Origin of the sequence: Candidatus Methylomicrobium oryzae (assembly GCF_016745425.1) — a bacterium.
GTDB classification, from domain to species: domain Bacteria; phylum Pseudomonadota; class Gammaproteobacteria; order Methylococcales; family Methylomonadaceae; genus Methylomicrobium; species Methylomicrobium oryzae.
Map to the genome: position 1 here is coordinate 230,685 of NZ_JAERVK010000005.1, position 52,398 is coordinate 283,082.

Genomic DNA, 52,398 nt, shown 5'->3' on the forward strand with positions numbered 1-52,398 from the left:
GTTAATCCGGGCATGACGGCTTTTCCCGGGAGGGATGACACCTCGGTGTTTCGTCTGCTGGAACACGGCGAACGCGTTCGCGCCCATTCGGCGGCGTTTTCGTTACGAGCCGGCGGCACGACGCCGATGACGGAAGCCGCCTGGTTTGCCGCCGCGGCGTTGCTCCGTTGCCGGGAACCGCGCAAGGTGTTGCTGGTGATGACCGACGGTCAGCCCAACGACATCCTGAGCACGCTGGAGATCTTGCAGCGGTGCCGTCATAGCGGGATTGAGACCGTGGGTGTGGGCTTGGGCATCGATGTCGGTCATCTGTTTCCGGTGGCGATCACGATTAACGAACTGAGGGAACTCAGAACGCAATTGTTCGCGCTGTCGAAAGTGGTGCTGTTAGCAGCGGCCTAAATACCAAACAGTTATCCGTAGCCCAATCCCTGAGCAGATGCAAAGGGATTGTGGCTATGGGTAGCCGATTGGCCAGTGCCTTTTTCCCATGCTCTTGCACAGAATGAGAGCATCGGAAAACCATCAACTTCATGCATTCATTTACGAATGCTGAATCCGGCGTTGGCCGGCGTGCCGTCTACAGGCGGCGCATAGTCTCATCTATGCGGGTCGGGTGCGTTAAGCCCGATGTTCAAGCGCATTTTGCAACCACAAGCTGTATTCCACTCAACCCCGCTTCGGGCGATCATCGCCCTCGGGGCGACGGTTCATTCGAAGACAGGTGTTTAACAAGCAAACAGGAGACCTTCAATGAACTTTATCTTTGGCATCATCATCGTGGCAATGTTCATAATCGCGCTGCGGGTGATCTGGGCCACGGCCTTTCAGCTACTCGTGATCGTTAAAAACGGTTTATCCGCCCTCCGGCGCCACACGGCGCAATGGTCGGCCCGAAAGGCCGTGCCGGTCATCATGCCTCGCATCAGCCAAGCGGTCGATTGGGAGACGATGTCGGAAACGGTGCGCCGGGAAATACAACGGCGCAACAGCAGCTCGGGCAATGAACTGGATCGGTTGGAGCTGCAATATCAAGCCAAACAGAAAACCATCAAGTTGTATGAGGCGGAAATTGAAATCGCCAAGCTGGAGCGGGAATTACACAAGATCAAACCGGTGGACGTGAGTCCCGAACCGGAAGCCAAAAAACGCCGCAAGGCTAAAACCCAGCCGGCTCAAGCGGCCACCGATGCCCCTTCATCCAAAACCGCCCAGCAGGTTTTTCAACTCCGGGAAGCATTGAAGGGTGGCGGAACGACGCCACCTAATAATCAGCCCGCCCGCCATTGAATACCTGCAAGGGTGCGCCGGTTCGCGTGTTAGCCGCGCGAACCGGGCTATCGAGGGTAGGGGAGTCAGCGCTAAAGACCCAACTGCCTTCCGGCAACAGCGATAACAGGTCGTTCTGTGTCTCGCGCCTGAGTTGCCGGATTCGACATAAAAAGGGCCAGGCTTGCTCCGGGTTGTCAATTCGGCTCAACACTTCGGCTTCTACCGCATCGAGTTTTTTGAAAATGTGCTCGCACTGTTGAACGGTTTTGAGTCGCTCATCGACCGGAATTGCCATCGGTTTAGGCGGCTGATGTCGAGTCTCCGTCCGGTTCGGACTGAGGAAATCAAAAATGCGCAAAATCGGCTCAAACATGGCTTATTTCCCGTTAATTCGTGAAAGATAGCTACCATAATCCGTTTTTTATGCAAAATCAAGCGGGCTGGGCAGGCTGTTTTTGGTCTTGTCCGCTTCAATTATCCGGCTGGAACAGCCATCCATGACGGATGGGTTTCCTGCCACATTCTGTTGGAGATCCCTCATGTCTCAATCCCGTATTCCTATCAGCCAAGCAATGGCTGATGACACGATAACCTGGTATCTCAATGATTACCGCTGCCCGGATTGCCTGCTCGATTGTCAGGATGAATGGGCCTGCGCTTGTCATGATCGCTGCCCGGTTTGTCACAAAGAAATCGTCCCGCTGCATAGCGAAGACATAGCACTTTAACCTGGCGGGAACCTTCCTTCTATGGGAGGAGGTTTACCGTCGATCATCGTGGAGAATAGCCATGACGCAACACTTTGTCGTCTCATATGAAATCGATTATGTCCACCGTGTCTCGGTGGGTATTGAAGCGGAGAGTCCCGAAGCGGCCCAACAGATCGCCGAGCAGGCGTTCAATGAGGCCACGATCTGGGATGATACCGCGGCGATGCCGTTATTGGCCGACGATTACCAGGAGTCGGGTGATGAGAGGTTGGTTTGGGAATGCGTGGCCGTCGAACGATGGCCGTCTCCCGACACCTCGGTACAACAACTGAAAAAGGATCAAGCGGCGATGCAGGTCTGTCGAGGACTGGTCGAAGCCTATCAACAGGGCGAAGCCAACGGCGGCAGCATCAACTGGGAAGATTTGGATCAGTGGGTGCCTTTGGCAATGAAAGCCTTGGGTAAGAGCGCGTTGCAAACCTGAGTCTTGCAGGCGATTGCTGGTTAAAACAGCGTTAATCATCACAACTCGAGTTAGCCCCGTCATTTGACGCGGGGTTCATTTTATCAACCCAGTCGGGAATGTCTCATTCCCGGCCGGGGATTCATGACGTTTCCGTTTTTTATTTGAGGACAGTCATCATGAATCCAGAAATCTTTGAACATCGTTTCGGCAATGGCCATTGCGTTCGCTACCGCCGTTTGCCATCCGGCACCTGTTATCATGCCGAGACACCGGTACCGGTCATCGAGCTGTTGGAACAACTGCGGCAAAGCCGGCGCAAGATCAGGCTTTTTTACGGCGATCCGGCAACCGGTCAGTCCTGGCACGAGGAACACGACGTCATCGGTTGCATAGGCCGGTCGACGGGTTCCATCAAAGTCCCGTTACTGATCGAGCCCGGCGAAATCGGCGGCCCGGCATTGCTGGATCATTGCATCATCCGCATCGATACCCCGCGCAAGGTGCTGTATCAGCATGCGGCGTTTCGGGTGGGCGAAGTTACCCTGGTTAAGGGCGCTCTGCAACGCTTGCCCTGGGAAGTATGGATCGACGATGTCGTGCATGCGCGGTTTCAGTCTAAAGCCGAAGCTCAACAGTATAGGGATTTCATACAAGGACATCGGTTTGCACGGCGTTAGCGCCGGCAAACCGGCATGACACTGGGTTTACTGAGTTTATTCATCCAGTCCTTGCGGGATATGCCATCCCGCCGGGATGGGTGATCAAGTATCCTGCAAAAACTGCTGGCTAACGCCGGAGTTTACCGTTTGAGTAATTGGCGCATATCTCATAAAGGGCGTGCACCGCCTGCCTATCACGGCCGAAAGTACAGTTGGACTCGCACCTGTGCTCGTAATAGCGCCCCGTAGATTGCTGGCCGACAGGATGGGTCGCCAGCCAGACGGGCGTCGCAGCCCCCTGGTCCGGCGTTTCGTGACCGCCGAACCCCAGATTATGGCTTAAAGTCGAATGGACGTCGCCGGGATGACAGGCATTGACGCTGATGCGGTAAGGCTCGAGCGTTTCAGCAAAGGCAACGCTTAGCATGCGGTCGGCCTGTTTGGACTGACGGTAGGCGTTGTCGTTATCGTAGCGTCGGCGGACAAATTCCAAATCGTTTAAATCCAGGCCGCCGGCCCAATAGCTGGCGACATTGACGACACGTGCGGGTGCAGATGCTTTTAAAATGGTCGTGAATGCATCGATTAACCAAAAATAACCCAGCACATTGGTGGCAAACTGCATTTCGATGCCCTCGGGCGTCTCTTGACGGGTGTGCGGCGTGCAAGCCGCATTGTTGATCAACACATGCAGTGGCCCTGTCCAGCGCGCCACCAGTCCACGGATGTCATCCTGCCTGCTCAAGTCGGCAATCTCATAACGCACCCTGGAATTTCCGGTCGACTCGACGATCTCCTTGATTGCGTGTTTGGCTTTATCTTGATTGCGGCATACCAGCACCACCTCGGAATCCGGGGTTGCAGCCAGTTGCCGGGCAATGGCTTTACCAATCGCGCCGGTCGCGCCGGTGACCAGAAAGACCTTGGCATCGGTATTTCGGTTGTTTGAAGAAGGTGAGGGGAAAGCCATCATTTCAAAACCTCAGTGCATTTATTTGGAATTTACCATGTTACTTTTGAAACAAGATACCGAAATGCCGGAACGGCAATGCGGAAAAATGCAGATGCCATCTATTGACCTTTAGGCGTTTATACTCGGAACTGATTGTCAGTCATCTCTCTATGATAAATTTCATAAGGCTCATTGGCGATAAAATTTTGATCACCTATCTTTCGCGCAGGTTCGGCTATGTCTCTTACGTTTTACTACTTCCATGATCCCATGTGCAGTTGGTGTTGGGCCTTCAGGCCGCGCTGGCAAGACATCGTGGCAGGTCTTCCAGATCATGTGCGCAGCCAGCGCGTTCTGGGAGGTCTTGCACCGGACACGGATCAAACGATGCCAACGGACATGCAGGCCAAGCTGAGGCGTATTTGGCAAAAAATCCAACAAACGGTTCCCGGGACGCCGTTCAATTTTGAATTTTGGGAGAAATGTGTGCCTCGGCGGTCAACTTATGCGGCCTGCCGTGCCGTCATCGCCGCCAGGCGGCAACATCCCGACTATGAAGAAAAGATGATTCTAGCGATCCAGCAGGCCTACTATTTGGAGGCCAGAAATCCTGCCGACAGCCATACGCTGATTGAACTGGCCAATGAAATCGGTTTGGATGGGGCGCTCTTTTCAGCGGATATCGAAAGTTCAGCCGTCCAGGAGGCGCTTTTAAAAGAGATTGACTTTACTCGCAGACTGGAAGTAAAGGGTTTTCCGACACTCTTATTGGAAAAAGAGGGTGTCTTTACCGCCATCCAATATGACTACAATGATGCCAAGACTGTACTTCATCAAATAAGACGCCTATGTTAGTCAATTGGGTGGTGCGCACCTGCGCAAGGCTTTCGGTATCCCATTGTTCGAGCGTGCCCCGATAACCGCACTCTCGTCAACACCGAAGAAGAGCTCAACTCTGTGCAAAATGCGATTAAGCGCCGACAACTATTCTGACAGAGGGGGCTCCGAAGCGCATCGGCGTCGACTACGAAGATCGGACCGTGCGAGGGATCGATTGATTAAAAGGAGATACACATTGTGTATCTACTATGTTAGGATTTATCTCTACAGATAATGAAAGAGGTTGCCATGCCCCCAAAGCACCAAACACCCACGGATACGCAAACCCAGGCAGTCAATTTACGGGTGCGCAGTGACATTCGTTCCTTGATTGACAGAGCCGCCAAGGCCCAGGGTAAGACGCGCTCTGACTTTATGATTGATGCGGCGCGGCGTGCCGCCGAAGAATCCTTGCTCGATCAAACCCTCGTGCGCGTTGATCAAAAAACCTATGACCATTTTCTCGAGGTGCTGGATCAGCCGCCAAGCGGGGAAGGCTTTGAACGCCTGATGTCGGCGGCCAAACCTTGGCAGGAATAAGGCTATCCGCGCCGGTTCCGCTCTCGGCGGAACATCGGCTGGATGACTTTGCCTGCGGAGTCGATAGCCTGGACGACTGGCTTAAGCGGCGCGCTCGTTCTAATCAGGTAAGTAGCGCCTCACGCACCTATGTGGTCGCCGAAGGCACTCAGGTGGTCGGCTATTACTGCCTGGCCTCCGGGGCGTTGGCCTTGAATGATGTGCCGGCTTTAGTCCGTCGCAATATGCCCGATCCCGTGCCGGTCGTCGTACTCGGCCGTCTGGCCATCCATCAAGCCTGGCAAGGTCGAGGCGTGGGCGTCGCACTGTTGCAAGACGCGGTGCTGCGCGCGCTCCACGCGAGTGAAATTCTCGGCATCCGTGGCCTTTTGGTGCACGCCCTCTCCGCTGAAGCCAAGGCTTTTTATGAACATCATGGCTTTGTGGCTTCGCCGACCCAGCCAATGACGTTGATCTTGTCATTGAAGCGAAAAGTCGCGTAATACGACAACAGATGACGCAGGAACACCGCAGGTAGGATTCTCAGACCATGACCTCCTCAATGCGTCTCCATCGGTTGCCCAGGAATTGGCTCCGCTTTTTAGCGATATCGCTGCCATTATCCAGCAATCCCGACAGCAGGTACAAAAGAAAAAGCCTTTGCGAATTGTGCCAGAGGTGCGAACAGGGTGCGCTCTTGCGCATTCAAGTCCAAAAAGCCGTGGTGACGATAGAAAGCGATAGCGCCCTCGTTTTTGGCGTCCACAATGACGGCGTAGGCGGCAATATCCGCGCGGATGGAACGATAAATGGCATTGATGAGCAGGGTGCTTCCCAGCCCTTGCCCCTGAAACTTCATATCGATTGCAAGTCTTCCGATCCTAATCGTCGGTACAGAAGGATAACGGGGGAAGTTCTTTTTGAAACAATCCAGTAATTGCGTGACGGAAATTTGCGCGGCGGACAGCGTATAAAAACCGGCAATTTGATTGGACACATTGCAAACCGCGACATAGCAAGCGGTTATCCGGCGGCGAATATCCTGAGACACCTGCCGTTCAAAAAAATGGTCGAGCGGGGCACTCCCGCATGAAAAACCGGCTCGGTCATGCTGTCCGAGAGGTTCAATCGTAAATGGGGGCTCACTCAAAAGATCCTACCAGTTTCTTATGGGCTTCCATCGCTCGCTCCATTGCCGGTACTAAAGGTGCGGGGTTTATCAGCGCTTCGGCGAAACGGATTTGATTTTCCTGAGATAAATGAATCATTTCGGTTTGTTCAATGGTTCGTATCGCGGCATCGCGGGCTGCCGATACGACAAAATCGGATACTGTCCGCCCCTGAAGTTCAGCGGCTCGCTTTATCAGGGCATGAATATCGGGCGTAATTCGTGCCTCCAGTCGAGCATTTTTGTTTGCAGTATCATTTTTCATAGGAATCACCTCTCATAAGCCTATATTGCGGCAAATTGCCGTACATCGTCTATATTCTTAAAAACGGCCCTTTTGAGAGTTGGCAATGGGCAAAAACGACCCACAAGAGACATTCTGAATCTCGACGGCACTGTGGCAGGTTTCAGAGTTGAGCAGTCGTACAGCGCAGTAGGGGCACATACTGAGAAAGTGGGATTAGCAAGTGCGACATGAAATGTCGTAAGTTCAACGCAGAATTGAATCCTATACAGGATTTCAATGGGAACTTTATGCATGCCGACCGAACTGTGCCCCCTCAGATTCGGATCTCTCTTCGAGTCTGCCGACCTGCGCGAGCGGCTGGTGAGAAGGAATTACACGGCTATCTGACTCGAAAACATCTTCGCGCCGCCCGAGGACTTCATGATAGAGTAGGAATACATCATCATCGTCTTCCCTAAGGCGCAACCTGACCCCATGCTCTTCCTGACCTCGGAAAAAAACCTCAGCTACCGGGATGACCGCAAGTACAAGTCTCTCGGCGAAGACGGAGGCTTACACTTTCTCTGCACGTTCAATGCCGAAGGTCACCATAACTTCGGGGCGTCCGATGCCTGGTGTGATTCGCTGCTTTTCCGGACCGAGGCCATCAATCGCATCGCCATGCGGACAGGTGAACGTTTGGACCTGAGGATACCGCCGCTTGGTGGGCGCCAGGAGTCGAATGAGCGTGGGTGAGGATGCAGTTTTTGACGCACCGCGCGCCCCATGGGCGACCAGCACAACACCCTATTCGCGCTAAAGCCTGAATTCAAATTCACTAACCCGGAGGATCATTATGACCATTAGCCGAGGCGACGTTAGTGCCGTTACCGTCGGTAACCTGCTCGCCGAGAACCTGAGAATTCCTCACTACCAGCGTCCCTACAGCTGGGAGCCGGAGACTGCTCTGCAGCTGCTTGACGATATCCAGGAGGCCGACCGCGAACGGCGCGACGTCCCGTATGTCCTTGGTGCCGTAATTCTGCACAATACGGGCCCGAGCCTAGAGGTGGTCGATGGCCAGCAACGTCTGCTCACGTTACGCATGATTTTGCTTCTTACGGGGACAGCTGGTTGTCCCAAGCATAGTGATCAAGCTGATAACCCGATCAATCGCGTGTGGAACGCTCTTCGTCGCCATGAGGCTTTGAGAAAGGAAAACTGTGAGGGACTGGCGGAGTTCATCCGAAACCAGTGCCAACTGGTCCGCGTCGTGACAGACGACGTTGACGAGGCCTTTCGAGTGTTCGACTCCCAGAACTACCGCGGAAAGCCCTTGGCGCCCCATGATCTTCTCAAGGCTTACCATTTGCGCGAAATGCGCGACGAAACTGTTTCCATGAAAGCTGCGGTCGTTGAAACTTGGGAATCGGTCACTGACGCTGAATTGAATCGACTATTCTCGACTTATCTCTACCGGATTGCGCGCTGGGCTCGCGGAGAGAGCGCCCCGCGATTCACGGTTCACGATATCGGCATGTTCAAGGGGATATCCCCCAAGAGCAGCCGATCACCGTGCGCTCGCTACCATATGGCGGCGCAGGTTGCGATCCCCGTTCTGGACGTGTGGAGAGGGTCCCCTTCGGGACTCGCGGATCGGGAGGCGGGGCGGATCCGCTTCCACCTGGATGCGCCGCTGCTGGCCGGAAAAACTTTCTTTGAAATGGCGGCGTTCATGTTGAAGGAGCTGAGGCTACTGGCCCGGGAGGCGTTCGACGGAGAGCGCGCAGAGTTTGCGCTGTATAACGTCGGCGCAGAAGAGGGCAGTAACGTTTTACATGAGCGCCCGTCCCGGAGCCGGTATCGGTTCGTCTCCGAGCTATATCTGGCCGCACTCCTGTATTACACGAACAAGTTTGGAGACGAGGATCTGCCTGCCGCGCGTGATCGGCTCTTTGCTTGGGCCTATTCAGCGCGGGTGGAGTTACTCCGCGTACAGTTCCGGTCGATCGACAATCGCGCGCGAGGCGATCAGTCGAACGCATCGGCGTTTGCATTGATGCGCACAGCGGAGTCCGGCCGCGTCATTCGCCAACTGTCTACAGCTAGCGGGACTTATAACAGCGACCACGAGAAACAGCTCGTTGCGCTTTTAAAAAAGTTGGAGGCATGATGAAAAGTGATCAACTCGACCCTAAGCTACTAACCATTGGCCAACTGTTCGATGACTCAGGCGGGACCTACATGGTGCCCATCTACCAGCGGAACTATGCGTGGCAAGTCGAGCAGATCGAGCAACTCTTGGATGACATCAAGGACGCGATGCATGATGGGAAAAGTTGCTATTTCCTCGGCAACCTGATGGTCACCGAACTGAAGGAGACGCCCACCTGCTTTGAGGTGATCGACGGCCAGCAACGGCTGACAACCCTTTATCTGCTCCTGACCTTCCTGGAGGGAAACAACGTTTTGAACATCAAACATCAGGAGCGTCTGCGTTACGAGTCTCGCCCCCGCGCAACAGAGGCACTAAGGCGAGTTGCACCTGGATTTTTGCGTCTTTCCGTTTCGTCGGCACACTCATCGACCACCGAAGATGGCGGGATTCATCAGGCTTACAACGTCATCCGGCAATTCATGAATCAGCACTTCAAGAATGCCGAGCTGAGCCAATTTGCGAATTTCCTGCGCGATAAGGTGACTGTCGTTCGAGCATCCCTGCCCCGCAAGACGGATTTCAATCGCTACTTCGAGATAATGAATACCCGCGGCCAGCAGCTTCAACAGGTCGACATCGTCAAGGCACGGCTTATGCAGCACCTTGACCAAGATGCCCAGCGGGCTTGTTTCGCCTGGATCTGGGAAGCTTGCGCTGATATGGATTCCTACGTTCAGATGATGCTGACGCGAGGCGACACGAACCTGCGTCAGAAGATCTTCGGCGACGACTGGTCCTTGCTCACAGTTTCGAGCTTTGATCAACTCGTCACGATCCACGTAGTGGCCGACGACATCACTAATCCCAGCACATCTCTGACGCTCGACGATGCGCTGGCAAAGTACGCTGAGATGCGGACGGCAGTTGTCAGTGAGGAACAGGACAATGTGCGCTTCCGCTCTACCATCGAGTTCCCCTCTTTTCTGCTGCACGTCCTCAAGGTGATGAACGGCAATGAGAACGAGGACGAGGGCCACCTGGATGACAAGAGGCTCGTCAAGTGCTTCGAGCAATTCCTTGAAAACCACGGCGCCGAGAAGTCGCGCCGGGTTCAGGAGTTCGCCCTCAAGTTACTGCGTTGCCGGAATCTCTTTGACAGCTTCATTCTGAAGCGACAGTACACCACCACGAACAGCGACGAAGGCGACTGGTCCCTCCAACGTCTTGTCAAGCGCAGCTCCAAAGATCGGCCGATTCCCGGGTACATCAACACCTTCTCCCGGGGCAGCGACAATGTTGAAGAGGATGGGGACGTCGATCCGGAAACCAACGATCTATTGATACTCCAGTCGATGCTGCGTGTGACCTATACCTCGCCAAGGACAATGCACTGGATCACTAGGCTGCTGAAGCTTCTGGACGAGAGCGAAGGCGCTGAGGTAACGGAATCCGATCTTGCTGACGTATTGCGCAATTATGCCCGCAACAAAGTCAGGGAAGCCTTCCCCTTATACGAACCACCTTGTGGCTTCAGCATTAACCGGATTGTTTTCACCTACCTGGATTACCTGATATGGATGGACCGGAAGAACCCTGAGTTCAGGTTCTCCTTCCGGAACTCGATTGAACATTTTTATCCGCAACATCCCGATGAGCAGCAATCGGGAGCGCAGCTTTCCGAAGAGTGCCTCCATCTACTGGGAAACCTGGCTCTTGTAAGCGTCGGCGTAAACTCGAAGTTCAGCAATAGCCTGCCCAGCGCCAAGGCCTATAACTTCCAGAACACAATAGAGAAACAGAGCCCAAAGCTGCAAGTGATGGCGGAGATCACTCGCAACGGCAAAGCATGGGGCACCAAGGAAGTTCTCGAGCACCACAACGCGATGATCAAACGCCTGCACAGTGATCTCGAGCTGAAATCGCAGGCGAATGCGGGAAGCGAGCTTTGTCACGTAGGCTGAAATGCCAATAATTGGCGCATAGCAGCCCGATTCGGACCAGAATACTAAGGTCGACTTCGGCCGAGAAGCTCTCGGTCAGCGCCTGCGGAACCTGTTAGGAATTTTGTGTAAAACAGCCATTGTGAGTCGTATTGACGAAAGACCGCTTAGGCCGAGGAGCCGGAATTGCCCCTTTGGCTGCTTTAAGAGTGAACCGGCCTCTCGAATGGCAGCTCTATGGCGTGGGTGTCCGGCGGCTCTTGGCCGAACTTGCCCTATTGACTATCACAGAGTAAAACAGCCCCTCCATGTTGCCGATCTAGTTTTTATGTCAACTGAAGGCAATCGGCGTGTTTTTTGTACAGCTTTACAACTTCCATTGCTAGATCGCCGTCATTAATAAGTTGAGCTAATGCGATGGCTGACATGTGCAAAAGATTGTTTGATTGCCTTACAGCAGAGTAGTGAATATTAACTGGATAGCCAGCATTACTTCTGTTGGCCGCATGAATTCCGCCATGAACATAAGAATTGAGCGGTTGCCATGAATAATCTTTAAACTCACTCAAGTGACGATGCACACCGGGCGGCCCTTTTTTTTGAATATCCTCCATCATCTTGGAAACATTGGGTAGTCCGTTTTTTGCTGCTTGCTCACTCTCAGGTGTTAGCGGTGCCACTAGTTTGTCGATTGCAGTTTCAGATGCAGCATAAAGGGCCCAAATTGCTCTAACAAGAGCCTCGTATTGAAGACGTAGCATTCCCATTGCAGAGGTGAGTAAACGAATTCTGGTGAGCTCTCTTAAGGAGATAGCGTGCTCATGAGCAATGTTGCACATTGTAACGACCGCAGAGCTTCGATTATCATCGCCAAATTCGAATTTCTGAAACATTGAAAACAACTCGTCATCGAATTGCTCGGATCTAGCAATGACCTGTTCAAGATCATTCACAGTAATCATCAAAAACTCCCTATAAAATTAAAGCTTGATTGCAGGAATGTTCACTAATTTTAAAAATTATATCCAGCGTTCTAAATGTGATCTTTTAAAGATATGCCCAAATTTACTTGGGCTGCTAGGCAAGTATATGTTGAATCGCTGTCATTGATAATGACAGCGCAGCAGTCCGAAAATGGCCGAACCTGCTCTGTCAGAATCAAAGAACAACAACGGTTTATAGAGACCATCAGTTAGAAGGTGTTAATTTTCAAACGGTTTTCCATAAACAAAAAACCCGTTGGAAAGTCTGCCGTTGAACTGCTCTAAACTTTTATTCGGCTAATAGGGCTTCAATAGTGGCCTTCGCATTACATTGAGCGATGGCTTCGGCGAGCTGCATGTTGTTTAATTGATGCTTGATGGCTGTAACACGATGCCATTCAAATGGTTGGTATTCCTTTTGCGCAAAGGTAGCGATTTGGCATTTCTTAACCGGAGAATTAGCGAAGGGCATTTTTGCGTCGGGACGCAAAGGCTCCATTCCTTCCGAGCTGGGCGCATAGATTAAAAAATCGCCTTTTATTGCCAGGACCGCGCGATATTGATTTGCCGTGGTGAAATACAAATCGCCCACTGCAATCTCGGATTCTTTCAGCCAAAGAGCTTTATTTTTCTTGTTCTTTTTCATGCAGAATTTAAGCTCAAACGGGTTGATGCTTACTGAGTCTCATGGCCCCGGATTTAACACGCTCTTGGCCCTAAAAGTCGCTCATGTACAGATGGGTTTTGGCGAGAAGCCGCCGAATCGTAAAGTGCATTAAATAATTGTACCATGGTAAAGACCAGCGTTTGGGTTAAACGTACGGACGCCCCCGAATCGCTGGGTGGCTCATCAGTTGCGGCATAGAAGAAGCTAACCGATCAACTTACCCTTGTTCCATGGCACATTTTTTACGATTTGTTTTCCTTCAATTTATTTGGCTGCCTAAACCGATTCTTACCCGCAACACGGAGGAGACGAAGAAATTTTGGACATTCAAAATGGTTTGGAGCATTGCAGACCGCTGCATGACGGAGCCCGTCTCGCATAGCCGTCAGTTCTTTAATTTTCCTGTCTAACTCGTCTGCCTTGGCCAAAAGCAACGCTCTATTGATGTCAGGCCCTTCCGGAGTAAACATTTCACCAATCTCATCGAGCGAGAAACCAGCGTGTCGCCCCAAAGTTATTAAAGCCAACCTCTCTATGACGTTGGCGCTGAATAGCCGACGCAAACCCAAGCGACCGGTAGACTGGATCAGTCCTTTTTCTTCATAAAACCGTAACGTTGAAGCGGGTAAGCCAGTTGCCTTTGCGACCTCAGATATATCCATTATTTCACCTGTCGTAATTAATGCTTGACTTCAAGTTGACTTGAACTTTTATCCTAGCCCTGAATACAACTTGGTACAACACTTAAGCATCAAGTTTGTGGTGATTTTTTATTTGAACGATTTAAGGAGTCGATATGGACGCAAGTTTCTGGCATCAAAAATGGGAGCGCGGCGAGATTGCTTTTCATGAACGCGAAGCAAACCCATTTCTGGTAGCCCATTTTAAGAAGTTAAAGCTGGCAAAAGGTTGCCGTGTGTTCCTGCCTTTGTGCGGCAAAACACGCGACATTTCCTGGTTACTTGGCTGCGGTTATCGAGTGGCTGGCGCCGAATTGAGCGAACTCGCCGTTAACGAGTTGTTTAAAGAACTTGGGTTAGAGCCGCAACTCTTTAAAGCTGGGGAGTTGGTCCGCTACAGCGCTAAAGATATCGACATATTCGTGGGCGATATTTTTGATGTGTCTGCTGAATATCTGGGGCCCATAAGCGCGATATACGATCGCGCTGCTTTAGTCGCCTTGCCTTCCAGCATACGAGAGCGATATACGTCACATCTGATGAACATAACCGGCACAGCGCCGCAGTTGCTGATCTGTTATGAATACGACCAACGGTTGATGGATGGCCCTCCGTTTTCAGTTACCGAGAACGAAGTAATGCAACATTATGGCGCTATGTACCAATTAAAGTCAGTTGAAAGCAAGAGTGTCGCGGGAGGTTTGAAGGGAAAAGTCGCATCAACGGAGACCGTCTGGTTGCTCCAGCACGCTAGTGTCGAACAGTGTTGAACAGTTTCCAGTTAAAGTTTAGGGTTTTTGGGTTTCCACTGCCTTTCTCCTCGCTTAAACCGATAGGAATCGTTCCCCGTTTCTAATACTTTTTTAGCCTACAGCATGAGGTGTACGGTAATGAAGACGATGCCGATTAGCAAGTCCTTTACTTTGATTGAACCTGGGCCAGTTATCCTTGTTACGACAAACGATGGGGAGAAGAACAACATTATGACCATCTCCTGGACCATGGTGATGGATTTTACGCCGAGATTTGCCATAACAACGGGGCCCTGGAACTATTCCTATAAGGCGCTTCGGAACTCCAAAGAATGCGTCATTGCTATTCCTACCGTGGACCTAATAGATCAGGTTGTTGGGATAGGAATTTGTTCTGGCACCGACACGGACAAATTTTATAAGTTCGGATTGACTCCTCTCAAGGGAAAGCATGTCGGCGCGCCTCAGATCAAGGAATGCCTGGCAAATATTGAATGTAAAGTGATCGATGTCGTCGAAAAGCACAACATCATTGTGCTGGAAGGTGTCGAAGCGTACTTTGATGATTCACGAGAAGAGAAGCGGACCCTTCACGCAATCGGCGATGGCACCTTTGTAGTCGATGGAGACAAGTTGGATCGAAGGGAAATGATGCGCTTGAAGCTTCCAGAGGGTGTCTAACGACATCATTTGAATATTAGAATCACCCCCTCATAGCCGAACTTGCTCTGTCAGAATTGAAGGAGCAAAAACGACCCAAACCTGACATTCAAGCTTTTCGCTACGAATGTTAGCAACCTTACAGAAGGAATTTTGCACCTCAAGGGACTTAAAATAAAAAATAGAAGAAAGCTGTATATTTTTTTCTCATTATTATCAATAACTTACAAACGCTAAAAAAAATAATTTTTCGCCATGGAAAATTATCAATAAATTTGTTTTATAAGATATTGATTTTTAATGGCATATAAGGAACAAAAATTTTTATTAGGGAGCTTTAACATCTATAATAGAATCTCTATTTTTAGTTCACCGGAGCCATTTACGATGCAAAGCCCCTCACCATCCCTACAAGGTAGTCCAGTGCGCCATAGCATACCTACTGATGTGCAAGTTGTTAGTGTTGCCAGCCCTACTTTGGCAAGACTCATTGAGGAAGTAAAAAATGACAATCAATCAACGCTCTATGCATACGACCGAGTGCATAACCGTCATAACCGGTAATCAATGAACTTTGATGGTAGAAATTGATACGATCCTGATCAAGGTAGCCAGTCAATGTAACATTAATTGCAGCTATTGCTATGTCTACAACATGGGAGATGACAGTTGGGCAAACATGCCTAACTTCATTTCACAAGAAACAATCGAATCCATAACAAAAGAGTTAGCCGATCTTAAATCTGCGCAACAACGTCCCTTTGCGATTGTTCTTCATGGCGGAGAACCATTACTGCTTGGTTCCCGTCGATTAGAGTTTCTACTTCATTCGCTTAGAACAGCAATACCTGATAGCTATTGCATCAGTATACAAACCAATGGAATGCTCATATCGGACAAGATCCTTGATCTTTGTTCAAAATATAAAACTTCACTATCGGTAAGTCTAGATGGGCCTGAATCTATCCATAATGCTAACCGCGTAGGACATAAAGGCGAAGGAACATATAGTCGTGTAATTGAGGGCATTGATAAGCTCAAGTCCCACCCTGATGCTTCATTTTTATTTGCTGGATTGTTGGCAGTCATTGACCCTACTTCAAGTCCACATAGAATCTACAATTTCTTTAAGGACCTTGGCGCTCCCAACGTAGACTTCCTTTATAGAGATGGTAATCATGACAAATTGCCTTTTGGAAAAGCTTCGTTTCAATCTACTGAATATGGAGCTTGGCTAGTAGAGCTGTTGGATGTTTATCTAGCCGATCAGAACCCGATAAAAATTAGGATTCTCGATGACATCGTTCGTCTTGCTCTTGGCGGAATTGGTATAAAAGAAGGCGTTGGCGTCACGGATTTCGGGATCGCGGTCATTGATACCGATGGTAGCGTAACCAAAAACGACACATTAAAAAGTTCGTACAAAGGTGCCGATCGCTTTTTAGCGCATTGGAATATTCATACTCATCGCTTGATCGATATATTTTCTTCCAGCGAATTCGCAGATGCACATAAATTGCAAAGGCCAGCCTCTTTAATTTGTCAGACCTGTCCTGAACTGCAAATCTGCGGTGGAGGAATGCCGTTGCACAGATGGAAGTCAGGTTCTCAATACGATAATCCTTCGGTATATTGTAACGATCAGTTGCTTATTATTAATAAAGTAAAGTCGATACTCTGCGGGATACAGCAATGCACATAGCTGACAAACAACTTTTGACCTTAACAAACACCGAAGTATTTACACAGCCTTTTCCTTACTTCGTAAGTCCGCAAGCGTTATCTTCAGAGTTAAGCTTTGATTTATTAACATGGCTTGAAAACGATGCGCCTTGGAAACTCGTTGAAACTGACTTTTATGAACAGTATGAGTTTAGTTTTTTTGATGCTCAGTTACCGACTTGTTTGAAGTTTTTAACCACCCCTGAGTATCTTGCCAAAATCAAAAGCCGAGTTGAAAGTTTATTCTCGGTCAAGCTCAATGCCCGCATCGATTTTACCGCGCATAAATTAATACCGGGCCAACGTATACGTATACATAATGATTACATTCCGGGCTGCGAAACTCACAGGTTATTAATTCAATTGAATAAAGGGTGGGATGATGAAAATGGTGGCATGCTAATGTTTTTTAACAGTAAAAATCCCAGCGATATACACAAAATATTTCGCCCTTCGCATAACAGTTCAGTCGGCTTCGCTATTTCCCCTGATTCTCACCATGCGGTTTCTACTATCCATAAGAGCGAGCGCTATACAATCATCTTCTCTTTTTATCAATTAGATGAACAAGCTCGATAATTTAATAATTTCGACTATACAAAACCCTGTCTCACCAGCATGGTTTCCGGAATTAACCGAAGATTTGGCGAATTATGGCTGGCAGCAGCTTTATGAAAAATATGGCTTACAAGCAGTTAATTATTCAACCGATGCCGTATTAAACAATGGCGTAGATGATAAGCCAAACAAAACTGCCATCATTTTAAAACCTTCAATAAAGGCACAGCTCCCTATTAATGTTTATCCAATGCCGGATAAGATAGCGTCCATGTACGCCGATTCTGGCGCAAAGCCATATTCAACAAAAATTTTGCAAACTTCAACGGTTATGCAGTGCCTACAAGAAGCTTTGGATATTCTGGTCGCAATACCAACCGTCTATGAGACAGTCTCTAGACTCGTAGGTAGCTTACATATCCTACAACCTGTAGATGACGATTTTGATATTAGCTATAGCCTGCCTAATATACCTTTTTCGATATTTGTTTCGGTACCCAGCAAGCGTATGAAAAACGATACGTTGCGGGTTGCTGAGGCCATTTTGCATGAAGCAATGCATTTGCAATTATCGTTAATCGAACAGCGTATACCTATGATTATCGAAACAAATGAAAAATACTTTTCGCCATGGAAGAATGAATATAGACATCCGCGCGGGGTATTGCATGCACTCTATGTTTTTTGTGTGATTAAACAGTTTTTTAAGTTGCTGATAGAAAATAATATACCATCCTCATCCATTCAGTATTTGAAAACAAGGCACAATGTAATTTCAAGTCAGATAGAAGAAATTCGCGATTTTAATAATTGCCTAAATCTTACTGCCCCTGGAAAAGCTTTAACAAATAATCTATTTATTGCTATGTGACAATTTAATTCACTTACGCTGATAGTTGTATTTTTTCTATTGCCTCTAAGGCGGCGCCTCTTACTGCGGTAGATTCATCATCCTTTAATTTATGCAATGCTGGAATTGCATCATTGGCTTTTCTCCCAATTGCCCCTAATGCGATTGCTGCATTTTTTCGGGTTTCTGGAACTGGATCAATCAACAAGTTTATCAAATCTTTCACTGCGGGTTGAGATTTTTCCCCATAGCATGATAGAGCAAGCGCAATAGCACCTCTTACCTCTGATGCAACATCCAATCCAAGCGCATCATTGTCTATGCCATTTTGAAGGACAGCTAATAACCGATCAACAACGAAGCCTAACTTAAGATTTTCGCCTTCAGTGTTACCAAATGCCCCAAGTGCACCAATAATCGCAAGTATATTTGGATGGCTAGTATCCGCTACTAATTCGATAAGATAATCCAGTATTTTTCCATCCCCCCCTAGTTCCCCCAATCCACTTAACAATAATGATCCCAAAGTTGTATCCGGCTTTATTTTCAAAATATCTACAAAAGCGTCGGCTATTTTGCTTGCTTCACGGTCAAATAAAGGCAGTAACTCTGCTGCAGTGTATTGTTTTTCAGAATCATCGCTCTTCAGGTCTAAAATTAATTTTTCCACAATATTATCCCTGACGCTTCCATTGGCATCAATTTCATTAATTATCAGCTTTAGAAAACTAATCTTATTATCAATTTCAGATACTTCATCTGTTATTTTTGATTCAAAACTCTGAGTCATTAAATCTATATCTATTCTTATAGAAGCGCTTTTTTTAATCTCATCATCGATTTCATGACGAAAATCTTTTAGTTTCTTTTTGAGTTCAGCTTCAGTGTCCTGAAGTTCTTCCAACGCCTTTTTTGCCCGTTCTATTTCAAGTTTAGCAGCAATTGTTGTTTCAATCGCTTCTTCCCGCTTTTTTTCTAGGCTGTCTACCTTTTTATCTACTTCTTTATCTATTGTAGTTTCAATCCTCCTGCTCATATGGGTCCATATGGCAGTAATTGCCGTGGTAAGTAACACAATAAATACAGCAATTCCAAATATTGTTATAAATAATCCTTGCCTCTTAATCCAGCTCATAAAATCTTCTTGAGCATCGTTTGATATTTTTAGCGCAAGGATTTTTTGACTGTCCAACGCATTCGTTGGACTTTCAGATTGGACAGTAGGCAAGCCCTTTATCACTATCTCATCAATATGAATATTGCTAGAACTTGCTTTTTCTACATGAGCTACGGATTCTTTCTTTTCTTCCAATGCAGAATCACTCGCCTGAGCGCAATTAGTTGCGCCTAAAATCATCCCTCCTGATAACAAGTAGAAGTTGAGCAATATTATCAATCGATAGGTCATAGCATTTCCCTGAAAGCTATTACGAAAATTTACTTAGGCAGTTAACCTTACATGTCTTCCGCAAGCAGCACTAAAGCAATGCTGTCCGCTGCTGGCAACTCAATATGGATGGAGAATAATATCAGAAAAATTTCTTTAATTTTATTAAATGACTGCTTCTGGCCGATAGCACTCGATGGCAATTTGGCTGGTACTATCGACTCTAAGAGGGCGCTTGATCTTGGACCTTGAGTTTAATAACCCATTTATACCGAACTGGATCTTCGCGAAGTAGGAATGACCTAATCTCTTCGCGTTTAGCCTTATCCGCACGCAGGAAGATGCCACGCAGGTCATAGTCAATCGTCCGCTCACTGGCTCCGCGTTCTGTCGCCTTGGCATACCAGTCCCTCCCGAGGTCGTAGTTTCCCATCTCGAAATTTACTGCACCTAATAGGGTGCAAGGGCGGAAATCCTTCGGCGTCAGAGCATGTGCCTGGTCGCCAAAATTCAAAGCTTCATTGAAACGCTTCAAATCTCGCATCACACCACCATGGGTTGTGCAGATAGCAGAGATCAGTTTGGGGGCTTTCTGGAGCCCAGCAGGGATCGAAGCCAGCAGATCATGGGCTTTTCTGGCTTGGTTGCACTTGCGGTAGTGGCCGCTGGCATTAACCGCATTCCATGGATCAGCTGTTCGTTTGTACTCAGCCGTATAGAACTCAGCTTCTCGCTCATGAAAGGCTGTCTGAAGGGTCTCAGTATAGTAATCCGAGCCCTCGGTGGTAAGCCACAGAATGTCTTCGTCAGAGAGACGATTGCCACCGTCTAGGCGATGAAGAATGTCCATCAAACGGGCAAAAAATTGTTTTTCAATGATCTGATCTAGCCCATAGCGTGACCGAAGCTGCTGGTTTTTTATTTTGGCGATATATTTCGGGTCGCTCTCCCGCTGACGTCGAGCTTCCTCCGCCTGCTGACGCTTACGTTCGTATTCGGCTTTACGGATAGCCTCTTGAGCTTTTTCTTGCTCAAATAGTCGCAACTGCGCCGCTTCTTTTTTTCTCCGTTCAGCCTCGGCAACTTGTTTACGCTTAACCAATTCTTCGGCTGCAATCTGGGAGAAAGCATCGTAGCTAATTTCACCCTGCGCAAGTTGTTGTAGCGCAGCAAGTCGCTGTTTTTGCAAGTACATCAGAGCCTGTTCTAAAGGCCGACGCCCTTGCTCTAAGTTATCGAGAATATTGTGAAGGCGGGTCGCAGGGATAATTGCACCTGGAAGGTCGGCTACGAAGTATTTTCTAGCGAGATCAATCCTGCTGGGATTCTCTATCACTCGCTTCGATAATTCCGTCTCAGAGCGAGAGACACTTCTAAAGTTAGGTCGAGCTTGCCTAATTATTTTTGGGACTCTTCTACTCATAGCACAGGTATCGGGGGCTGCATAAATATCGCGACATTGATTTTTTCCGATCTTAATTCTATCGATTGTTCCATCTCATGGAATAGTTATGCCAATTGGGCGATTAGCAAGCGTCCTCGCCGAGTGACTCGATCAAAACTGAAAACATGTTCTCTCGGACTTTCATAGCAGCGTCCAACCAATCGACGCGGATAATCAGGCGCGCCGTTTTCAAGATAAATTGTTGCGCCACAAATCGGACAAGGGGCGGAATAGCGAACAAGCCGGATCTGTCTTAAATCTCCGTCTCTGAGCAATTCATATTGTGCCGGTTTTTCTTTGATATTTAGAAAAATCTCATGTGCAAGCACGACTCGATCCTCGAATAGACGTACCCAGGGTCTAAGCAATCCAAGCCAGACAAAATAGGGAAAACCAAAAATGGTTAAAAACAGCGTGATTTCGCGGGTCGTAATCGGTTGAGGCCTCGAGAGCGAAAACCAGCCGACATACGAGAACACGAGCGTGCCAAGCCCTATCAAGAATAACCAGCCGACAATCAGCCAAATATGCCAGTGTTTTAATTGTATTTGGCCATCGTGAAATAACCAATTGGCTAACCAGGATGGCTTCACCGCGCCATGGGAAGCAACCTCATAATGAGCTTGGAGTTGTCGGAATTCTTTCTCTGTAGACTCTGGAAATACATTATCTTCCTCCCGTATTTCTGGTAATGGCACCGCTTTGATACAAAACGTAGCAACATTGCCAGGCCCGCCTTTGGTACTGATTCGCTCTGGCTTGGGATAAGACTGCAAGCCTTGCTGCCTGGCAAATTCAATAATCTGAGGTTCTTTGGTTTGCCAGTAATTCGAAAATGACCCTGGCCAATCGATCCATTTTTTGGAGTCGACGGGCTTGGGTAATTCCTCTGCGGCAGCCACAAGCTCATCCGCGGTAAAACGTCGCTTACATTCTTCAAAGCCAGCTTTTTTCAACGATTCCTGCGCTAAGGCGCGGAGTATGCGATGCGGCTTTTCATCACTGGGATCCTTGTCAAGCCAGTCGATCAGACATTGAATCACTTCACGCATAAACTATCCCTAACTGGGTTGCTGAGGGTTTGTGGCTGGTCACCGGAAAATAAAATCATAAAATTCCTCCAAAACTTACGTTTCAGTAATTAACGGGGGCTCTCAATTCGTAATGTGCTCATCATAGGCACAGGCCCATATGATTTCAGTTGAATAGATTAATTTGCAACTCTTTTTGAATTGTAGACAAAAATTATAGACGATAAAAAACGGTTACATCTGCTGTTGTAAGCACGCACTATAGCTTCATTGACGTTTGGAAATTCGGAATCAAAAGCAAATCATCCCTTTCGGGACATTTTTTCAAAAGATGCAATGCTACGAATAGACAGACTTCTCGTGATTGATAGCTCAAAACCGAAACCTTTCGTACGGGACACTAACAAGATTAGTCATTAGCATAGACCACGATCGTGATTTAAGTAGGACACACCATGTCGACCCTTGAACAAGATATTGCCCATCTGAATTTTGAATACCTGATGCTGGCCCGCGAATGCGCCAGAAATAACCCTATGGAAGCGGCATGGCGATTCGGTGTTGACCGAAAGCAGATTGAGGAACTCTCCGGCTTTTCCGTGGAAAAAATCCGGGAGCTATCTGGCATTGCAAGAACCGTGATTACGTTGATTCCTATGAATACGCCCAAAAATGTGTCGTTGGCATCGCATGTCGCATTACTTACTTCCTCAAAACCACTAAGCTTGGAAGTTAAATGATTCGGTTACCCTTCATTCCTGAGACAGGTAAGGGCTATCAATTGGCCCTGGCCGAGGCTCTGTTTAAATTGGGCGCTCGGCCTCCGGTTGTGCGTTCTGTGTGCCATATCGGAAAAAAGACGGCGATACGGGTGTACAAGGCCATACACCGGCAATCGCCCAAGAAGGGCATGCTGCCATATGACTTATTTTGGATTCTCCGTTCTTCCGTGAACAACATTCACGCTTCTATTTTCCTGGGGCTGATCCACGATTTATCACAACAGCAACTCCCGGCCGTCTTTAATGCCGAGGTGTTCATTACTGCCTATGAGTTGTACTGTCGAGTGGTTGCTCAGAATCCTCAGCCAAGCAAATTGGAAGCCGGGGTTGCGCAGTTCATTTTGCTGGACATCAATCGAGCCTGGCAACTGGTTGGACAATGGAAAGCGAGTGAAATGGGGCTGGCGATTTGTGAAAAATGCCATGCTCGTCATGTGGTGCTCAACAAAATGCCAAAACCCTATCAGCAATGCCCAATCTGCGATGTTTGGGCAGATAAAACCGGGCGTCGCCGATGGGCTACGGTCAAGCCTGGGCAATAGGCTTAATCAGGCGAATTAATTCATGTGCTGTTTGGAATGATTGACGAATAGATAGCCAACCAGGAGAAAGCGAGTGCATATCGTTGTTAAAAACTTCACCGACCTCAAAACACCCCAACCCTGTGATGGCAAAAAGATGGCGAGATTGGCCCGCGAATGTTTTGCCAACCAGCAGATACTGACGATTGATTTTGAGGGCGTGCAAGCCGTTACCCACGGTTTTTTTCAGGAATTGGTGCTACCTCTGGTAGCGGAGTTTGGAGCAGGTTTTCTTAAAAACAAATTTCAGCTCGCGAACATGACGCCTGAGATAGACGAGGTCATGAAGTCAGCGTTTAACAATCTGGATGATTATTTTGAGCGACATGCAGCACTTCATAATAAAGCATGTGATGCCGAAATTTATGAGCTGAATCTCACCTGGCTGATAAAAGCCCGTGAATTGGCGAGGGAAAATGCAATTCTTGCTGAGTTAATGATGGGCATTGCCGAAGAGGAGATGCGCTTGGAGATTAGTCAATTGTCCAATGAGGACATTCAGCATATTGCTCAATCGGGCTGGTTATGTTTTTCGCCGCGATTTACACCTCACTTCATTCGTAGTATGACCCGCCGTCAGCATGACATCGTTGATGTGTTGCTCGGGTTTAGTGGTTCGCATTAATGGAGGCGGCGGATGCTTAAGACCTTTCATCAATACTCCCTTGCACTCGAATTGCTGAGACGTCATGCCAGGATTTCAATTATCCATAGGGAAACAGGGTTACCTCGGCCACTGCTCCGGAAAACTTATCGGGAATTACATGGGTGTTCTCCGCATCCGGGGGCATTGAAATATTCAACGCAAGGATTGACGCGTAACATTAAGAAGTACAAAGAGGTGACGTTGTTTGCGGTTTGCTTCCAAGTTGTCGAATCCAACAGTTCGGAGAGCGACATTCGAAAAATCGTCATCGCTTTTGATTCCTATAAAAAATCACTTCCGAGCAGTGATTTAGATTTTTCCGCCGCATGGGTAATCGCAAAGGACCTAAGGGCGAGGCAGATTAGACTGGCAAGATGTTTGAAGTGCAAAGCCGCTATATTGCTGAATGCTCGTGAAAGAGATTCTGAACGGTGCGAGATATGCAAAACAAGTTTGCGAAGTTGAGTGCCTTAATTTTGGGGGAGACTGTCCTTAACAGCACAACTTGCACAATTAGAGTCTATTGCCCGAGAATCGATGGATGGAAAGAACATGAGCAACAAGAAACGTCAATCGGTATTAAAACCGATCATGATTGATCTTGAGGCCGTTGCGGAAATTACCGGACTATCGGAATCTACGGTGCAGTCCCTTATTCGTGCGAACGATTTTCCTAAGCCACGCAAAGCCTCTGCAAGGCGGTCATGCTGGTTATTGCGCGAAATCGAGGAGTGGGCGGAATCACGTCCCATATCAGATTTTTTACCGCCACCCAACACCGCGGCTGGAGGCCGTAATGGAAAGCCTAATTCTCAAAACGTTTTGCCAATAATTCAAGATGCTCAGACAGAGTGAGCAGCCATTTAAGCTTTTCTCCGTCATAGTGGTGACGGTTATAAGTGCCGACCACCCCTGGAAGCATATGGCCCAAAATCATCTCGCCTACGGTGTCCGGACAGCCCAATTTTGCCAGCAGTGTTCGCGACGTGCGACGTAAATCATGCGGTGCCCAGTGCGTCACTGTCAAGCGGGAACGGGTCATTTCAGGTCGCGTCGGACAATAGGGCTGGCGATAGTGGACTTGCTGCTGAATCGTTTTTTGATCGACATGGCCGGCTTTCTGCCTTGAGGGAAATAAAACGCCTCCGCCGTAAAGCCGCTTGCGCCGCAACACGACAGCCAGGCCGCGACCATATAAGGGTACCCGTTGATCGGCCGCCCCTTCATGCCTGGCGTTTTTGGTACGAGATTTTGGGATTGTCCACCATACTTGGCCATTCTCTTCGGTAATTTCTGCACCCGTCATGCCGACAATTTCGGCTCCGCGTGCCGCTGTCCATAAATACAGGGTCAGTACATCGGCAATCAGTAGGGGAAAATTAGGCAGCCAGGCAATCAGTTCGCCTACTTCATCCTCACAAAGCACGCGCTTAACAGTACCGATCTTCTCGCCCGCAATAGCCTTGCCTTTTGATCGAATCTTGCCCCTGAGAATTAACCGCCACCAATTCACCGCCGTTTCCGGTAACCGGCCAGCATCCATTGCATAATCCCATGCCGCCCCCAGTTCGCAGCGGAGCTTCCCAGCCTGTACCGGGGATTTTGCTGCATGACTCTGAATTAAATCAAACGCCATTGCCCGAGTTATCGCCGTGGCCGGCAATTTCTCCAGGCTGCCCAGCATCGTGTCAAACATTCGGGTGATTTCGGTGGCGCCTTTTTTTGCCCGGTGCCGGTAAATATGCCCAGCCAGATACTCGTCGCACAACACCCGCACCGTATACGCGCTTTCGGCCTTTTCGGTTCGTTCTTTCTCAATTAATGCTTTGGCCTCGAGCTTCTCCTGTTTGGCGGACAACACCGGATCACTTCCTGAATCGCGCTGGTTTTTCAAGGCTTCCCAAGCGACAATAGCGGCTGGAAAGGACATGGCCGGCCAATGACCTATAGCGACTTGCCGAATGCGTCCATCAACAGAGCTTCTATATCGATAAATCCAGGTTCGCAACTTAGCTGAAGCCCAGAGGCGAAGACCGGGATAATCGGTAAAGGTGATATGCTGTCCAGGTTGCAAAGCTTTGGCTGTGCGGGAGTCGAAGTGCATATTAGTATAGCTTTTTTAGTTGCCCTGAAATTTCAGTATAGCTTTTTTGAAATGATATAAAAAGCTACACTAAAAAGTAAAGTGTAGGTAAGTTTTGATAAGTGCAGATGATGTTAAGCGAGACGAATAAAGATGTTAAAAAACATCTACTATCAATAAGATGAGAATGAAAAACGAGTTAAATCAGGGTAATAGAGAAGCCCAGCAAAAAGAACCTACTCCGATGATGCAGCAGTATCTGCGCATCAAGTCCGACTATTCCGAAACCCTGCTGTTCTACCGGATGGGGGATTTCTACGAGCTTTTCTACGACGATGCGAAAAAGGCCGCGCGCCTGCTCGATATTACGCTGACCGCCCGCGGCCAGTCGCAGGGACAGCCGATTCCGATGGCGGGCATTCCGTATCATGCGGCGGAAGGCTATATTGCGAAGCTGATCCGGATCGGCGAATCGGTCGCGATTTGCGAGCAGATCGGCGATCCTGCCGCGTCGAAAGGTCCGGTCGAACGCAAAGTCATGCGAATTATCACGCCCGGTACGGTCACCGACGAGGCGCTGCTCGAAGACCGGAAAGACAATCTGCTGGTCGCAGTTTGCCCGCTGCAATCGCGTTACGGGATCGCGAGCCTCGATCTGACCAGCGGCCGTTTTGTCTTGCAGGAGGTCGAATCGGAGGACCATCTGCTCAGCGAGGTCGGCCGCCTGAATCCTGCCGAGCTGCTGTACAGCGAAAGCTGGCCGCTGCCGGACGCCTTGAAGCAGCGCAGCGGCCTGTGCCGGCGCCCGCCCTGGCATTTCGAAGTAGAAAGCGCGCGGCTCTTGGTGTTGAAGCAGTTCAAGGCGCACGATCTGAAAGGCTTCGGCTGCGAAGAGCTGACTGCGGCGGTCGCGGCGGCCGGCGGGCTCCTGCAGTACGTCCGCGATACGCAGCAGAATGTGCTGCCGCATATCCAGGGCATCCGCACCGAAACCAGCGACGACTGCATCCAGTTCGATGCGTCGAGCCGACGCAATCTCGAAATCGACACGCATCCGACCGGACAGCTGCAATACACGCTGCTCGGCGTGCTGGACAAGACCGCCACCGCGATGGGCAGCCGCTGCCTCCGGCGCTGGCTGAACCGGCCGCTCAGGGACCACTTCGTCCTGAACCGGCGCTACGCCTGCATCGAGGCCCTGCTTCAGGGCGACTTGTACCGGTCGGTGCAGGACACGCTGCGGCAGGTCGGCGACATCGAGCGGATCAGCACCCGGATCGCGCTGAAATCGGCCCGGCCCCGCGATTTGCTGGTGTTGCGTTCGACGCTGGCGGCTTTGCCGGACCTGCACAAACAGCTGGACGGGCTCGACGATCCGCATCTGGCCGGGCTGCGCGTGGACATCGGCGAACATCCGGCCATGCTGGAACTGCTCGGCAAGGCGATCGTCGACAATCCGCCGATGCTGATCCGCGACGGCGGCGTGATTGCGGCCGGCTACGACGAAGAGCTCGACGAGTTGCGAAACCTGAGCCAGAACGCGGACCAATTCCTGATCGACATGGAGCAGCGCGAGCGGCAGGCGACCGGAATCAGTAATCTGAAAGTCAACTACAACCGGGTGCACGGCTTTTACATCGAGATTTCGAACGCGAACGCGGACAAGGTGCCGGTCCATTACACCCGCAAGCAGACCCTGAAAGGCGCCGAGCGTTACATCACCGAGGAACTGAAGGCGTTCGAAGACAAGGTGCTCAGCGCCCGCGAGAAATCGCTGGCCTTCGAGAAGGCCCTGTACGACGAACTCTTGGACGTGATCGCCAGTTCTTTAGGCGAACTGCAATTGTGCGCGGCGGCGCTGGCCGAACTCGACGTGCTGGCCAATTTTGCCGAGCGCGCCGAGGCGCTGAATCTGTCGCGGCCGGTGCTGCAGGCGGAACCGGGCATCCGGATCGAAGCCGGCCGGCACCCGGTGGTCGAACAGGTTTCCGATGTGCCTTTCGTGCCGAACGATCTGGATCTGGCCGGCGAACGGCGAATGCTGGTGATCACCGGTCCGAACATGGGCGGCAAATCGACCTATATGCGCCAGGCCGCGCTGATCGTGCTGATCGCGCATGTCGGCTGTTTCGTGCCGGCAAAGTCGGCGGTGCTGGGGCCGGTCGACAAGATCTTCACCCGGATCGGCGCCTCGGACGACCTTGCTTCGGGTCGGTCGACGTTCATGGTCGAAATGTCCGAAACCGCGAATATCCTGCACAACGCGACTTCGCAAAGCCTGATCCTGATGGATGAAATCGGCCGCGGCACCAGCACCTTCGACGGCCTGTCGCTGGCCTGGGCCTGCGCGGACCATCTGGCGAAAGTGACGCAGGCGTTCACGCTGTTCGCCACCCATTATTTCGAACTGACCACGCTGGCCGAGGAACGTCCGTCGATCCGTAACGTGCATTTGGAAGCGATGGAGCACGGCGACCGGATCGTGTTCTTGCATGCGGTGAAGGACGGGCCGGCCAACCAGAGCTACGGGTTGCAGGTGGCGGCGCTGGCCGGCGTGCCGCGCGCGGTGATCGAGAAGGCCAAAAGCAAACTGGCGCATCTCGAAAACAACGCCTATATCGAGCAGCGGGCCGAATCGGGCATCGATCAGCTTGACCTGTTTTCCGCGCCGGAATGCCACCCGGCGGTCGGTTTGCTCGGGGACATCGATCCCGACGCACTGAGCCCGAAACAGGCGTTGGACGCGTTGTACCGGCTCAAGGCGCTGTTATAGAGCCTGCCGCTTCGCGGGATACCGCGAAACATTCCGGGCTTTCGCGTCCGTAGGCCGCAAGCCCGCAGTCCGCTTCGCCGGTTCTCGGAGATTGGCGAAGCGGCGCCTTCTTCATTCGCTCTACTTCATTGTTTGGCTCTCGGCTCCTCCGTATCCGGGCGGCTGCGAATAATGCGAATAAAAAGTCGCACTTGCAAATCTTCTTTGACTCTAATAAGCAATTTGAATCGGTTGCGCCAATAATGATGCGTCGTAAGATTGAGTTTTATCCTCAGTCTGACTCATGAATAAGGGCGATGTCCGTTAAGGAAACTCTGATTAAATCCCGGAAACTCCCCCTCTCTAGGAAGGAGAAGTGGACTTAATCAGCAATGTCGATCTCGTAGGCCGGATAAGCGTAGTGCATCCGGCGACTGCGGTGGATGCGCTACGCTTATCCCTCCTACAGCCCATTAATTTAACGGCATCGGGGAAGAGAGGTAGCGTTGGACCTGTTCATTTAAGGATTTATCCCATGTTCGCGAGGTCACCGGGCAAAATATCGGGATAGAGGCGAGGAAAGAGTTAAGGACCGACGATGAATGAAGTTTATGGGATCGATTGGAAATCGATTTTTGTCCCGTCCTTTCTGCAAATCGGAGAAATATTCCTGCGCGGGACGATTGTGTATCTGTTTATCTTTTTTGTATTCCGTGTGCTGCGGCGAGAGTCGGGGGAATTGGGGGTTTCCGATCTGCTCGTCGTTGTGCTGATCGCCGATGCGGCACAGAATGCGATGGCCAATGAATATAAAACTGTCACCGAAGGGCTGGTTCTTGTGGTTACCCTGGCTTTTTGGGACTATTTTCTCGATTGGCTCAGCTATCGATTCCCGCCTTTTCGGCGCCTGCTTCGTCCTGCTCCGATAATCTTGATTAAGGATGGGCGTCTCCAACGGCGGAACCTGAGAAAGCAAATGATCTCCGAAGACGAATTAATGGGAGTATTGCGGGAACAAGGGGTGGAGCGTGTGGAGGAGGTCAAGCGGAGTTACATGGAAGACGATGGAACCATCAGCATCATCAAAAAGGTGTGAAACGGCGCAAAGCCGGATTGCTGTCCCGATGTGGGGGAACCGTTCCGTATGTGGCTTAAGGTACAGACAGCGCCCTAACCTAATCGTAGATTAAATATATATCGGGCCTATTTTCGGGCATCGATCCGGGTAGCCGGATTGAGCCGGCGATTAGGTTTTGAATCATTTGCGGCGCAGATTCAATACCGCTGCATTCGCGAGACGGGGATGCCGGTACCGAAGTCGAGGTTCCAAGCTGAAGCCCGGCTTCAGGATTAGCGTTTATGTTTTATCAAGGAGAATCGTTATGTCGACAAGTACTATATTGCTGGTCATTTTAATCTTGATCATTTTGGGTGCGGTTCCCGTTTGGCCTTATAGCCGGAGTTGGGGATATGGGCCCAGCGGTATACTCGGCCTGATACTGGTGATTTTTCTCGTAATGCTGCTTTTAGGCGCGGTATAGGTATGAAGGGAACCGTGATTTCTGGTTCCCCGAATAACCACGATCAAAAACACATGGATAAACGGCCTCTAAGCTTTCTGCTTATCCGATAAATCCGATGAAACAGAGTCTTCCGTCAGACTGCTTCCCGTTCCGGTAAACGGCGGTATGGATGCACTCAGGGGATCCGGAATTGGGGGGAGAAGGCGGCGAGGCTGTGTTTATCCAAGAGAGCCTGATAACTTTAGCGATTTACCGATCGAAGAAAAGCTTAAAAAACGACCCTCTAACAGATCCGTTATTAGAGAGCCGTTTTTATTACGGAAACGAATGAATTTAATGCGCTCTTCCTTTGCCTTCTCCTCCCTCTTCTTCTCTGCCGCCACCATGCGAAGCTTTACCGCCTTTGCGTCCGGCTTCCCGGGCTTCTTCCGAAGTGAACTCGTGGGCAGTGCCTTTCTCGTGGGCGGCTTTACCGCCTTTGCGTCCGGCTTCCCGGGCTTCTTCTGAAGTGAACTCGTGGGCAGTGCCTCTCTGATGAGCGACCTGACCGCCTTTGCGTCCGGCTTCCCGGGCTTCTTCCGGCGTGAACTCGTGGGCGGTGCCTCTCTCATGAGCGACCTGGCCGCCTTTGCGTCCGGCTTCCCGAGCTTCTTCCGGCGTGAACTCGTGGGCGGTGCCTTTCTCATGGCTGGCGTGGCCGCCTTTACTGGCAATTGCGCGTTGTTTTTCTTCATCCATTGAAGCAAAGCCGCGGGCTGACTTGCCTTGGCCGGTGTCTTCTCTTTGTCTAGGCATGATATACATCCTCGAAAATATTAATGAATCATTGGTTGATTTATGTTGAAAACCTAACCAATTACCCCATTCTTTTTATATAAAAAGAATAATAAAAATATACGGGGCTGATACAAAAGTTCTGTACGGTATCGCACATTTCTTGCGGCTGAAATCAAACAAAAATAAAGCGTTATGTATAAAGCTGCTTAGTATGAGTAATAGTTTATATTAATCATTTATATAAATAATTTGAGAAATTTAAGGAAATTTTTTTGAAAAATGAATCAATGAGGTTGTTTTTTAATCTAAGTATATAAGGACTTTGTTTTTGGAATTATTTAATAATCATGCTTCTTAAATACTCGATTTAATAGTTTTCGCGATGAAAATGTTTAATATCAAAAAAGTCCTCCTTCAAGGCACCTTATGCGCTCTGTTGATTGCGAGTCTGGGATTGCTGGGGTGTTCCGGAAAAGAAGAAGGGGACGAGGCCGTTGGGGCGGAGATAAAAACTCAGGATGCAGCGCCCCAGAAGACTCATGAAGAAGTAGGGGAGGCCTCTTGGTACGGCCCCGGTTTTCATGGCCGCAAGACGGCCAGCGGCGAGACTTTCGATCAGCGGGAAATGACGGCTGCCCATCCTGAGTTGCCTTTGGGGACCGAAGTGGAAGTGACCAATCTCGAAAACAAGAAAAAGGTCGAAGTCGAGATCACCGACAGAGGGCCCTATGTGAAGGATCGCGTAATCGACCTCTCGAAGGCCGCGGCGAAAAAGCTTGGAATGAAGGAACAGGGCGTCAGTACGGTCAAAATCGAAACCGCCGAACCCGTCAAGAAAAAAAATCCGCCGCGCAAGGCTTCGAGTAAAACCAAGAAAAAGCGGGCTGGCAAGTCCCAGTCAAAATCCGCGGTGAAGTAGACGCCGTCCGGCCAGCGGAAAATTGCGGAAAGTCGGGCATACATCGGGAGAGGCTAGAGCATTTTCGTTTTGGGTGTACGGTCATAAGCAATGCCGCAAAGTTAGGGCAAACTCGTCATTCCGGCAGGGATTGCCGGAATCCAGAAGCCAGGGACGGCAAGCTTTAATGCATCCCTGCAGTCTGGATCTCGGCAATCCTTGCCGAGATGACGGTTTGACTTAACGGCATTATCTTCCTATAGGCGATATGAAAATGCTCTAGCAGAGAAGCTAAACAACTCCCTTATGTTGTAAGTTCCGTAACTGTTTCCAGTTGTAGGGTACGCTCGACTGCAGGAGCAATTGCCGAATACGTACCATGGGGATTGAAAAGGTTACGCACAGCCTATCCTACCGCTTTTGGGCTGTAACCCAGCGTACCGATACTTTCATAACGACGAGCGCTCGGCGGGGGAATCGGAAAGTGACGATCGACCAAATCTTGAGTTCGGCATCGCACCGACAGCGGACGCCAAATACTTTAGAGTCGAGTCAAATGGGTTCTTCATAAGGAGAGTGTGTTATGAAATCAGTCAAATATTATCCGGTATTGCTTCTGGTTCTGGTTTCGCTGTCCGGCTGTGCGACCGACGGTAACCGTTCGGAGCGGAGCGAGGACAGGGAAAGCGCCGGCGCTTACCTTGACGACAGCATGATCACCACCAAGGTTAAAACTGCCATCTTTAATGAGCCCGGTCTGGATTCTGCGGAAATCAACGTCGAGACTTATCAAGGCAATGTGCAGCTCAGCGGTTTTGTGGAATCTCGAGAAGATATCGAACGGGCGGTTCAAGTGGCGCGACAGGTCGAAGGCGTCAAATCGGTAAAGAACGATATGCGTCTGAAAAGCCGCGCGCGATAAGCCGGCCAGATGGCGAGCCATCGCATTCGCGAAGGCTTGCGGTTCGATTTACGATTTGCCATCCGGAGAATTCCTTATGCCCAACCAACATCATTTGACCGAGGTTCAAACCTTGCGTGCGCAAGCACGCCAGCACATTGAGCAGGGTGCGGTTACCGCAGGCTATGCGGCGGACGCGGAGTCGGTCGTCAAACTGCTCAACGAAGCCCTGGCCACGGAGTTGGTCTGTGTTCTGCGCTACCGCCGTCATTATTTCATGGCACAAGGTCTTCAATCGAAAGGCGTCGCGGAGGAGTTCCTTGTCCACGCCAACGAGGAGCAGGGACATGCCGACCAGATCGCGCGGCGCATCGTACAGTTGGGCGGCGAGCCCGATTTTTCCCCGGATACCCTGTCCCGCCGCAGCCATGCGGAATATGTCGAAGGCAGTTCGCTGGTCGATATGATCAAGGAAGATCTGGTGGCGGAGCGGATCGCGATCGACAGTTACCGCGAGATGATCCTGTATCTGGGCGACAACGACCCGACCACCCGCAATATGATGGAAAGCATTCTCGCGGTAGAGGAAGAGCACGCCGACGAACTGGCCGATCTGCTTCAGGAACGCCTGGCGGCATCCGGCTTATGAAAATCGGGTCTGTGCCCGCGATAATCGGGCTGTCGGCTTTTACGGCCCAACTTTCCGGCTGCGGGTACGGCGAACTGATCCGACTGTATTTTCAGGAACAGGAGTATCAGAAGGATCAGGAACTGATCGCCGAGATCAAAGGCGCTCTGCTCGCCGATTCTGATACCCGGCATGCGCCGGTCGAGATTGAAGCCTATCTCGGGGATGTCCGCCTCAGCGGCATGCTTGCTTCATCGAAGCAAAAGCAGCGTGCGGAAGATATCACCGAACAGGTCAGCGGCGTGGAATCGGTGGTTAACGCGATCGAAGTGCGGGGCCGGTAATGGTAATAAGGCGGTGCGTTCGGGACATAATTGGCCTTAGAGAAGCCCGGTACCTGTTTGCGAGTACCTGCATGTTCGGGTTATTGATTTCGCTCGGCTCCTGTTCCTTCATTCCCGGCATGCAGCTGGACCGGATCACGTTGCCGACAGGTTTCTCGATCGCGCTTTACGAGGATAATGTGCCCGGCGCCCGTACACTGGTGTTTGGCGACAAAGGCACCTTATTTGTCGGTACCGACAAGGAAGGCAAGATCTACGCCGTTCCGGCGCATCTGGGCGCCAAAGACGGCGAAGGGAACGTGTTCGTGATTGCCGAGGGCCTGCAGAATCCTCATGGCATCGCTTTCAGGGATGGCGCGCTGTATGTGGCGGAGCGCAGCCGGATACTCCGCTTCGACGATATCGAAAACCGGCTTGACCGTCCGCCGGCACCGGCCGTGGTTCACGAGCTCGGTCTCAAATATGCCCACCACGGTCTGCGCGTGATTCATTTCGGGCCCGACGGGAAGCTCTACGTATCGATCGGGGTGCCGTGCAATATCTGCATGCCCGAGCTCGACCGCTACGGTGTGATTATTCGCCTCAACGGGAAAGGCAAGTCCGAGGTGTTCGCTCGCGGGATACGCAATTCGGTCGGCTATGACTGGCATCCCAAGACACACGAATTATGGTTTACCGATAACGGCCGCGATCTCCTGGGCAACGACGTGCCGCCCGACGAGTTGAACCATGCGCCATCGGCCGGGATGCATTTCGGTTATCCCTACTGTCATGCCGGCGAATTGCCCGATCCGGTATTCGGCCTGCGCAGTCATTGCAATGATTTTGCCGCGCCCGCGCAAAATCTGGGACCCCACGTCGCCGCGCTCGGTATGCGGTTCTATACCGGGCAACAGTTTCCGGCCTCTTACCGGAACCGGATATTCATCGCCGAGCACGGTTCGTGGAATCGCAGCCCGAAGTCGGGTTACAAGATCACGACAGTCACGCTCGCCGGCAATCGGGCCGTGAATTACGAACCGTTCGCGGAAGGCTGGCTGCAGGGAAATTCGGCATGGGGGCGTCCGGTGGATGTGATTGTCGCGCCGGACGGCTCCCTGCTGGTTTCCGACGACGAGCGAGGTGCGATATACCGGATCAGCTATCGCGGCTTTTAGCATTTTTCGCGGCTCCTGCACCTGCGGGCAATGCTCTTCCTTCCACGGGACAGCTTTTTTTGTGGGCTATCGAACCGACTCGGTGACGATTTGTTTTTATGATGACACTCAAGATGCATCATAGTTAGGGCAACTCCAGTCAGCGGCAACGCATGGAGGATGGCATCTCGCTAATCGAATTCCCTTTGGCCTGTAGCCGGCGGTTACGGTAAACGGAACGACGGCATCTCACCATTTCAGAGGAGAAACACTATGGGCAGATATGTACTTGCATGGCTACTTGGCGTGCCGGTGTCTTTACTGATCATCATTTATCTGATTTTCCATTGATTTTTATTCAACGGTTTCCGAGAGGGTTTTGCCATTCGGAAGCGTAATCAATAACCGGTGCCGTCAAGGACGGCATTTTTGGTTAGATCTTTATGATCTTTAATAACCCAATCAATACCAGGAGTTTATTATGGAACCGACCAGAACAGCAGCTACCAATGAAACCGTGGAACGCGTCAAAGCAGGCGCGCATGAAGCTGTAGAAAAAGCGGCCGACATGACGCTCAGGGCGGCGGACACCATCAACGAAAAAAGCGGACAGGTCAGGGACGCTCAGGAGCGGCTGCAGGAGCAGATACGCGAATATGTCCGCGAAAATCCGGTGACCTCGCTGGGCATCGCCGTGGGCAGCGGGTTTATTTTGAGCCGCCTGATGGGGCATCGCTGAATCAGGCCTGCGCTTTCCTTTCGGGCATCACTTCATCAATTCTCCGGCCTTTATCGTACTGCTATGCGGGGCTCCTTATTTCCATTCCGCTCGTGTTGCGTTCCGATGAGCGGCCAATTGCTGGCTCAGCGTGAAAGCGCAGTACAAACCGTGTTTTACGGGGTGGTGCAAACGAGCGGAAGTGCCGGTGTTTTTTCCGTGAGGTGAGCAGGACGCGGCTTGATTGAGCCGAGGCTGTCTGGAACGCGGAAACGGGGCGTTTATTCCATTGCTTAATTTAAGGAGAAACCCTATGTCAAAAAGATATTCAAAACTGGCCATCGCGTTGGCTGCCGGTTTAATGTTGACCATGGATTGGGCCGGAGCCGCAGGTAAAACGGCCGGTAGTCCGGTAGAAAATACCGAGCGCAATGTGCGCGATAAAGGCAATGCAACCTTGACGCCGGAAGATCAGCTTCAGAATGAGGGCGACCTGAGGATCACTGCCGATGTCCGCAAAGCGATTACCGGTGACGAATCGTTGTCGGTCAATGCGCATAATGCGAAAGTCATTACGCGTAACGGTACGGTCACATTGCGGGGACCTGTCAACAGCGAATCCGAAAAAAACCAACTGCAGGACATCGCCCAGAAAACGCCCGGCGTAAATCAGGTTGACAATCAGCTGGAAGTCCGGGCGCCCTAATCGATTGCAGGAGAACGTCATGAAGAAAGCAGTTTTTTGCATTACTCAAACGAACGACCAAGTGGAGCGCATCGTCAGCGAACTGAAAGCGGCGGGCTTTTCCAATAACGATATTTCTGTGCTGTTGCCGGACAAGACCAGCGAACACGAAGCGGGTCATGAAAAGCATACTAAATCGCCCGAAGGCACTGCGATCGGCGGCACGATAGGCATCGGTACCGGCGCGGTGCTGGGCTGGCTGGCGGGTATCGGTACCCTGGCCATACCGGGCCTGGGCCCCTTCGTCGCGGCCGGGCCTATCATGGCGGCGCTGGGCGGTGCCGGGGTGGGAGCCGCCGCGGGCGGTCTGACCGGCGCATTGGTGGGCTTGGGGATCCCCGAATACGAGGCCAAACGCTATGAAAGCCGAATTCAGGGTGGCAATGCCTTGATTTCCGTCCATACCGAGACTTCGGAAGCCCGATCGAAAGTGGAAGATATTTTCGAGCGCGCGAATGCTGAAGATATTTCCTCGACCGGTGAAGCTGAACCTAAGCGTTATTCTTCGCCCGGCCCCTCCGAGCCCAGACATTATTGAAATTTCGTGGTGTTGTCTAACCTTAAGAGGAGGTTCAGATGCTGAATATCAACAAAATCGAGAAATTGCTGAAGAACGAAATGGCCGCGGCGGAAACCTATCATCAAGCCCTGGAAAAGTTCGAAGAAGAGGCCCAAGGCAACGAACTCAATTCGCTGCAGCCGATTTATGAAGAACATACCGAGGCAGTTTCCGAGCTACAGGAAAAAATTCAGCAGTTGGGCGGTATGCCTCCCAGCGGCTCCGGCTTATGGGGATCCTGGTCCGAAGCGCTGATGGGCGGTGCCAAGTTGATCGGCAAGGATGCGATGCTGAATGCGCTTTTGGCCGGGGAAAAGAGCGGTCTGGACGACTATCAGGACGCAGCGGAGGATCCCGACGTGCCTCCCGAAGTGAGCGACCTGATCAAGTCGAAGTTTATGAATTCCCAGCAAGAGAATATCCGTGTTCTCAACCGGCTGCTCCAGAGTTAGAGGTAATCGTAATGAAGACTTTCACTTTTTTCCGGAAAAAAGGATGGGTGCCGTTCGTGTTCGGCGTCATGCTGGCCGGCATCGCTCAACCTTCGCATTCGCGCGGCGCAGAGACTGTGCCGGGCGACGTTAGGCAGCAACAAGGCGAAGCCATGCAGCCGGCGCCCAGCTTTCGGGAAGCGGATAAAAACGGCGACCATTACGTGAGCAAGGAAGAACTGCAGGGCTATCCTTATCTGCTCAAGCGCTTCGATGAGGTGGATGCCGGCAAGACGGGACGCCTGGAAGAACACGAATATGGCAATCTGGTGATGGAAAAAAGCCGGGAAAAAGGCCGGTAAATCCGGCTGCCGGACACTGTTTCGTACCGGATTCGGTTCCGCCAAAATGTCTATTTTTTAATATTCAACGGAGGTAACTGTTATGGCAAACATGGACAAACTGTCGAGTGCGGCAGAAGAAGCTGGCGAAAGAATTGCAGACGCCACCCGCCAAGCGGCCGAAGCGCTTGGCGAAAAGGGCGAACAATTAATGGATATGGAAGAGCAGTTCATGAAGCAATGCCGCGACTGCATCCGCAATCATCCGATCACCTCGATCAGCATCGCATTGGCGGCCGGTTATCTTTTGAGCCGGATGACGCATACCTGCGAGTACCGGAGAAGATAAATGGCGATTCGTCCCCATGAAGACAGATCGGTCCGTTTTTCCGCCGTTCCCGCCGAGCCGGAGGAACGGCATGCCGACTTGCTGGAAGACCTTCAACTGTTATGGCTTGATCTGCGCGGACTGACGCATGATCATTTGCAGCTTGCCGCACTCGAAGCGAGGCGGGCCGGCGCCAGTTTGGCCGTTATGCTGGCGGCGGGCGTGGTGATGGCGGTCCTGCTGATCAGCGTGTGGGGCGGGCTGATGGCCGCTGCTGCACTGGCCCTGATGCAAAGCCATGTCATGGGCGATATCGAAGCCATTTTATCGATTGCCGGAGCCAATTTGGTGGCTGCATTGCTTCTGTTCTGGTTCGTGCGGCGCAAAAGCCGTGATCTGCTCTTTCCGGAGACGATTAATAGCTTTCAAGATAAGGAGTAAAAAATGACGGACCAGAATAATAATCACCGCAAAGAGGACAACGGTACGCTGACCGCTAAGATTGAGGAAACCGAACGCCGGTTGTGGAACCGGCAGTTGAGTACGCATATTCACACGGACGCATTGATCAAGGACCTGAGGCGTGAGCTGGCGTCGCCCACTACGCTGTTACTGGCGAGCGAGCTGGGCTTTATTGTCGGCGAACTGACCAAGCGTCCGTCCAAACCGGAACACGCTGCCGCCGACAGGGAGGTCGATGGCGTCTCGCTTTCGCGTGCCGAAGCGACGCCTTTGAAGGAAGCGCTGGACTTCGGCAGTTTGCTGATCACGCTGTTTCACGCGTTGCCGCCCACCTGGATCCTGGAAACTTTCCATCCGGCCGAAGAAGAGACGAAGCCGAAAACGGAACCGGCTGCTGCCGGAAAACCGAAAGCGGGGGTGGAACTGTCCAAAAGTGGAAAATCGGCTTTCGCTTCCCGATAAAACGGGGCAAGCCAGAGAAATTCTTGAGATAAAATGCAAAGAACGGCGATCATCGATCTGTGACTGCCGCCGTTCTTTTTCCGGGGATGCGTCGAGTAAAGCGCTATTGGGCTGCCGTTAGATGTTGGCTGGCTTCCTGAGCGGCTTTTTGAGCGGCGCTGCCGTTGTTTTGATTGCCTTGATTAACCGCTTCCTGCAGGCTCTTGATGCCCGCATCCAGGTGCTGATCGGCAGTTGCTGCATGTGTTAACGCTTCTTGAGCGTGTTGGGCGATTGCCTTGCCATCCGTTTGTTTGGCGGCCATCATCGTATGCTCGACAGCTTGCTGAAGGTGGTTTTCTTCCGCATAGACGGTAATGGCGCCCAAACCCAGCATGACGCCGGACAGTACATTGATCATTTTGATATTCATCAGGAATCTCCTTTTGCCGAAAGAAATGGGCCGCGCAAGCCCAAAACGAAACCGCGCTGCCGAAGCAGCGCGGTTAAAAAATCCGTGGATTAGTGACGGGTTGTGCCGGTTTCGTGGGTATACGGTTGCGTTCCGTAGAAGGAATGCACTTCATTGGCCCAGGTTTCGTCGGCCATATCCGGCCAGCGGTCGGGGTCGAATCCCGGGGCGCTTTCCAGGCGTTCCTTGTCGACGTCCAAAGTAAAACGTTTGTTTTTCGTATCGAGTTTCAAGGCATTCCACGGTACGGCAAACAATTTTTCGCCGAGCGACAGAATGCCTCCGAAAGACAAGACCGCATAAGCGACTTTGCCGGTAGTCATGTCCAGCATGATTTCCTTGATATCTCCGAGATCCTCTTCCTTGCTGTTGTAGACATCATTGCCAAGCAGCGTGTCCGCCCCCATCAGGCGCGGACCCGGACCTTCATCGCTGAGCCGGTTCTTATATATGCCGTAAGTGTCGCGATCTACATAACTCATAGTCATGTCCTCAATAAAATAAATCAAAACTAACTGGAATATTTCGTCCAGAACCCTAGGCGGAAAAATAACTGCAACGCCGGAAAAAATCGGTACGGTGCCGCACTTTAAAAATTCATTTCGAGCAGGAAGAATCCGCCGGCCATAGCCGGTTTATGTGCTTAAGCGTACCGACGGGGCGGCTTTAAACCGGTAATCTTTCGCGCATCTATTGATATAGAGACCGAACAAATGCACGCTGAGCAGCTATTCGATTTTGGGTTGTCGGCTTATTGCCCGAGTAGGTGTTCATCAGTTTCTTTTAACCGGTTGTGGAGAATATAGCTATGAGCAATTTACCTTATGAAGAAACGCACAAACCGCATATCGGCTCCGGCATTTCCCCCCAGAGATCAAGGCGGATGCGGTGGATAAAAGGGATATCCTGGACGTCGGTGTTTGCCGGCGTGGTTGTCGCTTTGGGTGTTCAGATGCTGCTGAGCACGCTGGGCACCGGGATCGGGATGAGCATGATCGACCCGTTGCGCGCCCAAGATACGCCGACTGTGAGCGAATTCAGCATCGGCGCCGGCTTATGGTGGGTCGTATCGAGTTTTCTTTCGCTGTTTATCGGCGGTTGGGTGGCGGCGCAGTTTTCGGGATACCTGCGTCATCTGGACGGGGTCTTGCACGGGCTGCTCGTCTGGGCGCTGGGCACCCTGATCACAATCTATTTTCTGGGTAGCGCGATCGGTTCGATAGCGAGCGGCACCGGCAATATGTTAAACGCAGGCACGCGCAGCGTGGCGGAAAAAGCGGTAACGGTCGTCTCGGGGGACGAGATCAGAAAAGATGCCGAGGGGCTGTTATTGCGCCAGCCAAGACCAGGTGTAGAACCTCGGTCGGCCATCATGGATCCGGAATTCAGCATGGCGCTGGAACGGTTTCTGACGGCGGAAGACAGGAATGCTAAGGAAATCAATCGCACCGCGCTGATCAATCTGCTGACCGCGCGGACCGGGTTGAGCATCGACGAGGCAACCAATCGGGTAAATCGATGGGAAAGAACCTACGCACAGGCCGAGCAAAAAGTGCGGGAAGCCGCCGATCAGGCCGCGAAAGCGGTGGCATGGTCGGCCTTGTGGGGTTTCCTGGTAATCCTGGTGAGCGCCATCGCGGCCGCGGTAGGCGGTTATGTCGGCACACAGGTTCCGGACGGAGAGGCGCGCGAGAGAAGCATGAGCCGCTAAATAAACTATAGGGCCACATAAAAATTCAAAGTCTTACAAGTGCGGTGTATGGGTTATCGCAAATGTATGAGAGGTAAATATTATGAATCAAAAGCAAAGACATGCATCGGGAGCCGCCAGCAGGGGACAGGATGCCATTGTACTGCTCACTCGGGATCACGATCGGGTAAAAGAGTTGTTCGACGAGTTCGAAATGCTCGAAACGGAAGAGGGCGGCGAAGATGACAAGCTGGATTTGGTGCAGCAAATATGCATGGAATTGACAATCCACACGCAGCTCGAAGAAGAAATCTTCTATCCTGTCGCCATCGATGCGATCGGCCAGTTGGACATCATGGATGAAGCGCTGGTCGAACACGGAAAAGCCAAGGAGCAGATCGACCAATTGGTGTCGATGGCGCCGGAGGATGATTATTTCGATGCCGAAGTGAATGTCTTGAGAGATATGGTCGAGCATCACATCCAGGAAGAAGAAGGCAAGATGTTCCCTAAGCTGAAAAAAACCTCGGTCGATCTGGCCGCGTTGGGAGAAGAGCTCAACCAGCGCAAACAGGAGCTGCAGATGGACATGGGCATGGTCGAAGCCTCCATGCACAAGACTCAGGCGGGCAGAAAACCAATGCCGCCGCAGGGACCGACGCCTTAGTAGTTTTCGTAGGCGCGCTTAAATGGCAAGGCACTGGCAAGGCTCGTCTGCTTTTCGGACGGGCCTTTAAAATTCTTGGGCTGTTCCGGCCCTCTCGAGACGAGCGGTATAAAGGGGGAGGGCGAAAAAATTGCCCGGAACCAGGTGCTTCAAGGATACAGGTGCGGCAACGCACCGACTTTGTTATCCATTCGGTTCAAATTGTTTATCGGATTTTGATTTATTAAAGCGATCCTTGAATAGAAGCGGCCTGATTCGGTTTAAGTTTTCGATTTTACTGTGCGATATGTCGGTTTATTTAAGGGCCGCCTTGATAAGGCGCGCCGAAATCTGCTTTTTCAAAAAATAGCGCGCTTTCTTTTCCAGTTAGTATTTGTTATTTCGATATTTTAGGAGGATGCCATCATGTATACGCCTCAAACTGAACCCCAAAAAACCTCGACTGCAGCTTTCCGATCCATGCAGTCGTGTATAGACATCTGCAACCGTTGCGCCCAGACCTGCCTGCAGACGGCGATGAACCAATGTCTGGAAATGGGCGGGCGGCACGTTGAGCCGGAACACTTTCGCCTGATGATCTGCTGCGCGGAAATGTGTCAGTTGTCGGCCAACTTTATGTTGAGCAATTCGCCTTTCCATACCCGTACCTGCGAAGTGTGCGCCGAAATCTGCGAAGCTTGTGCCAAGGACTGCGCCAGCATCGGGGATATGGATGAATGTGTGTCGATTTGCCGCAAATGCGCCGAAAGCTGCAAACAAATGGCCAGTATGGCTACCCATTGATGACATGATATGCAGCCGCCCTGGCGCTCTGCGTGCAGGCTTTCCCTTACCGGAGAACGCCGCGGCGGGGCGTTCTCGTTTTTTAACTCCGGATGCTGTGTCCCGGCTTCGGTAAGCCGGGGGCGGCTTGTTTCTTTATCCCCCCATTCCAGCTTCGAACGCGGGTACGGTTCGAATCTCAGGCTCTGCGTTCGCGAGAGTGTACGGTGGTCGGCCGAAAGCCTGACAATCGCAGTTTTTATCCTTATCCCACAATTTCTTACCGAAAATAGTTGCGTAATACAATTAGTATGACTACTTAGGCAATCATACGAATGGTCAGCCCCGGAAAAATTCTTTAGATTAAGCCCATTCTGAAAATCCGGGGGAACTTGGTATGGAACTGCATGAAGAGTTAAGCAAACTATCCGACACTCTCAAACAGCAACGCGATGAAATCAGACTGCAGATTCATCTGGCCACTGCCGATTTGAAGGATGATTGGGAAGAGAGCGAAAGAGAATGGGGGCATTTCAAAGACAAACTCGCCGAGATTATTGATGAAAGCAAGGAAACGACGGTCGAGTTTATCGAAAAAACCCGTATCGTGGGCGAAGAATTGAAGGTTGCCTATAAGAACATTCAAAGGCGGCTCACCTCCTAAAAAATCGGATAAGGCGTCATTATTTCAGGCGGAGCGGAAAAGTTCATGTCGAACGTGTACGCGGGATTCTCTAAGGCGGCCGGAGGCTATGCGGACGGGTACTTTGGAAAGCCGGGCAAGGAGTGAGGGGAGCGTCGGGTATGTCCGAAAAACTGACCGGGTTTCAGCTCGAACAGTTTAAGAATCTGTTGCACGACCGCTTCTACATGGTGCGCTCCGACCTTTATAAAGAGATTCTTTCGATCGACAAGGAGCACGGCTCGAAAATCGCCGAGACGGTTTATCAGGCGGCGGCTGCGGCATTGGCCCATCTATTGGCCGGCTTGAAAAGGATCGACCTGAATCACTACCTGAGCGAGATCAAAGACATCGAGGCAGCGCAGACGCGTATCGCCGAAAACCAATATGGCATTTGCCAGGACTGCGGGCATCCGATCTATTTCAAGCGGCTATTGGCCTTTCCGACCGCCAAGCGGTGTGTGGCCTGCCAACGGCTCTACGAAAAGGCGAAGAACGAATAAATTCGATTTTTTTGGAAAATTAGGGTTTACTCATCGCTGATTTCTCGCTATAATGCGCGGACTGAAGTGATTGCTTCAGGCGCGTAGCTCAGTTGGTTAGAGCACCACCTTGACATGGTGGGGGTCGTTGGTTCGAGTCCAATCGCGCCTACCAGATATCCTAAAGCACTGCTCCGCAGTGCTTTTTTATTGCGGAAACCAAATTCGAATTGTCTTGATTTAGCATGCCAGTAATCACTCTTCCCGACGGCTCCAGGCGCGATTTCGACCGTTCGGTTACGGTGTTGGAAGTTGCCCAGTCCATCGGTTCCGGGCTGGCCAAGGCGACTCTGGCGGGTAAGGTGAACGATAGGCTGGTCGATGCGAGCGCCGTCATCGATCAGGATGCCTCGCTGCAAATCATCACTGCCAAGGATGCCGACGGCATCGACATTATTCGCCACTCCACCGCCCATCTTCTGGCTCAGGCCGTCAAGCAGCTGTTCCCTGACGCCCAGGTCACGATCGGCCCGGTTATCGAAAACGGCTTTTACTACGACTTTTCCTATCATCGTCCGTTTACGCCGGAAGACCTCGAAGCAATCGAGGCCCGGATGCAGAAGCTGGCCGCCGACGACTGCAAAGTGAGCCGCTCGCTGATGCCTCGCGACGAAGCGGTGCAGTATTTCCGCGGACTCGGCGAAAATTACAAGGCCGAGATCATCGAATCGATTCCGTCCGATCAGCCCATTTCTTTATATTCACAAGGCGATTTTACCGATTTGTGCCGCGGTCCGCACGTGCCGAGCACCGGCAAGCTGACAGCGTTCAAACTGATGAAGATTGCCGGGGCGTACTGGCGCGGCAATTCCGAAAACGAAATGCTGCAGCGTATCTACGGCACCGCCTGGGGCGACAAAAAAGAGCTGCAGGCTTACCTCACGCGTCTCGAAGAAGCCGAAAAGCGCGATCACCGGAAATTGGGCAAAACCCTGGGCTTGTTCCATACCCAGGAAGAAGCTCCCGGCATGGTGTTCTGGCACGAGAAAGGCTGGACGATCTATCAGCAGATTGAGCAGTACATTCGCGAAAAGCTGCGCGTGAACGGCTACGGCGAAGTCAAGACGCCGCAGATCGTCGACCGCTCGCTGTGGGAAAAATCCGGGCACTGGGACAAATTCAGCGCCGGCATGTTCACGACCCATTCGGAAAATCGCGATTATGCGATCAAGCCGATGAATTGCCCGTGCCATATTCAAATTTTCAATCAGGGGCTGAAAAGCTACCGTGATCTGCCGATCCGCTTGGCCGAGTTCGGCTCCTGCCACCGGAACGAGCCTTCCGGCACACTGCACGGGTTGATGCGGGTCCGCAACTTCGTCCAGGACGACGCGCATATTTTTTGTACCGAAGCGCAGATTCAGGACGAGGTATCGAACTTTATCGACATGCTGTTCGACGTCTACAAAGACTTCGGTTTCGACGAGGTGGTTATCAAACTGTCGACTCGTCCGGAAAACCGGGTCGGCGACGATGCGGTCTGGGACAAGGCCGAAAACGCGCTGGAACTGGCCTTGAACAACAAAGGCCTGAAGTGGGATTTGCAACCGGGCGAGGGCGCCTTTTACGGTCCGAAGATCGAATTTTCATTGAAGGACTGCATCGGCCGGGTCTGGCAGTGCGGTACGATTCAGGTCGACTTCTCGATGCCCGGCCGCCTTGGGGCGACTTATATCGCCGAAGACAGCTCGCGGCAAACGCCGGTGATGCTGCACCGGGCGATTCTCGGTTCGCTGGAGCGTTTTACCGGCATTCTGATCGAGCACTATGCCGGCACTTTTCCTGTCTGGTTGGCGCCGGTGCAGGCCGTCGTGCTGACGATCGCGGACCGTCATGACGATTATGCGGTCGAGGTAATGAAAACCCTTGAAAAACAGGGGTTCAGAGTCAAAATTGACTTGAGAAATGAGAAGATCGGGTTTAAAATCCGCGAACACTCGATGCAGCGCGTGCCCTACCTGTTGATCATCGGCGATAAGGAGCTTGAAGATCGGACGATTACGGTGCGTACGCAAAAGGGTGACAATTTGGGCAGTCTGGCGATAGAAGCATTCGGCGAACGGCTGGGTCAGGAAATCGCGGATAGAAAATGATTGTAGCTGGAGGATCTAGGTATCGCTGCTAAAAAAGATGAAATCCGCCTGAACGATGCGATCACCGCCAAGCGGGTGAGGGTAACAGGTGCCGATGGCGAGTCATTGGGCATCATTTCATTGGAAGAAGCCAAGCAGTTGGCCTATGCGGCCGATCTGGATCTGGTCGAAATATCGCCCAATGCGGATCCTCCGGTTTGCAAGATCATGAATTACGGCAAGTACCAGTTCGAGCAGAACAAGAAACTGGCCCTCGCCAAGAAAAAGCAGAAACAGATTCAGGTCAAGGAAATCAAATTCAGGCCGGGTACGGACGAAGGCGACTATCAGGTCAAGCTCAGAAGCCTGATCAAATTCCTTAACGACGGGGATAAGACCAAGATCACCGTACGTTACCGCGGGCGCGAACTGGCGCATCGCGAAATCGGGATGGATCAGCTGAAGCGGCTCGAAAAAGATCTGGAAGACGTGGCTGTCGTCGAGCAGTTTCCGAAGATGGAAGGCCGTCAGATGGTCATGGTGATGGCCCCGAAAAAGAAAAAATAACGCGAATAAAATTCAAGAAGGCCCGTCGGCGCGCATGCGCACCCGCCGGGCCTAAATCTTTTCGGCAGTTTCAGGATGAATCTGCCAGCATCTTAAAATCGATTCGATGCGCCTAATTCTTCAGGGCCATGCATTTTGCCTTGCTGGGTTATTTTCTCAGGGATTTTTATTGTTAACGTTGGAGCAAACAAATGCCAAAAATCAAAACCAACCGCGGCGCAGCCAAGCGTTTCAGACGCACCGGCAACGGCGGTTTCAAATGCGGCCAATCGCACAAGCGCCATATTCTGACCAAGAAAAGCACCAAGCGGAAACGCCAACTGCGTAGTCCGGCTTCGATTCATCCATCCGACGTGCGCAGCGCAGCTCGCATGCTGCCTTATACCTAAGCCGGGAGAATCACGATGCCTAGAGTAAAACGCGGCGTTACCGCCAGAGCAAGACACAAGAAAATTTTAAAGCAGGCCAAAGGCTACTACGGCGCCCGCAGCCGGGTCTATCGCGTTGCAAAGCAAGCCGTCATCAAGGCCGGCCAATATGCCTACCGCGACCGCAGACAGAAAAAACGCCAATTCCGTGCGTTGTGGATCGTGCGTATCAACGCCGCAGCCAGACAATGCGGATTGTCCTACAGCCGCCTGATCAACGGCCTGTCGAACGCGAACGTCGCGATCGACCGTAAGGTGCTGGCCGACATCGCGGTGCGCGACATGGACGCTTTCGCCGAAATCGCAAAGATCGCGAAAGCCAACGTCAGCCCCCTGTAAGCGGGCCGAATCTCTCGTCTCATTCGAGGGAAAAATGTTTCCGCCCTGCGCTTCAATAACGTCTGGGCGGAGCATAAAACTCATAGATAGAATTTCAGACAAAGCGGCAGGATCGGAGACCGATCCGTAGCCGCTTTGTCGTGTTAGCGTAACGCCATTTTTTCCATTCCAGCAGCGAGCCAAGCAGTGCCTTTCACTCCTGAAGAAATTCTCGCGCAAGCTTCGACAGCGCTTGCGGATGCCCAAGATCTTACGCAACTCGATCAGGTCCGCGTTCATTACCTCGGCAAGAAGGGGTTACTAACCCAGTTGATGAAGGAGCTCGGCGCCCTCGAGCCGGAACAACGCCGCGAAGCCGGCCAGAAGATCAATCAAGCCAAAGACCGTTTCCAGGAACTGCTGGATGCACGCAAAGCCTTGCTCGAAGCGAACGAACTTGCCGTCCGACTGGCCGGGGAGCGGATCGACGTGACCCTGCCGGGTCGCGGTCAGGCGGTCGCAGGGCTCCATCCCGTCACGACCACGTTGCGGCGGATCGCGAAGATTTTTACCAGTGCCGGTTTCAGAACCGTCGAAGGCCCCGAGATCGAGGACGACTATCATAATTTCGAAGCGCTGAACATTCCTGCCCACCATCCGGCGCGGGCAATGCACGATACCTTTTACTTCGACGCGCACACCGTTCTCCGGACCCACACCTCGCCAGTGCAGATTCGGGTCATGGAATCCGAAGAGCCACCGCTGAAAGTGATTGCACCGGGCCGCGTTTACCGCTGCGATTCGGATTTAACCCATTCGCCGATGTTCCATCAGGTCGAAGGCTTCCTGGTCGACCGCGACGTCAGCTTCGCCGACCTGAAAGGCGTGATCTACGATTTCCTGCAGGCCTTCTTCGAAAAAGACAGCCAGGTTCGTTTCCGGCCGTCCTATTTTCCGTTCACCGAGCCGTCGGCCGAAGTGGATATCGAGTGCGTGATCTGTAGCGGTTCGGGGTGCCGCGTTTGCGGGCAATCCGGCTGGCTGGAAGTGATGGGCTGCGGGATGATTCATCCTGAAGTGTTCAAGGCGGTCAACATCGACAGCGAAAAATACACCGGCTTCGCGTTCGGGATGGGCGTCGAACGGCTCGCCATGCTGCGTTACGGCATCAACGACCTGCGCCTGTTCTTCGAAAACGATCTGAAATTTCTGCAACAATTCAAGTAAGTAGCCGTACGTCATGCAAATTAGTGAAGCCTGGTTAAGAACTTACGTCAATCCGGCCGTCAGCACCGAAGAACTGGTCGCGCAATTGACCATGGCCGGTCTCGAAGTCGACTCGGTCACCCCGGCCGCTGCGTTATTCAGCGGCGTCGTCGTCGGTGAAGTGCTCGCAATGGAACAGCATCCCGATGCGGACCGCCTGCGCGTCTGCAAGGTCGAAGTCGGGCAGGGTGAACCGTTGCAGATCGTCTGCGGCGCCAGCAACGTGCGCCCCGGGCTGAAGATTCCGGCCGCGCTGATCGGCGCGGTGCTGCCGGGCGATTTCAAGATCAAGAAATCCAAGCTGCGCGGGGTCGAGTCCTACGGCATGCTCTGTTCCGAAAAGGAGCTTGGCTTGGCCGAAGAGTCCCACGGCCTGATGGAGCTTGCCGAGGATGCGCCGGTCGGCGCCGACATCCGCGAATACCTGTCGCTGAACGATAACCTGATCGAGGTCGATTTGACCCCGAACCGCGCCGACTGCCTGAGCGTCGAAGGTCTTGCGCGCGAAGTCGCGGTACTCAATCAGATCGACTACCAAAGCGCACCGCTGAATAAGGCGGCCGTCGCTCATCGCGATACGCTGCATATTGCCGTCGATGCGACTGATGCCTGCCCGCGCTATCTCGGCCGCCTGATCAAGGGCGTCAATCCGACGGCCGAAACGCCGCTCTGGATGCAGGAACGGCTCCGCCGTTCGGGCCTCCGAAGCCTCGGCCCGGTCGTCGACGTGACCAATTATGTCTTGCTCGAACTCGGGCAACCCTTACACGCTTTCGATGCGGATAAATTGAACGGCGGCATTAACGTACGCTGGGCCAAAGACGGCGAAGAACTGGCGCTTTTGAACGGCCAGACGGTCAAACTCGATCCCGAAGCGTTGGTGATTGCGGACGATGCGCGCGCGCTGGCCCTGGCCGGCGTAATGGGCGGCAGCGAATCGGCGGTCGGCGAGGGCACGCAGAACATTTTCCTCGAATGCGCGTTTTTTGCGCCGCAAAGCATTGCCGGCAAGGCGCGCCGCTTCGGCCTGCATACCGATTCCTCGCACCGTTTCGAGCGCGGCGTCGATCCGTTCCTGCAGGAACGCGCGATCGAACGCGCGACGCAATTGATTACCGAAATCGCCGGCGGCAGCGCCGGACTGATCGGCGAGGCGGTTTCCGAAGCCCGCCTGCCGAAACGGTTGCCTGTCGAACTCCGCCGCGCGCGGATCGAAAGATTGCTCGGCCTGTTGCCGAGCGACGAACAGATCGCCGCCATCTTCCGCCGACTGGGCATGACGGTTGAACCGGCTGCAGAAGGCTGGCGCGTAACGCCGCCCGGCTTCCGTTTCGATGTTGCGATCGAAGCCGATCTGATCGAAGAAATCGCAAGAATTTACGGCTATAACAACCTGCCGAGCAACCGCCTTTTGGTGCGCACCGAACTGCACAAGGCGACCGAATCGGTGCTGGAACTGGACCGTGCCCGCGACCTGCTGGTCGACCGCGGCTATCAGGAAGCGATCACATTCAGTTTTGTCGATGCGGAAACGCAGCAGGCGATCATGCCGGGCGCCGACATGATCACTCTGCAGAATCCGATTTCTTCCGAATTGTCGGTGATGCGCGGCACGCTCTGGTGCGGTCTGATCAAAGCGGCCCAGCATAACGTCAATCGGCAGCAGAACCGGGTCCGCCTGTTCGAAACCGGTCTGCGCTTCGTCCGGTTCGAAGGCCAGTTGCTGCAGGAAAAAATGTTGGCCGGCGTCGCGCTCGGCAGCGCGCATCCCGAACAGTGGGGCGAGCCGTCCCGTGCGGTCGACTTCTACGATGTCAAGGCCGATATCGAGGCCCTGTTCACGTTGACCGGTTGCGCCGCGCGCTTCGTTCCGTCCGAACATTCGGCGCTGCATCCCGGCCAGACCGCCGAGATTCTGGCTGCCAACGGCGAGCGGATCGGCCTGATCGGCATGCTGCATCCGAATCTTGAAAAACAATTCGGCTTCGACAGCCGAGTATTTCTGTTCGAGCTGGATCAGGACGTGCTGCTTGTCAAGCAAAAGGCACAGTTCAAATCGCTGTCGAAATATCCCTCGGTACGGCGCGACCTGGCGTTGATCGTCAGGGAAGACGTCACAGTCGAGCAGATCACGAATTGCATTAACGAGCTCAAGGAATCCGCGGAATCCGCGCTGCAAACCGTCGTGCCATTTGACGTGTACCGCGGCAAAGGCGTTGACGAAGGCCACAAGAGCATTGCTCTGAGCCTGACTCTACAGGACTATTCACAGACACTGACAGATTCCGAAATCGATGCTATAGTTAGTAAGCTTTTGGAAAACTTGAAAAATAAAATTGGTGCGAAGTTGAGGGATTGATTAAATGGCATTAACCAAAGCTGATTTTGCTGAAAAACTTTTCGAAGAGCTCGGCTTGAACAAGCGTGAAGCCAAAGATATCGTGGAGCTGTTTTTTGAAGAAATCAAAACTGCTCTGGAGCGCGGCGAGCAAGTCAAACTGTCCGGTTTTGGCAAGTTCGAACTGCGCGACAAGAACAGCCGTCCGGGAAGAAACCCAAAAACCGGAGAAGAAATACCCATTACTGCCAGACGTGTGGTAACATTCAGGTCCGGACAAAAACTCAAAGCGCGGGTAGAAGCTTATGCTGGAACCGAGTCATAATAACGAACTGCCTCCCATCCCGGCAAAACGCTACTTCACGATCGGTGAAGTCAGCGAGCTGTGCGCAGTCAAACCCCATGTGTTGCGCTACTGGGAGCAGGAATTCACCGAATTGAGCCCGGTCAAGCGCCGGGGCAACCGCCGGTATTATCAGCGCCACGACGTGCTGATGATCCGCCAGATCCGTTCCCTGCTGTACGAGCAGGGCTACACGATCGGCGGCGCCCGGGCGCACCTGACCAGCGACCAGCACAAAGAGGATGCGACCCGCACCAAGCAACTGATCCACCAGATGGTCGCCGAACTCGAAGACATTCTGGAATTGCTTAAGTAAGGTCGGCTGTAATATAATTCTCCCTCTTCTGCTTTTCTCAAAAGCCGATTTATTCCTTTCTTTTTAAATTGCGGCGGCGCAGGCCGAAGCAGTCGTCAAATCATCGGGGCGTAGCGCAGTTTGGTAGCGCACTTGCATGGGGTGCAAGGGGTCGGAGGTTCAAATCCTCTCGTCCCGACCAATGAAATCAATAGTTTATATATCTATATAAGCTTCTGTAGATCCAAAAATTCATTTTGGGCTAACTTTTGGGCTAACAATTTTTAATTGCCCATAAATTCTCAGTTTCTTCCAGAAAATCCAAAAGATCTCGTAGAACTAAACCTACTGATAAAGCGGCACAATACGGCACTGCGCTTTAAATTTCGAGTTTTTAATTTTTTCAAAGTTATAAAAGTTTTTTTATTGCTCGACAGATCTCCTGAGATGGAATAGTTGCTGTTTGGTGGCTCCATGAAACTCTTATGGAGCCAGCAATTAGCTCAGGGCTTAGTCCCATAGCAGATAAAACGTGTGATGGGGTGTAGTTGTTAGAAGTACAAGCTGAGCCATTAGATACAGCGGCAATTCCTTTTAACATAACCATTGCGGCCTCAGAATTTACTCCAGGGACGGAGAAATTTAGCACGTAAGGCGACGTATTCTTGCCTATAAACTTCGCGCCTACATCCTGTAGAGCGCTAATGAGCTCTTCTTTTAAATGTGAAACATGCTCACACCATTGTAGAGCATTCTTCTGCGCTAATTCACAAGCCAAACCGAATCCTGCGATTAGGGGAACCGCTAATGTTCCTGGACGAAGACCTTTTTCTTGTCCTCCACCAAAATAAAGTGGTTTTAACGGTGGTCTGACAAAGTTGCGTCGGCGCATGATTAATGCGCCGATCCCTTTGGGAGCATACAGCTTATGCCCACTAGCACTGATGAGGTCAATTCTGGGATTGTATAAATCATAAAGGTATTTACCAAAGCTTTGTGCGGCATCCACATGAAAATAAGCATCATGAGAAGATAAAATATTGCTGACTTCTTCTATGGGCTGAATCGATCCCGTTTCATTATTTATGTGCATAACTGAAACGAGACATATTTCATCGCGCAATGCGGCTTTAAGCTCGTCAACCTCATCACCTATCAGTTTCAGATAAACTATGCCGTGTACACAACTATTGATTC

66 protein-coding genes and 2 tRNA genes (1 of these 68 cut by a window edge) are annotated in these 52,398 nt (G+C 51.5%); 53 read left to right on the forward strand and 15 right to left on the reverse strand.

The genetic code is table 11. The features are described from left to right. Window positions 1-402 carry the end of a VWA domain-containing protein gene (locus JJL52_RS07580; protein WP_202051789.1) on the forward strand. 1,383 nt of this gene lie to the left of the window's left edge, so only the last 402 of its 1,785 coding nucleotides appear in the window; its start codon lies off the left edge, out of view; it ends in the stop codon at window positions 400-402. A gap of 351 nt (window positions 403-753) precedes the next feature. Then, a complete protein-coding gene (locus tag JJL52_RS07585) occupies window positions 754-1,290 on the forward strand; it encodes a hypothetical protein (RefSeq protein ID WP_202051790.1) in 537 nt (178 codons plus the stop codon). Here the strand turns inward: JJL52_RS07585 and JJL52_RS07590 are convergent. Beyond that, on the reverse strand, window positions 1,265-1,645 hold the full coding sequence (locus JJL52_RS07590) for a hypothetical protein (protein ID WP_202051791.1): 381 nt from the start codon (window positions 1,643-1,645) through the stop codon (window positions 1,265-1,267). The genes JJL52_RS07585 and JJL52_RS07590 overlap by 26 nt on opposite strands. A 166-nt stretch (window positions 1,646-1,811) precedes the next feature. On the opposite strand from JJL52_RS07590, the gene JJL52_RS21300 reads away from it, so the two are divergent. The 3 genes from JJL52_RS21300 (at window position 1,812) to JJL52_RS07600 (ending at window position 3,125) form a co-directional block, all read left to right on the forward strand. Then, a complete protein-coding gene (locus JJL52_RS21300; RefSeq protein ID WP_236994125.1) occupies window positions 1,812-2,000 on the forward strand; it encodes a hypothetical protein in 189 nt (62 codons plus the stop codon). Between the two features lie 61 nt (window positions 2,001-2,061). Further along, the gene (locus JJL52_RS21305; RefSeq protein ID WP_236994126.1) at window positions 2,062-2,466 is read left to right on the forward strand and encodes a hypothetical protein; all 405 of its coding nucleotides are present in this window, start codon (window positions 2,062-2,064) and stop codon (window positions 2,464-2,466) included. A 158-nt stretch (window positions 2,467-2,624) separates the two neighbouring features. Beyond that, window positions 2,625-3,125: a hypothetical protein gene (locus JJL52_RS07600; RefSeq protein WP_202051792.1), complete on the forward strand. Its 501-nt coding sequence runs from the start codon at window positions 2,625-2,627 to the stop codon at window positions 3,123-3,125. A 109-nt stretch (window positions 3,126-3,234) separates the two neighbouring features. Here JJL52_RS07600 and JJL52_RS07605 read toward each other — a convergent pair whose 3' ends face one another. Beyond that, window positions 3,235-4,080, reverse strand: a complete 846-nt coding sequence (locus tag JJL52_RS07605; protein WP_202051793.1) for an SDR family NAD(P)-dependent oxidoreductase — start codon at window positions 4,078-4,080, stop codon at window positions 3,235-3,237. Between the two features lie 216 nt (window positions 4,081-4,296). Here JJL52_RS07605 and JJL52_RS07610 point away from each other — a divergent pair, with 216 nt between their 5' ends. The 3 genes from JJL52_RS07610 to JJL52_RS07620 all read left to right on the forward strand — a co-directional run bounded on the left by JJL52_RS07610 (window position 4,297) and on the right by JJL52_RS07620 (window position 5,960). Continuing rightward, a complete protein-coding gene (locus JJL52_RS07610; protein ID WP_202051794.1) occupies window positions 4,297-4,914 on the forward strand; it encodes a DsbA family protein in 618 nt (205 codons plus the stop codon). Window positions 4,915-5,172: 258 nt separating this feature from the next. Next, on the forward strand, window positions 5,173-5,478 hold the full coding sequence (locus JJL52_RS07615) for a type II toxin-antitoxin system TacA family antitoxin (protein WP_236994127.1): 306 nt from the start codon (window positions 5,173-5,175) through the stop codon (window positions 5,476-5,478). After that, window positions 5,466-5,960, forward strand: coding sequence for a GNAT family N-acetyltransferase (locus tag JJL52_RS07620; protein WP_202051795.1), 495 nt, complete (start codon window positions 5,466-5,468; stop codon window positions 5,958-5,960). Before JJL52_RS07615 ends, JJL52_RS07620 begins: the two co-directional genes overlap by 13 nt. A 116-nt stretch (window positions 5,961-6,076) precedes the next feature. Here the strand turns inward: JJL52_RS07620 and JJL52_RS07625 are convergent, their stop codons facing one another. Together JJL52_RS07625 and JJL52_RS07630 are read right to left on the reverse strand one after the other, a co-directional pair. Next, entirely contained in the window at window positions 6,077-6,607 is a 531-nt protein-coding gene (locus tag JJL52_RS07625) for a GNAT family N-acetyltransferase (RefSeq protein WP_202051796.1), read from the reverse strand. Continuing rightward, window positions 6,600-6,890 (reverse strand): type II toxin-antitoxin system TacA family antitoxin, encoded by a 291-nt coding sequence (locus JJL52_RS07630; RefSeq protein WP_202051797.1) that lies wholly within the window; start codon window positions 6,888-6,890, stop codon window positions 6,600-6,602. Before JJL52_RS07630 ends, JJL52_RS07625 begins: the two co-directional genes overlap by 8 nt. A 456-nt stretch (window positions 6,891-7,346) precedes the next feature. Here JJL52_RS07630 and JJL52_RS07635 point away from each other — a divergent pair, with 456 nt between their 5' ends. The 3 genes from JJL52_RS07635 to JJL52_RS07645 all read left to right on the forward strand — a co-directional run bounded on the left by JJL52_RS07635 (window position 7,347) and on the right by JJL52_RS07645 (window position 10,970). Continuing rightward, window positions 7,347-7,607, forward strand: a complete 261-nt coding sequence (locus JJL52_RS07635; RefSeq protein WP_202051798.1) for a hypothetical protein — start codon at window positions 7,347-7,349, stop codon at window positions 7,605-7,607. A 100-nt stretch (window positions 7,608-7,707) separates the two neighbouring features. Continuing rightward, window positions 7,708-9,024, forward strand: coding sequence for a DUF262 domain-containing protein (locus tag JJL52_RS07640; protein WP_202051799.1), 1,317 nt, complete (start codon window positions 7,708-7,710; stop codon window positions 9,022-9,024). Further along, complete coding sequence (locus JJL52_RS07645) at window positions 9,024-10,970, forward strand: DUF262 domain-containing protein (RefSeq protein WP_202051800.1); 1,947 nt, start codon at window positions 9,024-9,026, stop codon at window positions 10,968-10,970. Before JJL52_RS07640 ends, JJL52_RS07645 begins: the two co-directional genes overlap by 1 nt. Before the next feature lie 305 nt (window positions 10,971-11,275). Here the strand turns inward: JJL52_RS07645 and JJL52_RS07650 are convergent, their stop codons facing one another. The 3 genes from JJL52_RS07650 to JJL52_RS07660 form a co-directional block, all read right to left on the reverse strand. After that, window positions 11,276-11,911 (reverse strand): DUF6988 family protein, encoded by a 636-nt coding sequence (locus tag JJL52_RS07650; protein ID WP_202051801.1) that lies wholly within the window; start codon window positions 11,909-11,911, stop codon window positions 11,276-11,278. A gap of 310 nt (window positions 11,912-12,221) precedes the next feature. Beyond that, a complete protein-coding gene (locus JJL52_RS07655; RefSeq protein WP_202051802.1) occupies window positions 12,222-12,578 on the reverse strand; it encodes a hypothetical protein in 357 nt (118 codons plus the stop codon). Window positions 12,579-12,841: 263 nt separating this feature from the next. Beyond that, on the reverse strand, window positions 12,842-13,261 hold the full coding sequence (locus JJL52_RS07660; RefSeq protein WP_202051803.1) for a helix-turn-helix domain-containing protein: 420 nt from the start codon (window positions 13,259-13,261) through the stop codon (window positions 12,842-12,844). Between the two features lie 134 nt (window positions 13,262-13,395). Between JJL52_RS07660 and tmpT the strand changes: the two genes are divergently transcribed. The 6 genes from tmpT to JJL52_RS07685 all read left to right on the forward strand — a co-directional run bounded on the left by tmpT (window position 13,396) and on the right by JJL52_RS07685 (window position 17,842). Further along, window positions 13,396-14,049 (forward strand): thiopurine S-methyltransferase, encoded by a 654-nt coding sequence (gene tmpT / locus JJL52_RS07665; protein ID WP_202051804.1) that lies wholly within the window; start codon window positions 13,396-13,398, stop codon window positions 14,047-14,049. Window positions 14,050-14,169: 120 nt separating this feature from the next. Then, window positions 14,170-14,712, forward strand: a complete 543-nt coding sequence (locus JJL52_RS07670; RefSeq protein ID WP_202051805.1) for a flavin reductase family protein — start codon at window positions 14,170-14,172, stop codon at window positions 14,710-14,712. A gap of 366 nt (window positions 14,713-15,078) precedes the next feature. Next, complete coding sequence (gene yhhA, locus JJL52_RS21740) at window positions 15,079-15,255, forward strand: YhhA family cyclophane-containing RiPP (protein ID WP_436231513.1); 177 nt, start codon at window positions 15,079-15,081, stop codon at window positions 15,253-15,255. Window positions 15,256-15,268: 13 nt separating this feature from the next. After that, the gene (gene yhhB / locus JJL52_RS07675; RefSeq protein ID WP_202051806.1) at window positions 15,269-16,393 is read left to right on the forward strand and encodes a cyclophane-forming radical SAM/SPASM peptide maturase YhhB; all 1,125 of its coding nucleotides are present in this window, start codon (window positions 15,269-15,271) and stop codon (window positions 16,391-16,393) included. Next, the gene (gene yhhC / locus JJL52_RS07680; RefSeq protein ID WP_202051807.1) at window positions 16,384-16,992 is read left to right on the forward strand and encodes a cyclophane-containing peptide 2OG-Fe(II) oxygenase YhhC; all 609 of its coding nucleotides are present in this window, start codon (window positions 16,384-16,386) and stop codon (window positions 16,990-16,992) included. The genes yhhB and yhhC overlap by 10 nt, the downstream gene beginning before the upstream one ends. Then, the gene (locus JJL52_RS07685) at window positions 16,976-17,842 is read left to right on the forward strand and encodes an aKG-HExxH-type peptide beta-hydroxylase (RefSeq protein WP_202051808.1); all 867 of its coding nucleotides are present in this window, start codon (window positions 16,976-16,978) and stop codon (window positions 17,840-17,842) included. The genes yhhC and JJL52_RS07685 overlap by 17 nt, the downstream gene beginning before the upstream one ends. 13 nt (window positions 17,843-17,855) lie before the next feature. On the opposite strand, the gene JJL52_RS07690 is transcribed toward JJL52_RS07685, so the two are convergent. The 3 genes from JJL52_RS07690 to JJL52_RS07700 all read right to left on the reverse strand — a co-directional run bounded on the left by JJL52_RS07690 (window position 17,856) and on the right by JJL52_RS07700 (window position 21,704). Further along, entirely contained in the window at window positions 17,856-19,229 is a 1,374-nt protein-coding gene (locus JJL52_RS07690; protein ID WP_202051809.1) for a HEAT repeat domain-containing protein, read from the reverse strand. Between the two features lie 202 nt (window positions 19,230-19,431). After that, the gene (locus JJL52_RS07695; protein ID WP_202051810.1) at window positions 19,432-20,544 is read right to left on the reverse strand and encodes a cell envelope integrity TolA family protein; all 1,113 of its coding nucleotides are present in this window, start codon (window positions 20,542-20,544) and stop codon (window positions 19,432-19,434) included. 173 nt (window positions 20,545-20,717) lie between these two features. Continuing rightward, a complete protein-coding gene (locus JJL52_RS07700) occupies window positions 20,718-21,704 on the reverse strand; it encodes a hypothetical protein (RefSeq protein ID WP_202051811.1) in 987 nt (328 codons plus the stop codon). 434 nt (window positions 21,705-22,138) lie between these two features. Here JJL52_RS07700 and JJL52_RS07705 point away from each other — a divergent pair, with 434 nt between their 5' ends. From JJL52_RS07705 to JJL52_RS21745, 5 genes are all read left to right on the forward strand, one after another. After that, window positions 22,139-22,423, forward strand: a complete 285-nt coding sequence (locus tag JJL52_RS07705; protein ID WP_202051812.1) for a flagellar transcriptional regulator FlhD — start codon at window positions 22,139-22,141, stop codon at window positions 22,421-22,423. After that, window positions 22,420-23,007 (forward strand): FlhC family transcriptional regulator, encoded by a 588-nt coding sequence (locus JJL52_RS07710; protein WP_202051813.1) that lies wholly within the window; start codon window positions 22,420-22,422, stop codon window positions 23,005-23,007. The genes JJL52_RS07705 and JJL52_RS07710 overlap by 4 nt, the downstream gene beginning before the upstream one ends. Before the next feature lie 73 nt (window positions 23,008-23,080). After that, the gene (locus tag JJL52_RS07715) at window positions 23,081-23,671 is read left to right on the forward strand and encodes a flagellar transcriptional regulator FlhD (RefSeq protein ID WP_202051814.1); all 591 of its coding nucleotides are present in this window, start codon (window positions 23,081-23,083) and stop codon (window positions 23,669-23,671) included. A gap of 12 nt (window positions 23,672-23,683) precedes the next feature. Continuing rightward, window positions 23,684-24,157: a FlhC family transcriptional regulator gene (locus JJL52_RS07720; protein WP_202051815.1), complete on the forward strand. Its 474-nt coding sequence runs from the start codon at window positions 23,684-23,686 to the stop codon at window positions 24,155-24,157. A 126-nt stretch (window positions 24,158-24,283) separates the two neighbouring features. Beyond that, complete coding sequence (locus JJL52_RS21745) at window positions 24,284-24,547, forward strand: helix-turn-helix transcriptional regulator (protein ID WP_436231514.1); 264 nt, start codon at window positions 24,284-24,286, stop codon at window positions 24,545-24,547. Here the strand turns inward: JJL52_RS21745 and JJL52_RS07730 are convergent. Beyond that, a complete protein-coding gene (locus JJL52_RS07730; RefSeq protein ID WP_202051817.1) occupies window positions 24,498-25,796 on the reverse strand; it encodes a tyrosine-type recombinase/integrase in 1,299 nt (432 codons plus the stop codon). The two genes, JJL52_RS21745 and JJL52_RS07730, sit on opposite strands and share 50 nt — an antisense overlap. Window positions 25,797-25,962: 166 nt before the next feature. On the opposite strand from JJL52_RS07730, the gene mutS reads away from it, so the two are divergent. The 3 genes from mutS (at window position 25,963) to JJL52_RS07745 (ending at window position 30,068) form a co-directional block, all read left to right on the forward strand. Then, window positions 25,963-28,548: a DNA mismatch repair protein MutS gene (mutS, locus tag JJL52_RS07735; protein WP_202051818.1), complete on the forward strand. Its 2,586-nt coding sequence runs from the start codon at window positions 25,963-25,965 to the stop codon at window positions 28,546-28,548. Window positions 28,549-29,125: 577 nt separating this feature from the next. Further along, entirely contained in the window at window positions 29,126-29,623 is a 498-nt protein-coding gene (locus tag JJL52_RS07740) for a DUF421 domain-containing protein (RefSeq protein ID WP_202051819.1), read from the forward strand. Window positions 29,624-29,909: 286 nt separating this feature from the next. Further along, window positions 29,910-30,068, forward strand: coding sequence for a DUF3309 domain-containing protein (locus JJL52_RS07745; protein WP_202051820.1), 159 nt, complete (start codon window positions 29,910-29,912; stop codon window positions 30,066-30,068). A gap of 315 nt (window positions 30,069-30,383) precedes the next feature. Here the strand turns inward: JJL52_RS07745 and JJL52_RS07750 are convergent, their stop codons facing one another. After that, complete coding sequence (locus JJL52_RS07750) at window positions 30,384-30,845, reverse strand: KGG domain-containing protein (RefSeq protein WP_202051821.1); 462 nt, start codon at window positions 30,843-30,845, stop codon at window positions 30,384-30,386. A gap of 364 nt (window positions 30,846-31,209) precedes the next feature. On the opposite strand from JJL52_RS07750, the gene JJL52_RS21545 reads away from it, so the two are divergent. The 13 genes from JJL52_RS21545 to JJL52_RS07815 all read left to right on the forward strand — a co-directional run bounded on the left by JJL52_RS21545 (window position 31,210) and on the right by JJL52_RS07815 (window position 38,780). Continuing rightward, window positions 31,210-31,746, forward strand: a complete 537-nt coding sequence (locus JJL52_RS21545) for a septal ring lytic transglycosylase RlpA family protein (protein WP_272901720.1) — start codon at window positions 31,210-31,212, stop codon at window positions 31,744-31,746. 562 nt (window positions 31,747-32,308) lie between these two features. Continuing rightward, on the forward strand, window positions 32,309-32,647 hold the full coding sequence (locus JJL52_RS07760; protein ID WP_202051822.1) for a BON domain-containing protein: 339 nt from the start codon (window positions 32,309-32,311) through the stop codon (window positions 32,645-32,647). 76 nt (window positions 32,648-32,723) lie between these two features. Further along, on the forward strand, window positions 32,724-33,275 hold the full coding sequence (locus tag JJL52_RS07765; protein ID WP_202051823.1) for a ferritin-like domain-containing protein: 552 nt from the start codon (window positions 32,724-32,726) through the stop codon (window positions 33,273-33,275). Further along, the gene (locus JJL52_RS07770) at window positions 33,272-33,598 is read left to right on the forward strand and encodes a BON domain-containing protein (protein ID WP_202051824.1); all 327 of its coding nucleotides are present in this window, start codon (window positions 33,272-33,274) and stop codon (window positions 33,596-33,598) included. The genes JJL52_RS07765 and JJL52_RS07770 overlap by 4 nt, the downstream gene beginning before the upstream one ends. Window positions 33,599-33,669: 71 nt before the next feature. Further along, a complete protein-coding gene (locus JJL52_RS07775) occupies window positions 33,670-34,755 on the forward strand; it encodes a PQQ-dependent sugar dehydrogenase (RefSeq protein WP_202051825.1) in 1,086 nt (361 codons plus the stop codon). Between the two features lie 460 nt (window positions 34,756-35,215). Continuing rightward, window positions 35,216-35,473, forward strand: a complete 258-nt coding sequence (locus JJL52_RS07780; protein ID WP_202051826.1) for an ElaB/YgaM/YqjD family protein — start codon at window positions 35,216-35,218, stop codon at window positions 35,471-35,473. 292 nt (window positions 35,474-35,765) lie between these two features. Next, window positions 35,766-36,158, forward strand: coding sequence for a BON domain-containing protein (locus tag JJL52_RS07785; RefSeq protein WP_202051827.1), 393 nt, complete (start codon window positions 35,766-35,768; stop codon window positions 36,156-36,158). A gap of 19 nt (window positions 36,159-36,177) precedes the next feature. Further along, on the forward strand, window positions 36,178-36,735 hold the full coding sequence (locus JJL52_RS07790; RefSeq protein WP_202051828.1) for a hypothetical protein: 558 nt from the start codon (window positions 36,178-36,180) through the stop codon (window positions 36,733-36,735). 38 nt (window positions 36,736-36,773) lie between these two features. Continuing rightward, entirely contained in the window at window positions 36,774-37,208 is a 435-nt protein-coding gene (locus JJL52_RS07795) for a DUF2383 domain-containing protein (protein ID WP_202051829.1), read from the forward strand. A gap of 11 nt (window positions 37,209-37,219) precedes the next feature. After that, complete coding sequence (locus tag JJL52_RS07800) at window positions 37,220-37,549, forward strand: hypothetical protein (protein WP_202051830.1); 330 nt, start codon at window positions 37,220-37,222, stop codon at window positions 37,547-37,549. Between the two features lie 82 nt (window positions 37,550-37,631). Continuing rightward, on the forward strand, window positions 37,632-37,877 hold the full coding sequence (locus JJL52_RS07805) for a hypothetical protein (protein ID WP_202051831.1): 246 nt from the start codon (window positions 37,632-37,634) through the stop codon (window positions 37,875-37,877). Continuing rightward, a complete protein-coding gene (locus JJL52_RS07810) occupies window positions 37,878-38,297 on the forward strand; it encodes a phage holin family protein (protein WP_202051832.1) in 420 nt (139 codons plus the stop codon). A 3-nt stretch (window positions 38,298-38,300) separates the two neighbouring features. Beyond that, entirely contained in the window at window positions 38,301-38,780 is a 480-nt protein-coding gene (locus JJL52_RS07815) for a hypothetical protein (protein ID WP_202051833.1), read from the forward strand. Window positions 38,781-38,883: 103 nt separating this feature from the next. On the opposite strand, the gene smbP is transcribed toward JJL52_RS07815, so the two are convergent. Beyond that, window positions 38,884-39,192, reverse strand: coding sequence for a small metal-binding protein SmbP (gene smbP / locus JJL52_RS07820; RefSeq protein WP_202051834.1), 309 nt, complete (start codon window positions 39,190-39,192; stop codon window positions 38,884-38,886). Window positions 39,193-39,281: 89 nt separating this feature from the next. After that, window positions 39,282-39,713, reverse strand: a complete 432-nt coding sequence (locus JJL52_RS07825; RefSeq protein WP_202051835.1) for a PRC-barrel domain-containing protein — start codon at window positions 39,711-39,713, stop codon at window positions 39,282-39,284. 326 nt (window positions 39,714-40,039) lie between these two features. Between JJL52_RS07825 and JJL52_RS07830 the strand changes: the two genes are divergently transcribed. The 15 genes from JJL52_RS07830 (at window position 40,040) to JJL52_RS07900 (ending at window position 51,403) form a co-directional block, all read left to right on the forward strand. Beyond that, window positions 40,040-40,942, forward strand: a complete 903-nt coding sequence (locus JJL52_RS07830; RefSeq protein ID WP_202051836.1) for a hypothetical protein — start codon at window positions 40,040-40,042, stop codon at window positions 40,940-40,942. An 82-nt stretch (window positions 40,943-41,024) separates the two neighbouring features. Then, entirely contained in the window at window positions 41,025-41,588 is a 564-nt protein-coding gene (locus JJL52_RS07835; protein ID WP_202051837.1) for a hemerythrin domain-containing protein, read from the forward strand. 459 nt (window positions 41,589-42,047) lie between these two features. Beyond that, on the forward strand, window positions 42,048-42,371 hold the full coding sequence (locus tag JJL52_RS07840) for a four-helix bundle copper-binding protein (protein WP_236994128.1): 324 nt from the start codon (window positions 42,048-42,050) through the stop codon (window positions 42,369-42,371). Between the two features lie 376 nt (window positions 42,372-42,747). Further along, complete coding sequence (locus tag JJL52_RS07845) at window positions 42,748-43,014, forward strand: hypothetical protein (protein WP_202051839.1); 267 nt, start codon at window positions 42,748-42,750, stop codon at window positions 43,012-43,014. Window positions 43,015-43,154: 140 nt separating this feature from the next. Further along, window positions 43,155-43,535 carry a TraR/DksA family transcriptional regulator gene (locus JJL52_RS07850; protein WP_202051840.1) on the forward strand — a complete coding sequence of 127 codons (381 nt, stop codon included), beginning with the start codon at window positions 43,155-43,157 and terminating at the stop codon, window positions 43,533-43,535. 77 nt (window positions 43,536-43,612) lie between these two features. Further along, a tRNA-Val gene (locus tag JJL52_RS07855) sits at window positions 43,613-43,689 on the forward strand. Window positions 43,690-43,759: 70 nt separating this feature from the next. Beyond that, on the forward strand, window positions 43,760-45,667 hold the full coding sequence (gene thrS / locus JJL52_RS07860) for a threonine--tRNA ligase (RefSeq protein WP_202051841.1): 1,908 nt from the start codon (window positions 43,760-43,762) through the stop codon (window positions 45,665-45,667). A gap of 42 nt (window positions 45,668-45,709) precedes the next feature. Beyond that, complete coding sequence (gene infC, locus JJL52_RS07865; RefSeq protein ID WP_436231515.1) at window positions 45,710-46,213, forward strand: translation initiation factor IF-3; 504 nt, start codon at window positions 45,710-45,712, stop codon at window positions 46,211-46,213. 191 nt (window positions 46,214-46,404) lie between these two features. Further along, a complete protein-coding gene (gene rpmI, locus JJL52_RS07870; RefSeq protein ID WP_005369644.1) occupies window positions 46,405-46,602 on the forward strand; it encodes a 50S ribosomal protein L35 in 198 nt (65 codons plus the stop codon). A gap of 15 nt (window positions 46,603-46,617) precedes the next feature. Then, entirely contained in the window at window positions 46,618-46,980 is a 363-nt protein-coding gene (gene rplT, locus JJL52_RS07875) for a 50S ribosomal protein L20 (protein WP_005369647.1), read from the forward strand. Between the two features lie 186 nt (window positions 46,981-47,166). Beyond that, window positions 47,167-48,186 carry a phenylalanine--tRNA ligase subunit alpha gene (gene pheS, locus JJL52_RS07880; RefSeq protein WP_202051842.1) on the forward strand — a complete coding sequence of 340 codons (1,020 nt, stop codon included), beginning with the start codon at window positions 47,167-47,169 and terminating at the stop codon, window positions 48,184-48,186. Between the two features lie 13 nt (window positions 48,187-48,199). Further along, the gene (gene pheT, locus JJL52_RS07885; protein WP_202051843.1) at window positions 48,200-50,584 is read left to right on the forward strand and encodes a phenylalanine--tRNA ligase subunit beta; all 2,385 of its coding nucleotides are present in this window, start codon (window positions 48,200-48,202) and stop codon (window positions 50,582-50,584) included. A 4-nt stretch (window positions 50,585-50,588) separates the two neighbouring features. Then, the gene (gene ihfA / locus JJL52_RS07890) at window positions 50,589-50,888 is read left to right on the forward strand and encodes an integration host factor subunit alpha (protein WP_005369653.1); all 300 of its coding nucleotides are present in this window, start codon (window positions 50,589-50,591) and stop codon (window positions 50,886-50,888) included. Then, window positions 50,869-51,222, forward strand: coding sequence for a MerR family transcriptional regulator (locus JJL52_RS07895; RefSeq protein ID WP_202051844.1), 354 nt, complete (start codon window positions 50,869-50,871; stop codon window positions 51,220-51,222). Before ihfA ends, JJL52_RS07895 begins: the two co-directional genes overlap by 20 nt. A gap of 104 nt (window positions 51,223-51,326) precedes the next feature. Continuing rightward, a tRNA-Pro gene (locus tag JJL52_RS07900) sits at window positions 51,327-51,403 on the forward strand. A 207-nt stretch (window positions 51,404-51,610) separates the two neighbouring features. Here the strand turns inward: JJL52_RS07900 and JJL52_RS07905 are convergent. Beyond that, a partial coding sequence (locus JJL52_RS07905; protein ID WP_202051845.1) for an aminotransferase class V-fold PLP-dependent enzyme occupies window positions 51,611-52,398 on the reverse strand: 788 nt, incomplete at its 5' end.

What these genes read in the sequence shown, in the direction of transcription:
- thrS (WP_202051841.1), top strand. Translation starts at nt 43,760, where the DNA reads ATGCCAGTAATCACTCTTCCCGACGGCTCCAGGCGCGATTTCGACCGT.
- JJL52_RS07790 (WP_202051828.1), top strand. Translation starts at nt 36,178, where the DNA reads ATGAAGAAAGCAGTTTTTTGCATTACTCAAACGAACGACCAAGTGGAG.
- JJL52_RS07810 (WP_202051832.1), top strand. Translation starts at nt 37,878, where the DNA reads ATGGCGATTCGTCCCCATGAAGACAGATCGGTCCGTTTTTCCGCCGTT.
- yhhC (WP_202051807.1), top strand. Translation starts at nt 16,384, where the DNA reads ATGCACATAGCTGACAAACAACTTTTGACCTTAACAAACACCGAAGTA.
- JJL52_RS07705 (WP_202051812.1), top strand. Translation starts at nt 22,139, where the DNA reads ATGTCGACCCTTGAACAAGATATTGCCCATCTGAATTTTGAATACCTG.
- JJL52_RS07765 (WP_202051823.1), top strand. Translation starts at nt 32,724, where the DNA reads ATGCCCAACCAACATCATTTGACCGAGGTTCAAACCTTGCGTGCGCAA.
- JJL52_RS07770 (WP_202051824.1), top strand. Translation starts at nt 33,272, where the DNA reads ATGAAAATCGGGTCTGTGCCCGCGATAATCGGGCTGTCGGCTTTTACG.
- JJL52_RS07655 (WP_202051802.1), bottom strand. Translation starts at nt 12,578, where the DNA reads ATGAAAAAGAACAAGAAAAATAAAGCTCTTTGGCTGAAAGAATCCGAG.
- smbP (WP_202051834.1), bottom strand. Translation starts at nt 39,192, where the DNA reads ATGAATATCAAAATGATCAATGTACTGTCCGGCGTCATGCTGGGTTTG.
- JJL52_RS07800 (WP_202051830.1), top strand. Translation starts at nt 37,220, where the DNA reads ATGAAGACTTTCACTTTTTTCCGGAAAAAAGGATGGGTGCCGTTCGTG.
- JJL52_RS07775 (WP_202051825.1), top strand. Translation starts at nt 33,670, where the DNA reads ATGTTCGGGTTATTGATTTCGCTCGGCTCCTGTTCCTTCATTCCCGGC.
- JJL52_RS07670 (WP_202051805.1), top strand. Translation starts at nt 14,170, where the DNA reads ATGAAGACGATGCCGATTAGCAAGTCCTTTACTTTGATTGAACCTGGG.
- JJL52_RS07645 (WP_202051800.1), top strand. Translation starts at nt 9,024, where the DNA reads ATGAAAAGTGATCAACTCGACCCTAAGCTACTAACCATTGGCCAACTG.
- JJL52_RS07895 (WP_202051844.1), top strand. Translation starts at nt 50,869, where the DNA reads ATGCTGGAACCGAGTCATAATAACGAACTGCCTCCCATCCCGGCAAAA.
- rplT (WP_005369647.1), top strand. Translation starts at nt 46,618, where the DNA reads ATGCCTAGAGTAAAACGCGGCGTTACCGCCAGAGCAAGACACAAGAAA.
- JJL52_RS07710 (WP_202051813.1), top strand. Translation starts at nt 22,420, where the DNA reads ATGATTCGGTTACCCTTCATTCCTGAGACAGGTAAGGGCTATCAATTG.
- JJL52_RS07650 (WP_202051801.1), bottom strand. Translation starts at nt 11,911, where the DNA reads ATGATTACTGTGAATGATCTTGAACAGGTCATTGCTAGATCCGAGCAA.
- JJL52_RS07685 (WP_202051808.1), top strand. Translation starts at nt 16,976, where the DNA reads ATGAACAAGCTCGATAATTTAATAATTTCGACTATACAAAACCCTGTC.
- JJL52_RS07845 (WP_202051839.1), top strand. Translation starts at nt 42,748, where the DNA reads ATGGAACTGCATGAAGAGTTAAGCAAACTATCCGACACTCTCAAACAG.
- JJL52_RS07690 (WP_202051809.1), bottom strand. Translation starts at nt 19,229, where the DNA reads ATGACCTATCGATTGATAATATTGCTCAACTTCTACTTGTTATCAGGA.
- JJL52_RS07720 (WP_202051815.1), top strand. Translation starts at nt 23,684, where the DNA reads ATGCTTAAGACCTTTCATCAATACTCCCTTGCACTCGAATTGCTGAGA.
- JJL52_RS07615 (WP_236994127.1), top strand. Translation starts at nt 5,173, where the DNA reads ATGAAAGAGGTTGCCATGCCCCCAAAGCACCAAACACCCACGGATACG.
- JJL52_RS21300 (WP_236994125.1), top strand. Translation starts at nt 1,812, where the DNA reads ATGTCTCAATCCCGTATTCCTATCAGCCAAGCAATGGCTGATGACACG.
- JJL52_RS07805 (WP_202051831.1), top strand. Translation starts at nt 37,632, where the DNA reads ATGGCAAACATGGACAAACTGTCGAGTGCGGCAGAAGAAGCTGGCGAA.
- JJL52_RS07785 (WP_202051827.1), top strand. Translation starts at nt 35,766, where the DNA reads ATGTCAAAAAGATATTCAAAACTGGCCATCGCGTTGGCTGCCGGTTTA.
- JJL52_RS07795 (WP_202051829.1), top strand. Translation starts at nt 36,774, where the DNA reads ATGCTGAATATCAACAAAATCGAGAAATTGCTGAAGAACGAAATGGCC.
- JJL52_RS07605 (WP_202051793.1), bottom strand. Translation starts at nt 4,080, where the DNA reads ATGATGGCTTTCCCCTCACCTTCTTCAAACAACCGAAATACCGATGCC.
- JJL52_RS07835 (WP_202051837.1), top strand. Translation starts at nt 41,025, where the DNA reads ATGAATCAAAAGCAAAGACATGCATCGGGAGCCGCCAGCAGGGGACAG.
- JJL52_RS21545 (WP_272901720.1), top strand. Translation starts at nt 31,210, where the DNA reads ATGAAAATGTTTAATATCAAAAAAGTCCTCCTTCAAGGCACCTTATGC.
- JJL52_RS07700 (WP_202051811.1), bottom strand. Translation starts at nt 21,704, where the DNA reads ATGCGTGAAGTGATTCAATGTCTGATCGACTGGCTTGACAAGGATCCC.
- JJL52_RS07585 (WP_202051790.1), top strand. Translation starts at nt 754, where the DNA reads ATGAACTTTATCTTTGGCATCATCATCGTGGCAATGTTCATAATCGCG.
- JJL52_RS07590 (WP_202051791.1), bottom strand. Translation starts at nt 1,645, where the DNA reads ATGTTTGAGCCGATTTTGCGCATTTTTGATTTCCTCAGTCCGAACCGG.
- JJL52_RS07740 (WP_202051819.1), top strand. Translation starts at nt 29,126, where the DNA reads ATGAATGAAGTTTATGGGATCGATTGGAAATCGATTTTTGTCCCGTCC.
- JJL52_RS07815 (WP_202051833.1), top strand. Translation starts at nt 38,301, where the DNA reads ATGACGGACCAGAATAATAATCACCGCAAAGAGGACAACGGTACGCTG.
- JJL52_RS07780 (WP_202051826.1), top strand. Translation starts at nt 35,216, where the DNA reads ATGGAACCGACCAGAACAGCAGCTACCAATGAAACCGTGGAACGCGTC.
- yhhA (WP_436231513.1), top strand. Translation starts at nt 15,079, where the DNA reads ATGCAAAGCCCCTCACCATCCCTACAAGGTAGTCCAGTGCGCCATAGC.
- JJL52_RS07760 (WP_202051822.1), top strand. Translation starts at nt 32,309, where the DNA reads ATGAAATCAGTCAAATATTATCCGGTATTGCTTCTGGTTCTGGTTTCG.
- JJL52_RS07640 (WP_202051799.1), top strand. Translation starts at nt 7,708, where the DNA reads ATGACCATTAGCCGAGGCGACGTTAGTGCCGTTACCGTCGGTAACCTG.
- JJL52_RS07630 (WP_202051797.1), bottom strand. Translation starts at nt 6,890, where the DNA reads ATGAAAAATGATACTGCAAACAAAAATGCTCGACTGGAGGCACGAATT.
- JJL52_RS07830 (WP_202051836.1), top strand. Translation starts at nt 40,040, where the DNA reads ATGAGCAATTTACCTTATGAAGAAACGCACAAACCGCATATCGGCTCC.
- tmpT (WP_202051804.1), top strand. Translation starts at nt 13,396, where the DNA reads ATGGACGCAAGTTTCTGGCATCAAAAATGGGAGCGCGGCGAGATTGCT.
- JJL52_RS21305 (WP_236994126.1), top strand. Translation starts at nt 2,062, where the DNA reads ATGACGCAACACTTTGTCGTCTCATATGAAATCGATTATGTCCACCGT.
- JJL52_RS07635 (WP_202051798.1), top strand. Translation starts at nt 7,347, where the DNA reads ATGCTCTTCCTGACCTCGGAAAAAAACCTCAGCTACCGGGATGACCGC.
- ihfA (WP_005369653.1), top strand. Translation starts at nt 50,589, where the DNA reads ATGGCATTAACCAAAGCTGATTTTGCTGAAAAACTTTTCGAAGAGCTC.
- JJL52_RS07825 (WP_202051835.1), bottom strand. Translation starts at nt 39,713, where the DNA reads ATGAGTTATGTAGATCGCGACACTTACGGCATATATAAGAACCGGCTC.
- pheT (WP_202051843.1), top strand. Translation starts at nt 48,200, where the DNA reads ATGCAAATTAGTGAAGCCTGGTTAAGAACTTACGTCAATCCGGCCGTC.
- JJL52_RS07730 (WP_202051817.1), bottom strand. Translation starts at nt 25,796, where the DNA reads ATGCACTTCGACTCCCGCACAGCCAAAGCTTTGCAACCTGGACAGCAT.
- mutS (WP_202051818.1), top strand. Translation starts at nt 25,963, where the DNA reads ATGAAAAACGAGTTAAATCAGGGTAATAGAGAAGCCCAGCAAAAAGAA.
- rpmI (WP_005369644.1), top strand. Translation starts at nt 46,405, where the DNA reads ATGCCAAAAATCAAAACCAACCGCGGCGCAGCCAAGCGTTTCAGACGC.
- JJL52_RS07750 (WP_202051821.1), bottom strand. Translation starts at nt 30,845, where the DNA reads ATGCCTAGACAAAGAGAAGACACCGGCCAAGGCAAGTCAGCCCGCGGC.
- JJL52_RS07600 (WP_202051792.1), top strand. Translation starts at nt 2,625, where the DNA reads ATGAATCCAGAAATCTTTGAACATCGTTTCGGCAATGGCCATTGCGTT.
- JJL52_RS07850 (WP_202051840.1), top strand. Translation starts at nt 43,155, where the DNA reads ATGTCCGAAAAACTGACCGGGTTTCAGCTCGAACAGTTTAAGAATCTG.
- JJL52_RS07840 (WP_236994128.1), top strand. Translation starts at nt 42,048, where the DNA reads ATGCAGTCGTGTATAGACATCTGCAACCGTTGCGCCCAGACCTGCCTG.
- JJL52_RS07660 (WP_202051803.1), bottom strand. Translation starts at nt 13,261, where the DNA reads ATGGATATATCTGAGGTCGCAAAGGCAACTGGCTTACCCGCTTCAACG.
- JJL52_RS07610 (WP_202051794.1), top strand. Translation starts at nt 4,297, where the DNA reads ATGTCTCTTACGTTTTACTACTTCCATGATCCCATGTGCAGTTGGTGT.
- yhhB (WP_202051806.1), top strand. Translation starts at nt 15,269, where the DNA reads ATGGTAGAAATTGATACGATCCTGATCAAGGTAGCCAGTCAATGTAAC.
- JJL52_RS21745 (WP_436231514.1), top strand. Translation starts at nt 24,284, where the DNA reads ATGATTGATCTTGAGGCCGTTGCGGAAATTACCGGACTATCGGAATCT.
- JJL52_RS07745 (WP_202051820.1), top strand. Translation starts at nt 29,910, where the DNA reads ATGTCGACAAGTACTATATTGCTGGTCATTTTAATCTTGATCATTTTG.